58 protein-coding genes (2 of these 58 running past the window's edge) are annotated in these 55566 nt (G+C 55.4%); 39 read left to right on the top strand and 19 right to left on the bottom strand.

Annotated features, from left to right (window positions below):
• Positions 1-403, top strand: partial view of a L,D-transpeptidase gene (locus GOX61_RS20315; protein WP_155146689.1) — the 3' portion only. It extends 197 nt beyond the left edge of the window; 403 of the gene's 600 nt are visible here — the last part of the coding sequence; its start codon lies off the left edge, out of view; it ends in the stop codon at positions 401-403.
• Positions 404-542: 139 nt separating this feature from the next.
• The gene (locus tag GOX61_RS20320; protein ID WP_155146687.1) at positions 543-725 is read left to right on the top strand and encodes a hypothetical protein; all 183 of its coding nucleotides are present in this window, start codon (positions 543-545) and stop codon (positions 723-725) included.
• Positions 726-798: 73 nt separating this feature from the next.
• Here the strand turns inward: GOX61_RS20320 and hemH are convergent, their stop codons facing one another.
• Both hemH and GOX61_RS20330 read right to left on the bottom strand, forming a co-directional pair.
• Entirely contained in the window at positions 799-1848 is a 1050-nt protein-coding gene (gene hemH / locus GOX61_RS20325; protein WP_170336672.1) for a ferrochelatase, read from the bottom strand.
• 55 nt (positions 1849-1903) lie between these two features.
• Positions 1904-2734 carry a methyltransferase domain-containing protein gene (locus GOX61_RS20330; protein ID WP_170336674.1) on the bottom strand — a complete coding sequence of 277 codons (831 nt, stop codon included), beginning with the start codon at positions 2732-2734 and terminating at the stop codon, positions 1904-1906.
• On the opposite strand from GOX61_RS20330, the gene GOX61_RS20335 reads away from it, so the two are divergent.
• From GOX61_RS20335 to GOX61_RS20350, 4 genes are read left to right on the top strand one after another with little or no spacing between them, the layout of a single operon-like run.
• Complete coding sequence (locus GOX61_RS20335) at positions 2715-3479, top strand: ComF family protein (protein ID WP_302478311.1); 765 nt, start codon at positions 2715-2717, stop codon at positions 3477-3479. The two genes, GOX61_RS20330 and GOX61_RS20335, sit on opposite strands and share 20 nt — an antisense overlap.
• Before the next feature lie 37 nt (positions 3480-3516).
• A complete protein-coding gene (gene grxC, locus GOX61_RS20340) occupies positions 3517-3774 on the top strand; it encodes a glutaredoxin 3 (RefSeq protein ID WP_155146681.1) in 258 nt (85 codons plus the stop codon).
• Positions 3774-4604, top strand: a complete 831-nt coding sequence (locus GOX61_RS20345; protein WP_170336676.1) for a carbon-nitrogen hydrolase family protein — start codon at positions 3774-3776, stop codon at positions 4602-4604. Before grxC ends, GOX61_RS20345 begins: the two co-directional genes overlap by 1 nt.
• Before the next feature lie 14 nt (positions 4605-4618).
• On the top strand, positions 4619-5059 hold the full coding sequence (locus GOX61_RS20350) for a MarR family winged helix-turn-helix transcriptional regulator (protein ID WP_170336678.1): 441 nt from the start codon (positions 4619-4621) through the stop codon (positions 5057-5059).
• 168 nt (positions 5060-5227) lie between these two features.
• On the opposite strand, the gene GOX61_RS20355 is transcribed toward GOX61_RS20350, so the two are convergent.
• Both GOX61_RS20355 and ubiG read right to left on the bottom strand, forming a co-directional pair.
• Complete coding sequence (locus tag GOX61_RS20355) at positions 5228-5815, bottom strand: hypothetical protein (protein ID WP_170336679.1); 588 nt, start codon at positions 5813-5815, stop codon at positions 5228-5230.
• A gap of 9 nt (positions 5816-5824) precedes the next feature.
• Positions 5825-6571, bottom strand: a complete 747-nt coding sequence (gene ubiG / locus GOX61_RS20360; RefSeq protein WP_170336681.1) for a bifunctional 2-polyprenyl-6-hydroxyphenol methylase/3-demethylubiquinol 3-O-methyltransferase UbiG — start codon at positions 6569-6571, stop codon at positions 5825-5827.
• Positions 6572-6619: 48 nt separating this feature from the next.
• Here ubiG and pip point away from each other — a divergent pair, with 48 nt between their 5' ends.
• From pip to infB, 6 genes are all read left to right on the top strand, one after another.
• Entirely contained in the window at positions 6620-7597 is a 978-nt protein-coding gene (pip, locus tag GOX61_RS20365) for a prolyl aminopeptidase (protein WP_155146672.1), read from the top strand.
• Positions 7594-8415: an ABC transporter substrate-binding protein gene (locus GOX61_RS20370; RefSeq protein WP_170336683.1), complete on the top strand. Its 822-nt coding sequence runs from the start codon at positions 7594-7596 to the stop codon at positions 8413-8415. The genes pip and GOX61_RS20370 overlap by 4 nt, the downstream gene beginning before the upstream one ends.
• 183 nt (positions 8416-8598) lie before the next feature.
• A complete protein-coding gene (gene rimP, locus GOX61_RS20375; protein ID WP_152459779.1) occupies positions 8599-9189 on the top strand; it encodes a ribosome maturation factor RimP in 591 nt (196 codons plus the stop codon).
• Complete coding sequence (nusA, locus tag GOX61_RS20380; protein ID WP_170336685.1) at positions 9189-10808, top strand: transcription termination factor NusA; 1620 nt, start codon at positions 9189-9191, stop codon at positions 10806-10808. The genes rimP and nusA overlap by 1 nt, the downstream gene beginning before the upstream one ends.
• A gap of 22 nt (positions 10809-10830) precedes the next feature.
• Positions 10831-11454: an RNA-binding protein gene (locus GOX61_RS20385; protein WP_155146664.1), complete on the top strand. Its 624-nt coding sequence runs from the start codon at positions 10831-10833 to the stop codon at positions 11452-11454.
• Positions 11455-11462: 8 nt separating this feature from the next.
• Positions 11463-13937 carry a translation initiation factor IF-2 gene (infB, locus tag GOX61_RS20390; protein ID WP_155146662.1) on the top strand — a complete coding sequence of 825 codons (2475 nt, stop codon included), beginning with the start codon at positions 11463-11465 and terminating at the stop codon, positions 13935-13937.
• A 72-nt stretch (positions 13938-14009) separates the two neighbouring features.
• On the opposite strand, the gene GOX61_RS20395 is transcribed toward infB, so the two are convergent.
• The 6 genes from GOX61_RS20395 to GOX61_RS20420 all read right to left on the bottom strand — a co-directional run bounded on the left by GOX61_RS20395 (position 14010) and on the right by GOX61_RS20420 (position 19650).
• Positions 14010-14840, bottom strand: coding sequence for an alpha/beta hydrolase (locus GOX61_RS20395; protein ID WP_170336687.1), 831 nt, complete (start codon positions 14838-14840; stop codon positions 14010-14012).
• Complete coding sequence (locus GOX61_RS20400) at positions 14840-15727, bottom strand: tryptophan 2,3-dioxygenase (RefSeq protein WP_170336689.1); 888 nt, start codon at positions 15725-15727, stop codon at positions 14840-14842. The genes GOX61_RS20395 and GOX61_RS20400 overlap by 1 nt, the downstream gene beginning before the upstream one ends.
• A gap of 64 nt (positions 15728-15791) precedes the next feature.
• A complete protein-coding gene (gene tdh, locus GOX61_RS20405; protein WP_170336759.1) occupies positions 15792-16820 on the bottom strand; it encodes an L-threonine 3-dehydrogenase in 1029 nt (342 codons plus the stop codon).
• 19 nt (positions 16821-16839) lie between these two features.
• Entirely contained in the window at positions 16840-17790 is a 951-nt protein-coding gene (locus GOX61_RS20410; protein ID WP_170336691.1) for a PLP-dependent cysteine synthase family protein, read from the bottom strand.
• Positions 17787-18974, bottom strand: a complete 1188-nt coding sequence (locus tag GOX61_RS20415; RefSeq protein ID WP_170336692.1) for a glycine C-acetyltransferase — start codon at positions 18972-18974, stop codon at positions 17787-17789. The genes GOX61_RS20410 and GOX61_RS20415 overlap by 4 nt, the downstream gene beginning before the upstream one ends.
• A 109-nt stretch (positions 18975-19083) precedes the next feature.
• Positions 19084-19650, bottom strand: coding sequence for a helix-turn-helix domain-containing protein (locus GOX61_RS20420; RefSeq protein WP_170336694.1), 567 nt, complete (start codon positions 19648-19650; stop codon positions 19084-19086).
• Positions 19651-19767: 117 nt separating this feature from the next.
• Here GOX61_RS20420 and GOX61_RS20425 point away from each other — a divergent pair, with 117 nt between their 5' ends.
• Complete coding sequence (locus GOX61_RS20425) at positions 19768-20943, top strand: acetyl-CoA C-acyltransferase family protein (RefSeq protein WP_155146650.1); 1176 nt, start codon at positions 19768-19770, stop codon at positions 20941-20943.
• Positions 20944-21005: 62 nt separating this feature from the next.
• Here GOX61_RS20425 and ubiB read toward each other — a convergent pair whose 3' ends face one another.
• Entirely contained in the window at positions 21006-22535 is a 1530-nt protein-coding gene (gene ubiB, locus GOX61_RS20430) for a 2-polyprenylphenol 6-hydroxylase (protein WP_155146648.1), read from the bottom strand.
• 3 nt (positions 22536-22538) lie between these two features.
• Complete coding sequence (gene ubiE, locus GOX61_RS20435) at positions 22539-23291, bottom strand: bifunctional demethylmenaquinone methyltransferase/2-methoxy-6-polyprenyl-1,4-benzoquinol methylase UbiE (RefSeq protein ID WP_170336696.1); 753 nt, start codon at positions 23289-23291, stop codon at positions 22539-22541.
• Between the two features lie 167 nt (positions 23292-23458).
• On the opposite strand from ubiE, the gene GOX61_RS20440 reads away from it, so the two are divergent.
• From GOX61_RS20440 to recF, 7 genes are all read left to right on the top strand, one after another.
• Entirely contained in the window at positions 23459-24139 is a 681-nt protein-coding gene (locus GOX61_RS20440) for a hypothetical protein (protein WP_155146644.1), read from the top strand.
• Positions 24097-24948 (top strand): bifunctional DNA-formamidopyrimidine glycosylase/DNA-(apurinic or apyrimidinic site) lyase, encoded by an 852-nt coding sequence (mutM, locus tag GOX61_RS20445; RefSeq protein ID WP_170336698.1) that lies wholly within the window; start codon positions 24097-24099, stop codon positions 24946-24948. Before GOX61_RS20440 ends, mutM begins: the two co-directional genes overlap by 43 nt.
• A gap of 66 nt (positions 24949-25014) precedes the next feature.
• Positions 25015-25791, top strand: a complete 777-nt coding sequence (locus GOX61_RS20450; RefSeq protein WP_155146641.1) for an enoyl-CoA hydratase — start codon at positions 25015-25017, stop codon at positions 25789-25791.
• Between the two features lie 232 nt (positions 25792-26023).
• A complete protein-coding gene (gene rpsT / locus GOX61_RS20455) occupies positions 26024-26287 on the top strand; it encodes a 30S ribosomal protein S20 (protein ID WP_155146639.1) in 264 nt (87 codons plus the stop codon).
• 543 nt (positions 26288-26830) lie between these two features.
• Complete coding sequence (gene dnaA, locus GOX61_RS20460) at positions 26831-28240, top strand: chromosomal replication initiator protein DnaA (protein ID WP_155146637.1); 1410 nt, start codon at positions 26831-26833, stop codon at positions 28238-28240.
• A 228-nt stretch (positions 28241-28468) separates the two neighbouring features.
• Positions 28469-29590 (top strand): DNA polymerase III subunit beta, encoded by a 1122-nt coding sequence (gene dnaN, locus GOX61_RS20465; RefSeq protein ID WP_155146635.1) that lies wholly within the window; start codon positions 28469-28471, stop codon positions 29588-29590.
• 44 nt (positions 29591-29634) lie between these two features.
• Entirely contained in the window at positions 29635-30732 is a 1098-nt protein-coding gene (gene recF, locus GOX61_RS20470) for a DNA replication/repair protein RecF (protein WP_170336700.1), read from the top strand.
• On the opposite strand, the gene GOX61_RS20475 is transcribed toward recF, so the two are convergent.
• A complete protein-coding gene (locus GOX61_RS20475; RefSeq protein WP_170336702.1) occupies positions 30729-31295 on the bottom strand; it encodes a carboxymuconolactone decarboxylase family protein in 567 nt (188 codons plus the stop codon). The genes recF and GOX61_RS20475 overlap by 4 nt on opposite strands.
• Before the next feature lie 99 nt (positions 31296-31394).
• On the opposite strand from GOX61_RS20475, the gene GOX61_RS20480 reads away from it, so the two are divergent.
• The 5 genes from GOX61_RS20480 to GOX61_RS20500 all read left to right on the top strand — a co-directional run bounded on the left by GOX61_RS20480 (position 31395) and on the right by GOX61_RS20500 (position 39039).
• Complete coding sequence (locus tag GOX61_RS20480) at positions 31395-31967, top strand: TetR/AcrR family transcriptional regulator (RefSeq protein WP_170336704.1); 573 nt, start codon at positions 31395-31397, stop codon at positions 31965-31967.
• 125 nt (positions 31968-32092) lie between these two features.
• Positions 32093-34510 (top strand): DNA topoisomerase (ATP-hydrolyzing) subunit B, encoded by a 2418-nt coding sequence (gyrB, locus tag GOX61_RS20485; RefSeq protein ID WP_155146627.1) that lies wholly within the window; start codon positions 32093-32095, stop codon positions 34508-34510.
• 476 nt (positions 34511-34986) lie between these two features.
• A complete protein-coding gene (locus tag GOX61_RS20490) occupies positions 34987-35583 on the top strand; it encodes a TetR/AcrR family transcriptional regulator (RefSeq protein WP_170336706.1) in 597 nt (198 codons plus the stop codon).
• 119 nt (positions 35584-35702) lie between these two features.
• Positions 35703-36809 (top strand): alkene reductase, encoded by a 1107-nt coding sequence (locus GOX61_RS20495; RefSeq protein ID WP_170336708.1) that lies wholly within the window; start codon positions 35703-35705, stop codon positions 36807-36809.
• Positions 36810-37149: 340 nt separating this feature from the next.
• Complete coding sequence (locus GOX61_RS20500) at positions 37150-39039, top strand: SLC13 family permease (protein ID WP_170336710.1); 1890 nt, start codon at positions 37150-37152, stop codon at positions 39037-39039.
• Positions 39040-39140: 101 nt separating this feature from the next.
• Here GOX61_RS20500 and GOX61_RS20505 read toward each other — a convergent pair whose 3' ends face one another.
• Positions 39141-40028, bottom strand: a complete 888-nt coding sequence (locus tag GOX61_RS20505; RefSeq protein WP_170336712.1) for a LysR family transcriptional regulator — start codon at positions 40026-40028, stop codon at positions 39141-39143.
• A gap of 104 nt (positions 40029-40132) precedes the next feature.
• Here GOX61_RS20505 and GOX61_RS20510 point away from each other — a divergent pair, with 104 nt between their 5' ends.
• From GOX61_RS20510 to GOX61_RS20545, 8 genes are all read left to right on the top strand, one after another.
• Positions 40133-40423: a putative quinol monooxygenase gene (locus GOX61_RS20510; RefSeq protein ID WP_170336714.1), complete on the top strand. Its 291-nt coding sequence runs from the start codon at positions 40133-40135 to the stop codon at positions 40421-40423.
• Between the two features lie 26 nt (positions 40424-40449).
• Positions 40450-41463 (top strand): zinc-binding alcohol dehydrogenase family protein, encoded by a 1014-nt coding sequence (locus GOX61_RS20515; protein ID WP_170336715.1) that lies wholly within the window; start codon positions 40450-40452, stop codon positions 41461-41463.
• The gene (locus tag GOX61_RS20520) at positions 41464-41844 is read left to right on the top strand and encodes a VOC family protein (protein ID WP_170336717.1); all 381 of its coding nucleotides are present in this window, start codon (positions 41464-41466) and stop codon (positions 41842-41844) included.
• Between the two features lie 138 nt (positions 41845-41982).
• Complete coding sequence (locus GOX61_RS20525) at positions 41983-42366, top strand: nuclear transport factor 2 family protein (protein ID WP_170336719.1); 384 nt, start codon at positions 41983-41985, stop codon at positions 42364-42366.
• Between the two features lie 136 nt (positions 42367-42502).
• A complete protein-coding gene (locus GOX61_RS20530) occupies positions 42503-43006 on the top strand; it encodes an aggregation factor core (protein ID WP_170336720.1) in 504 nt (167 codons plus the stop codon).
• Between the two features lie 13 nt (positions 43007-43019).
• A complete protein-coding gene (locus GOX61_RS20535) occupies positions 43020-43472 on the top strand; it encodes a TspO/MBR family protein (protein WP_170336722.1) in 453 nt (150 codons plus the stop codon).
• Between the two features lie 11 nt (positions 43473-43483).
• Positions 43484-44038 carry a CIA30 family protein gene (locus tag GOX61_RS20540; protein WP_170336724.1) on the top strand — a complete coding sequence of 185 codons (555 nt, stop codon included), beginning with the start codon at positions 43484-43486 and terminating at the stop codon, positions 44036-44038.
• Between the two features lie 126 nt (positions 44039-44164).
• The gene (locus GOX61_RS20545; RefSeq protein ID WP_170336725.1) at positions 44165-45337 is read left to right on the top strand and encodes an adenylate/guanylate cyclase domain-containing protein; all 1173 of its coding nucleotides are present in this window, start codon (positions 44165-44167) and stop codon (positions 45335-45337) included.
• Between the two features lie 137 nt (positions 45338-45474).
• Here GOX61_RS20545 and GOX61_RS20550 read toward each other — a convergent pair whose 3' ends face one another.
• From GOX61_RS20550 to GOX61_RS20570, 5 genes are all read right to left on the bottom strand, one after another.
• Positions 45475-45924 (bottom strand): MarR family winged helix-turn-helix transcriptional regulator, encoded by a 450-nt coding sequence (locus GOX61_RS20550; protein ID WP_170336727.1) that lies wholly within the window; start codon positions 45922-45924, stop codon positions 45475-45477.
• The gene (locus tag GOX61_RS20555) at positions 45914-47014 is read right to left on the bottom strand and encodes an Acg family FMN-binding oxidoreductase (protein WP_170336729.1); all 1101 of its coding nucleotides are present in this window, start codon (positions 47012-47014) and stop codon (positions 45914-45916) included. The genes GOX61_RS20550 and GOX61_RS20555 overlap by 11 nt, the downstream gene beginning before the upstream one ends.
• Before the next feature lie 215 nt (positions 47015-47229).
• Positions 47230-47907 (bottom strand): GntR family transcriptional regulator, encoded by a 678-nt coding sequence (locus GOX61_RS22650; protein WP_367646991.1) that lies wholly within the window; start codon positions 47905-47907, stop codon positions 47230-47232.
• On the bottom strand, positions 47904-48935 hold the full coding sequence (locus tag GOX61_RS20565) for a Gfo/Idh/MocA family protein (protein ID WP_170336731.1): 1032 nt from the start codon (positions 48933-48935) through the stop codon (positions 47904-47906). The genes GOX61_RS22650 and GOX61_RS20565 overlap by 4 nt, the downstream gene beginning before the upstream one ends.
• Positions 48932-50020 (bottom strand): isocitrate/isopropylmalate dehydrogenase family protein, encoded by a 1089-nt coding sequence (locus tag GOX61_RS20570; RefSeq protein ID WP_170336733.1) that lies wholly within the window; start codon positions 50018-50020, stop codon positions 48932-48934. The genes GOX61_RS20565 and GOX61_RS20570 overlap by 4 nt, the downstream gene beginning before the upstream one ends.
• A 135-nt stretch (positions 50021-50155) precedes the next feature.
• On the opposite strand from GOX61_RS20570, the gene GOX61_RS20575 reads away from it, so the two are divergent.
• The 6 genes in view from GOX61_RS20575 to otnK are tightly spaced (at most 57 nt apart) and all read left to right on the top strand, a layout consistent with a single transcriptional unit that may run on beyond the window.
• Positions 50156-51163, top strand: a complete 1008-nt coding sequence (locus GOX61_RS20575; protein ID WP_170336735.1) for a Bug family tripartite tricarboxylate transporter substrate binding protein — start codon at positions 50156-50158, stop codon at positions 51161-51163.
• 57 nt (positions 51164-51220) lie between these two features.
• Positions 51221-51970: a hypothetical protein gene (locus GOX61_RS20580; protein WP_170336736.1), complete on the top strand. Its 750-nt coding sequence runs from the start codon at positions 51221-51223 to the stop codon at positions 51968-51970.
• A gap of 4 nt (positions 51971-51974) precedes the next feature.
• Complete coding sequence (locus GOX61_RS20585) at positions 51975-53486, top strand: tripartite tricarboxylate transporter permease (protein WP_170336737.1); 1512 nt, start codon at positions 51975-51977, stop codon at positions 53484-53486.
• On the top strand, positions 53486-53773 hold the full coding sequence (locus tag GOX61_RS20590; protein ID WP_170336739.1) for a putative quinol monooxygenase: 288 nt from the start codon (positions 53486-53488) through the stop codon (positions 53771-53773). The genes GOX61_RS20585 and GOX61_RS20590 overlap by 1 nt, the downstream gene beginning before the upstream one ends.
• Positions 53770-54567: an N-acyl homoserine lactonase family protein gene (locus GOX61_RS20595; protein ID WP_170336740.1), complete on the top strand. Its 798-nt coding sequence runs from the start codon at positions 53770-53772 to the stop codon at positions 54565-54567. Before GOX61_RS20590 ends, GOX61_RS20595 begins: the two co-directional genes overlap by 4 nt.
• Positions 54564-55566, top strand: the 5' portion of a protein-coding gene (gene otnK / locus GOX61_RS20600; protein ID WP_170336742.1) for a 3-oxo-tetronate kinase. The gene runs 275 nt beyond the window's last position; the window shows 1003 of its 1278 coding nt (coding positions 1-1003); the start codon lies at positions 54564-54566; its stop codon lies beyond the right edge, outside the window. The genes GOX61_RS20595 and otnK overlap by 4 nt, the downstream gene beginning before the upstream one ends.

Raw genomic sequence — 55566 nt, forward strand, 5'->3', positions numbered from 1 at the left:
CAATGGTGCAATTCTGGTCGATACCGTGTCGCGGGCTCTGCACTATTGGTCAGCAGACCAATCGACCTATAAACTTTACCCTTCATCGGTGCCTTTGACCGAGGAACTGACCCGCAGAGGGCGTACCAGCGTCATCCGCAAGGTCGAAGGTCCAAGCTGGTCACCAACGCCTTCGATGAAGAAGAGAAATCCGGAATGGCCCGACTATATTCCTCCGGGACCGGATAACCCCTTGGGAACACACGCTTTGTACTTGAGTTGGAAGTACTACCGCATCCATGGAACGCATGACACCCGCAAAATCGGGCGTCGGTCTTCCAATGGCTGCATAGGGTTGTTCAATGAAGACATCGCTGAGCTGTTTTCAATGGCGAAGGTCGGCACGCAAGTGTTGCTAATTTGACGACATTTTCGCGCACGAACCCGCTTGTGGCTCAAGTTGCAATTGCATTCCAACCGCATAGCTGATTAGAAAAAACCACGAGGTAAGTCTTGGGTGTGCGGTTCCGATTGTTGGAATCGCGCAAATTCTGGAGGTTAATATGAAGAAACTCGTTCTCGCCGCTGCACTGACCGCTGCTGCTTCGACCGCATCTGCTGGCAACCTGGAAGAGCCGGTTGTTGAGGCACCTGTTGTTGTTGAAGAAACTCAGGGCACATCGCAGGGCATCCTGCTGCCGCTGATCCTGCTGGTCGTAGTTGCCGCAGCTGTTGCAGCAAGCTAATTTGACGAGAGTCATCAAGAGAAAAGGCGGTGGAGTTTCCACCGCCTTTTCTTATTTCTGACATCTGGTTTGTTCAGTCCAGCCAGCCGCGCAGGTTATCTTCGACCACTTTGCCCAGTGCCGATATGTGGGCATCCTGATCGTTCAGGCACGGAATATAGGTGAATATCTCGCCTCCGGCCTCTTCAAAGCTCTCGCGAATCTCTTCGTTGATCTCTTCCAGCGTTTCGATGCAGTCGGCGGAAAAAGCAGGCGCAATCACCGCGATGTTCTTTTTCCCTTGCTTCGCAAGTTCAGCCACATGATCCACCGTGTAGGGTTTGAGCCATTCTTCCGGTCCGAATCGTGACTGGAACGTCGATACCAGCTGATCATCTGACCAACCCAGCCGTTCCTTCAGCAATCTGGAGGTTTTGACGCATTGGCAATGATACGGATCACCCTGTTGCAGGTATCGCTCGGGCATTCCGTGGTATGAGCACACCAGAATATCGGGCCTGGTTTCCATCCCGGCATAGGCTGTTTCGACGGATTGCGCCAAAGCATCGATATAAGCCGGTTCATCGAAATAAGCCGGAACCGTCCGGCTGGCAGGCTGCCAGGCCTCTTTCATCAAGGCGCGAAAGAACTCGTCATTTGCCGTTGCCGTCGTAGCCCCAGCGTACTGGGGGTACAGTGGGAAGAACAGAATGCGATCGCATCCTTCGGCAACCATTTGCCGAACCTTTGATTTGGTCGAAGGATTGCCGTAACGCATGCAGAAATCCACCAGCACCCGGTCCCCATACCGCTCCTGCATCGCTGATTTCAGCTTGGCGGTCTGATCTTTGGTGATGGTCATAAGTGGGCTTTCGCCCTTGTCGTGATTCCAGATCGATTTGTAGGCTTCGCCTGAACTGAATGGCCGCTTGGTCAGGATTATACCCTGCAGGATCGGCTGCCATTTCCAGGCCGGGTAGTCGATGACCCTCCTGTCGGAAAGGAACTCATTCAGGTATCGGCGCATGGGCCAATAGCTGTAGTCGTCGGGCGTTCCCAGATTTGCCAACAGGACACCAACGCGGCCCATCTTGATTTTGGGATGATCGGCTTTGGCGTGCACGGGGCGGGTGGCATCAAGCATAAGAAGCTTCCTGAAAATTAGGTTCGCACCTGAGATAAATGGAATTGGCCGATCGTCAATCGGGCAGTTTGCCCTCATCGGTTCCCAGAGCTTCAGCCAACCGCATCTGAGCCGACCCGGGACGCAAGGGTTTGGGCTGGCTTTCATCGGGTGACCAACCTGTCAGGCAGATCAGTTCGAATGTCGCGGATAGCCGACCATCAGGTGCCGGGAAGTGTGAGCAGTATATTTCTTGGGCTTTGCTGAAAACCGCCCGATGCGTCGGATGCTTGAGGCGCCCAGTCAGAGCGTTGTTTTCACCCATCGCCCGCAGGTCGCGCATCAGGTGCCAGATATCACGATATTGCGCAGTCAGTGGGAGTTTGTCTGCTACTGGCAGCGCGAAACCGGCGCGCTGCAGCAGACCTCCCAGATCGCGCAGTTCTGCCATGGGCGCGACACGAGGGCTGAGGCCACTTGTTACTTCGACTTCGGCTTGCCCGAGCGAAGCACGCAGCTCATGCAGGGTTTCACCGCCCAGACAGATCACAAGCATCAACCCATCAGGTTTTAGGGCCCTGTTACATTGGATCAACTGGCCCACCGGATCGTTCGCCCAATGCAAGGCCATGGCATGGATCACAAGATCATGAGACCCCGGTTGCAGGTCGAGCACTTCGTCATCTCGGATGATCCGGGCATCTGGAATGATGTCACTCCAGATATCAGCAAACGGGCTCACAATCGCTGGTGCTGTAAAGGTTTTGTTAACCAAGGAAAGACGATCCTTGATCTCGTCAATGGCCGCTTCGTGAAGGAACAGCGCATCCTTGCGGACACGGGCGCGGTGCATAGCAAGGCTCTTGCGGTCAAACAGAGAGGGTGCATTGGGCGCAGGCAATTTCATAGGCCGCAAGTATCGCATCTGGCAGCGGATTCAAACCGCTGTCGAGCTGATCTATCCTCCCCGATGCATGGGATGCGGGGAATTGACGGAGTCCGATTTCGGACTCTGCGGCTCTTGTTGGCGTGATACGCCTTTTATCGGTGGAGTGGTTTGTGAAAGCTGCGGAACCCCGTTGCCCGGGGATACGGACGATCATCGGATTGAATGCGATGATTGTATGGATGTGCCTCGGCCCTGGCGTGATGGGCGGGCGGCCCTGCTGTATGAGGGAAAGGCACGGTCCTTGGTCTTGGCATTGAAGCACGGGGATCGGTCGGAGTTGGCTCGACCCGCTGCGCGTTGGATGGCGCATGCTGGGCGCGAAATTATCGCGCCAAATATGCTCATTGCACCTGTACCGCTCCATTGGTCACGGTTGATTAAACGTCGCTACAACCAGTCAGCTCTGCTGGCGCAGAACCTCGGACGCGAAACCGGTCTGCCTGTGTGTCCCGATCTGCTGGTTCGTAAACTGCGTACCCCAGTGCTGGATGGCAGGACCGCAGCAGAGCGGGCTGAGGTGCTGATGAATGCAATATCCGTACATCCGAAACGTGGTCACCATCTGGCAGGGCGGGATGTAGTGTTGGTGGATGACGTCATGACGTCGGGCGCGACATTGTCGGCCTGCGCGCGCGCCTGCCTTGCATCAGGCGCAAATCATATTTTCGTGTTGGTACTGGCACGCGTTGCCAAGGATGCCTAATTCGCTCAGGATTGCGCGAAACCCAAGGGAACGGAATATGAAACCGGTAGAAATCTATACCTCGCCTTTGTGCGGATACTGTCATGCGGCCAAGCGTCTGTTGAAACAGAAGGGTGTCGAGTTCAAAGAGATCGACGTGCTTTTGCATCCCAAACGCAAACCCGAAATGATCAAGCGTGCCGGTGGAAAGCGCACTGTTCCCCAGATTTTCGTGGGTGAGACACATGTAGGTGGCTGTGATGATCTGTATGATCTGGATCGTCAGGGCAGGCTGGACGGTCTTCTGGCGGCCTGATGAAAACAGCACTGCTGCAGATCACCTCGTCGGACGACCCGGCCGAAAACCTCGAAATCGTGCGCGCGATGATGGCCGATGCTGCCGCTCAGGGCGCTCGGTTCATCCTGACGCCCGAGGTTACCAATTGCGTCTCGACCAGCACGACGCGGCAGCGTGAGGTTCTGCAACACGAAGAAGACGACATCTCTCTGGCTGGCCTGCGTGAGCAGGCCGCCGCGCTGGGCGTCTGGCTGTTGATCGGCTCTTTGGGGATCAAAACTCATGATGCCGACGGCAGATTCGCCAACCGATCGTTTATGATCAACCGGCAGGGTGAGATCGTGGCGCGGTATGACAAGATTCATATGTTTGATGTGCAGGTCACCGAATCTGAGACATTCCGCGAATCAGCGAACTATCGGCCCGGAACCAGGGCTGTTGTGCCTGATACGGACTTCGGCAAGGTCGGAATGACAATCTGCTACGATCTGCGCTTTCCGCATCTTCATTCGGCGCTGGCACGGGCTGGTGCGCGCATTTTGACGGTTCCGGCGGCGTTTTCTCCGGTCACGGGTGCTGCGCATTGGGAATCACTACTGCGTGCCCGGGCCATAGAAAACGGGTGTTGGGTGATTGCGCCTGCGCAAACCGGCGAGCATCCCAAGACGCGCGGAAAGACGCGTTATACCTATGGTCACAGCATGGTTGTTGCCCCTTGGGGAGAGGTGCTGATCGACGCAGGGACCGAGACCGGCATTCACTTTTTCGATTTGGATGATAGTTCTGTGACAGAGGCGCGCCGACGCGTACCCTCTCTGACACATGTCCGTCCCTTTGACGGGCCCTGATCCAGAACCGGACCATGACTGACGAAACCAATGCCCTTGCGGTCGCGCTGTTCAGCGAGATCCTGACCGCAGATCAATTATTGCGGAATCGGCTGAGCCGAGTACTGCCCAAGGGCATGGAAATTTCGCATTTCTCGGTGCTCAATCATCTGGTTTTTGTTGGTGGTGAACGGAGCCCGGCGCAACTGGCAAACACGTTCCACGTGACACGGGGTGCCATGACCAACACTTTGGCCAAACTGGAATGGGCTGGTTACGTCCATATTCGCCCTGACTGGGACGACGCCCGCCGCAAGATGGTCGCCATCAGCCCCGCCGGCCGTCGCGCGCGTGATCAGGCGATTTCCTCGATTGCCCCCCTGATCAACCGCGTGGTCGGAGAACTGGGGCTGGAGCGCGTCCGCAGCACCCTGCCGGTGTTGCGGGATTTGCGGTTGCAGTTGGAGGGGGAGTAGGGGCTAGCATACTGTTGCGACAATGTGGCGATACACTGTTGTTCGCCTATGAAGCACAACTAGCTATACCGATCTTGACCCAGAGGGTTGCTGCGCACCCTGCATTCTTAAGTTGTGGACCCGATCCCTTTTTCGCAGGTATGACCTTTCTTAGCGCCGGTTCTCCTATCATTTTTTTCCCAGAATTATTGAATCTAGCAACCGTCTCAAGTCATCACTCTGAACAACTGGAACGTCCGCTAAGAGAATTCCAGCTGAAGCCGCTGCTGCGAAAAGAAGACAGTATTCTATGTCATCGATATCCTTAGGCCCACCGCTATGAACAAGCCACACAAAATAGTCACCTTTTTCATTTTCGTTAGTTGAGAATACCCTTCCTACACTGCATCGATTTTTCCGAAGCACTTTTTGAGCAAACCAGTCTGTTATTTCTTCTGACAACTCCAAGTCTTCTGGACTCACAAACTGACCTTCTGAGACAATCTCGGGATCGATAAAGGTGAATAGGTTATTTGCCCTCTTCAAAGAACCTGATTGTGAATTCGAAGCCAAGTAACGGCCTACAATTTCCTGAGCTAACTCGTAGATTTTCGGGTCGCTAATATAGCCATATAGCGGAACTCCTTCATGCTCATACACCACCACGCCCGCATTCTCTTGTGCTGTGGCTAGCGGGCTATTGAATAAGGTAGCAGCGGAAATTGCCGCACCACAAAATACCGCGCGCCACTGCGCGTAACTTAAAGATCGAATCAAAAATCTACCTCACCCCGGCTTCACACTCGCAGTCACATAATTAACACTCAAATCCCGATCCGAGATCGACCAACTCCACAAGATCGGGTTGAACACGAACCCCTTGCGGTCCACCGGCTCCAGCCCGGCTTGACGCAGCAGGTCGAACAGCTCATCCGGCGTGATGAACTTGTTCCATTCATGTGTGCCGCGCGGCAGCCAGCGCATCACGACCTCGGCCCCGAAAATTGCCATCGCATATGATTTCGGGTTGCGGTTGATGGTGGAACAGATCTCAAGCCCGCCGGGTTTCAGCAATTGCCGCGTGGCGGTCAGGTAGGACAGCGGATCGGCCACGTGCTCGACCACTTCCATGTTCAGAACCACGTCGAATTGTTCGCCAGCGGCGGCCATGTCCTCAGCAGTGGTGTGGCGATAATCGATCTGCAGCCCCGATTGTTCGGCGTGGATACGAGCAACCGGCAGATTCCCTTCGGCGGCGTCCGCGCCGACAACCTCCGCTCCAAGGCGTGCCATGGGTTCGCTCAGCAGCCCGCCGCCGCAACCAATGTCCAGCAGGCGAAGACCCTGAAACGGCTTTGCGTCTTTCAAATCGCGGTCAAATTCGGCTGCTATCTGCTGTGTGATATAATCAAGACGGCACGGGTTGAGCATGTGCAGCGGTTTGAATTTACCATGCGGATCCCACCATTCCGCAGCCATCGCCTCAAATTTTGCGATCTCGGATGGGTCCACAGTGTTCGGATGCGCTTGCATTCCTGTCTCCGTATGCTCTTTTACGCTTAAGGACTATATAGGGCCATAATGGACAAGTACCCGGACCAAAAGCGCGCAGTTCAATATCTCTATCCGCCGACCGATCCTTTTGATCAGCGTGTGGTGGATATGGGTGATGGACACCGCATCTATGTGGAACAATGCGGAAATCCTGATGGGATACCCGTCGTGGTGTTGCATGGGGGGCCCGGTGGCGGCTGCAGCCCTGCGATGCGGCGGTACTTTGATCCCAAGGCGTATCGGGTGATTCTGTTTGATCAGCGCGGGTGTGGACGGTCACGGCCGACGGCGTCGGTTGAAAACAACACGACCTGGCATCTGATCGCTGATATCGAGCGTTTGCGCAAAATCTTCGAAATCGATGAATGGATCGTCTTTGGGGGCAGCTGGGGCGCGACATTGGCGCTGATTTATGCTCAGACCCATCCGGATCGGGTCAGCCGGCTGGTTCTGCGTGGCGTATTCCTGATGACGCAGGCCGAACTGGACTGGTTCTACGGCGGCGGTGCCGGGAAATTCTGGCCCGAGCAATGGGCAAAATTCACCTCTCTTCTGCCAGCGAACGAGTTGTCCGACACAATTGGCGCGTATCACAAACGGTTGTTTTCGGGAGATCGCGCGACCGAGATCCTTTATGCCCGCGCCTGGTCGCATTGGGAAAACGCGCTAGCCTCAATCCATACGAATGGCTCGGTTGGCGAAAGCCCCGGCGAATATGCGCGCACATTTGCGCGGCTGGAGAATCACTATTTCATCAATGGTGGTTTCCTGGAGTTTGATGGGCAAATTCTGGATCAAATGGATCGTATCGCGCATATACCCGGACATATCGTGCAGGGTCGCTACGATATGATCTGCCCGCCTCAGGCCGCGTGGGAGCTTGCCGAGCGTTGGCCAAACGCGGATCTGAAGATGGTGCGTCAGGCCGGTCACGCGTTGTCCGAGCCCGGAATCAGTGCCGAACTGGTTCGCATCATGGATCGTGTGGCGGAGGGTTTGGTATGACGCGCATTGACCGTCGTGCTCTGTTCGCATCCGGTGCCGCTGCAGCGCTGCTGGCGGCTACTGGGGCATCACTTGCTGACACCCCCAAATCCGGTGGCGTTCTTCGGCTGGCGGTGCCGCGTGATGACAGCCTCGAACAGGTTGCGCGCGGCGCGGTCTTCGACAATCTGACGGAAATCGCCCCGGACGGAACCCTGCGCGGAGAATTGGCAACAGGATGGCAGACAGATGCGGATGCGCGTGTCTGGACCTTTGATTTGCGCGAAGATGCGCGTTTTCATGATGGCGATGCGCTGAGGGTCGAGGATGTGCTTGCCGTTTTGGCGCAGGTTGGGCAGGTCGAAGTGCTGGACCCCAATCGCTTACGCCTTGAGCTGACTGAGGCCAATCCTGGATTGCCCTTCCTGCTTGCGGACAGTCGTTTCGTTATCACTCGGGGTGGGCAGGATGTGACGCCACTCAAATCTGCGAATGGAACGGGATGTTATCGGGTTGAGCGTGCGGAAGATGGTCGGCACTTTCTGGGGCGCCGCGTAGCCGGTCACTATAAGGATGGTCAGGCTGGCTGGCTGGACGCAGTTGAGATTGTCGTAATTCCGGATGCCACCGTTCGGGCCGAAGCCCTGCGGGACGGGTTCGTGGATGTTGCGGCAATGCCGGATGCTGATGGGATTCGCTCGGTACGCGGGTTGCGGTTCCATCCGACCGAGGTGGAAATGGCGCTTGCCGTTTCATCAAATGTGGGGCTGCCGCGCCAGATCGGGCGGCAGGGTCCGTTGGATGACGGGCGGGTCGCTGAACGCTGGTGGATGATCTGAGTTCGGCGGAATTCTGACCCTGTTTTGTCTGGCCGGCGACGTGGGGGTTGCAGATTCGGATTCTCCTGCGTATATGCATTTGCAACAGCGGCGTGTCGGACTTCTGGTCCGGGGCTCCACCGGAAAAGATCGACGGGCCGCGCGCCCGTTTTTTTGTGCCCGTATGACAGGGTAGAGAACCAGATGACAAACGACCTGATAGCCAAAGCAGCCATCGACCGGCGACTGGCCGAGATCATCACCCCTGTGATCGAGGATCTGGGGTATGAGCTGGTCCGCATTCGCCTGATGAGCGGCAAACAGACCACGCTGCAGATCATGGCTGACAAGCCCGATGGTGGCATCGAAGTGGATGACTGCGCCGAAATCTCGAACGCGGTCAGTGCCACGCTGGACGTCGAGGACCCGATTCTTGACGCCTATACGCTTGAGGTATCGAGCCCCGGTATCGATCGCCCCCTGACTCGCCTCAAGGATTTCGAGACCTTCGAGGGATATGAGGCCAAGATTGAAACCGCAGAACTGATCGACGGCCGCCGCCGCTTCAAAGGCGAATTGGCCGGCATCGAAGGGGACGAGGTTCTGATCAACATCCCCGAGGGGGACGAGACAATTACCATCGGTCTGCAATTCGACTGGCTGAGCGACGCCAAGCTGGTTCTGACCGACGACCTGATCAAGGAAATGCTGCGCCAGCGCAAAGATGCAGGTGCTCTGAACGAAAACGCCTTCGACGAGATTGAGACCGAAGGGTCCGAAGAGGAGACGAACTGATGGCAATTACCTCAGCCAACCAGCTGGAGCTTTTGCAAACCGCCGAGGCCGTGGCCCGCGAAAAGATGATCGACCCCGGTCTGGTTGTCGAAGCGATGGAGGAATCGCTCGCCCGTGCCGCCAAGAGCCGTTACGGCGCCGAGATGGACATTCGCGTGTCGATCGACCGCAAGACCGGCAAGGCGACCTTCACTCGCGTCCGTACCGTGGTAGAGGATGACGAGCTGGAAAACTACCAGGCTGAGATGACCGTCGAGCAGGCGCGCCAGTACATGGAAGCGCCCGAAGTCGGCGATGTGTTCGTTGAAGAAGTTCCGCCGGTTGAAATGGGCCGTATCGCGGCACAGTCGGCTAAGCAGGTTATCCTGCAGAAGGTTCGTGAAGCTGAGCGTGATCGTCAGTACGAAGAATTCAAGGATCGCGCAGGCACCATCATCAACGGTGCCGTCAAACGCGAAGAATTTGGTAATGTCATCATTGATCTCGGTGGTGCCGAGGCTGTTCTGCGTCGCAACGACAAGATCGGCCGCGAAAGCTATCGCCCGAATGATCGCGTGCGTGCGTATATCAAGGAGGTACGTCGCGAGGTTCGCGGCCACCAGATCTTCCTGTCGCGCACCGCACCGGAATTCATGGCCGAACTGTTCAAGATGGAAGTGCCGGAAATCTATGACGGCATCATCGAAGTTAAGGCCGTGGCCCGTGACCCTGGTTCGCGTGCCAAGATCGCTGTGATCTCGTATGACGGCTCTATCGATCCTGTAGGTGCCTGCGTTGGTATGCGCGGTAGCCGTGTTCAGGCCGTTGTAAACGAGCTGCAGGGTGAAAAGATCGACATCATCCCGTGGAACGAAGATCAGCCGACCTTCCTTGTGAACGCGCTGCAGCCCGCCGAGGTCTCCAAGGTGGTTCTGGATGAAGAAGCAGGTAAGATCGAAGTTGTGGTTCCCGAGGAACAGCTGTCGCTTGCCATCGGTCGCCGCGGTCAGAACGTGCGTCTGGCCAGCCAACTGACTGGTCTGGACATCGACATCATGACCGAAGCCGAAGAATCGGCACGTCGTCAGAAAGAATTCGAAGCCCGTACCAAGCTGTTCATGGACAGCCTGGATCTGGACGAGTTCTTCGCGCAACTGCTGGTTTCCGAAGGGTTCACCAACCTCGAAGAGGTGGCTTATGTCGAGATAGACGAACTGCTGGTCATTGACGGTGTGGACGAAGGCACCGCGCAGGAACTGCAAACACGAGCGCGCGAATTCCTTGAAGCACAGGCAAAGGCCGCTCTGGATGCGGCCCGTGCCCTGGGTGCCGAGGACAGCCTTATTGAATTCGAAGGCCTGACACCCCAGATGGTTGAGGCTCTGGCCAAGGACGACGTCAAAACTCTGGAAGATTTTGCAACCTGCGCAGACTGGGAGCTGGCCGGTGGCTGGACCACAGTCGATGGGGAGCGCACCAAGGACGATGGCGTTCTGGAGCCTTTCGGTGTGTCGCTGGAAGAGGCGCAGGATCTGGTTATGACCGCGCGTATCATGTTGGGCTGGGTTGATCCGGCTGAACTGGAACAGGCCGAAGAAGAAGTCGACGGCGAGACAACTGAAGAGGAGGCCGAGGCCTGATCGCAGGCTTCGGGTGGCGCAAATGGGTCGCGGTGGCGTCCATAAAGATCGGTCCGAAGGACCTGAGCGGAAATGCATCGCCACGGGCGAGATTCAGCCTAAATATGGGTTGATACGCTTTGTGACGGGGCCCGATGGTCAGGTCTTTCCGGATGTTGCAGCTAAACTGCCGGGGCGTGGTGTCTACGTATCGGCGGATCGCGCCGCTCTGGATCAGGCTGTGGGCAAAAAGCTGTTTGCCCGCGGGTTCAAGGCGCAGGTGACCGTGCCTAAAGACCTGACGGACGAGGTCGAAAGGCAGGTCTCGCGTCGTGTAATCGAACTGCTGAGCCTGGCACGCAAGTCGGGCGACGCGGTTGCTGGTTACGAAAAGGTCAAGACATGGCTGGACCGGGAAGAGGCACAAGTGCTGATTCAGGCCGTCGATGGATCGGGGCGCGGCAAGTCGAAACTGAGCACGCCGCACTTCGGTAAATACATCGGATGGCTGACCGCAGACGAATTAGGACAGGCATTTGGGCGCCAAACCGTGATTCATGCGGCGCTGGCCTCTGGCGGACTCGCCAAACGTGTTGTAGAGGAAGCGCAGCGCCTGCGTGGCTTGCGCGAAACGGATGACGGCGGCAGGGGCCGCGCGGAAGGGTAAGAAGCTTTATGAGCGATAATGACGGCAAAAAGACATTGGGTCTTCGTGGCGGGGCACGCCCCGGAAATGTGAAACAGAGTTTCAGCCACGGACGCACCAAGAATGTCGTGGTGGAAACCAAACGCAAGCGCGTGGTGGTCCCCAAGCCGGGTGCGACCAAACCGGGCGGTGGTGCTGCGCCATCGGGTGATCCTTCGCGTCGTCCTGCAGGTATCTCCGACGCCGAAATGGCGCGCCGGATGAAGGCATTGCAGGCCGCCAAGGCTCGTGAAGCCGAAGAGGCCGCAGCCCGTGAGGCAGCCGAAAAGGCGCGCGAAGAAGAGCGCGCCCGCCGTCGTGCCGAGCAAGAGGCCAAGGAACGTGAGCAGCGAGAAGCTGAAGAACGTGCCCGCGCCAAGGCCGAAGAGGAAGAGCGCAAGCGCAAAGAGGCAGAAGAAGCTGCCAAACGTGCTGCCGCAGCGCCTGCACCGGAAGAGCCCAAAGCGGCGCGCAGCCCGGCAAGTAAACCAGCGCCAGCAGCCGCACCGCGCAAGCAGGAGCGCGAACGCGAACAGCGTGGTCGTGGCAAAGGGCGTGACGACAATCGCCGTTCGGGCAAGCTGACTCTGGGTCAGGCCACCGGTGGCGAAGGCAACCGCCAGCGTTCGATGGCCGCGATGAAGCGTAAGCAAGAGCGCGCGCGTCAAAAAGCCATGGGCGGTACGGTCGAGCGGGAAAAGGTGATCCGCGACGTTCAGCTGCCCGAGGCGATCATGGTGTCCGAGCTGGCAAACCGTATGGCCGAGCGTGTGGCCGACGTGGTCAAATCGCTGATGCAGATGGGTATGATGGTTACGCAAAACCAGACCATCGACGCCGACACTGCCGAGCTGATCATCGAAGAATTTGGCCACAAGGTGACCCGTGTCTCTGATTCGGACGTGGAAGATGTCATCAAAGAGGTAGAAGACGACGAAGGCGATCTTCAGCCGCGTCCGCCGGTCATCACCATCATGGGTCACGTTGACCACGGTAAAACCTCGCTGCTGGACGCGATCCGTGATGCACGGGTTGTTGCGGGCGAGGCTGGTGGCATCACCCAGCATATCGGTGCCTATCAGGTGAAAACCGATGGTGGTACAACGCTGACCTTCCTGGATACGCCGGGCCACGCGGCCTTTACTTCGATGCGCTCACGCGGTGCTCAGGTAACGGATATCGTCGTTCTGGTGGTTGCAGCCGACGATGCGGTGATGCCGCAGACCATTGAGGCGATCAATCACGCCAAAGCGGCCGGAGTGCCGATGATCGTGGCGATCAACAAGGTGGACAAACCGGACGCCAACCCGGACAAAGTGCGCACCGATCTGCTGCAGCACGAAGTGATTGTCGAGAAAATGTCGGGTGAGGTTCAGGACGTCGAAGTGTCCGCCATCACCGGTCAGGGTCTGGACGAACTGCTCGAAGCCATCGCGCTGCAAGCCGAGATTCTGGAGCTGAAAGCCAACCCGGATCGCGCCGCCCAAGGTGCCGTGATCGAGGCGCAGCTGGATGTAGGTCGCGGCCCTGTGGCCACCGTTCTGGTTCAGAATGGCACGCTGCGTCAGGGCGATATCTTCGTTGTGGGTGAGCAGTACGGTAAGGTTCGTGCGCTGATCAACGACAAGGGTGACCGCGTTAAAGAAGCTGGCCCGTCGGTTCCGGTTGAGGTTCTGGGTCTGAACGGTACGCCCGAAGCGGGCGACGTTCTGAACGTGACCGAGACCGAAGCGCAGGCTCGTGAAATCGCTGCCTATCGTGAGCAAGCCGCCAAGGACAAACGCGCTGCCGCTGGTGCTGCGACAACCCTTGAGCAGCTGATGCAGAAGGCCAAGGAAGACGAAAACGTCACCGAGCTGCCAATTCTGATGAAAGCGGACGTGCAAGGTTCTGCCGAAGCCATCGTTCAGGCGATGGAGAAGATCGGCAACGAAGAAGTCCGCGTACGCGTTCTGCACTCGGGTGTCGGCGCGATCACTGAAACGGATGTCGGTCTGGCCGAAGCCTCGGGCGCACCGATCTTTGGCTTCAACGTTCGTGCCAACGCATCGGCGCGGAACACAGCGAACCAGAAGGGTGTCGAGATCCGCTATTACTCGGTGATCTATGACCTTGTGGATGACGTGAAAGCCGCCGCATCTGGCCTGCTGAGCGCCGAGATCCGCGAGAAGTTCATCGGGTACGCCGAGATCCGCGAAGTCTTCAAGGTCACCGGCGTTGGCAAGGTTGCCGGCTGTCTGGTCACCGAAGGCGTTGCCCGCCGCTCCGCAGGTGTTCGCCTGCTGCGCGACAACGTGGTGATCCACGAGGGTACGCTGAAGACGCTCAAGCGCTTCAAGGACGAAGTGGCCGAAGTTCAGTCGGGTCAGGAATGCGGTATGGCGTTCGAAAACTACGACGATATCCGTGCGGGCGACGTGATCGAAATCTTCGAGCGCGAAGAGGTTACTCGTACGCTGGACTGATTCCGGTAAAATCTAAGTATTTGAAAACAGCGGTCCAATCGGGCCGCTGTTTTTTGTTCAAGTCTTCAAGGCTCAATCGGTATGGGCCGTCAAAAACGTTCCAGGATGCAGGATGATATCGAAATGATGCATCCCCATTTGCAGATCAAAGCTGACCGAGTGACCGGCCCGACGCAGCAGTTCGGCATAATCCCGACTTTGGCGGATGAATTCAGGCGTGTCCCTCTCGGCAACGGTCACTCGATAGCGTGGCCCCGGCGTTGGCAGATGCAGATTGGGTGAGAGGTCGTGAACCTCCACCGGGCTCAGCTGCAGAGGGTCGTTCACGGGTGTCAGAGAGATCGGTTCAAGATCGAACACTCCGCTGATCAGGATCACATCGCGGACGCGTAACCCTGATCGGGCCAGAACATCAGAAGAACTGGCCATCACCATTGATGCCAGATGCCCCCCGGCGCTGTGTCCGGACAAGGTGATCCTTGACGGATCAAAACCCAGTTCCTTTGCCCGACCAGCTAGCCATAGCAAAGCCTGGCGGCATTCATCGATCATCTGTCCCAGACGTGCCTTTGGAGCAATCGTATAGTTCAACGTGGCAAAGGCGTGTCCACTTTCAATCAGGGCAGGGGCCATCATCGCCGATTCGCGCTGACTGAGCGCCTGCCAATACCCGCCGTGAATGAATACGTGCAGGGGTGCCCCGGGCTTTTGCGAGGGGAAGAAGTCCAGAACGTGTTCCGGACTGTCGCCATATCTGAGGTTTTCCTGAACTGTCAGATCGTCCCGTGCCTGCGCACTCAGCGCTTTGTAGCTGGCAAGATACGGTGTGATGTCACCGCTAACCATCGAGCTGGGAGAATACTCCTGATTGAGTTCGGTTTGACTAAATCCGCGATACAACATCAGCTTTGCTCGCTATACATCAGTTCTGTCCGCATGTCGTAGAGATCGTGAAAGAACCGCAACTCCAAGGCTTTGCGCAAGAACGCAACACCGCTGGACCCCCCTGTGCCGGGTTGCATGCCGATCACACGCTCTACCGCGGTGGCATGATCAAAGCGCCAGCGCTGGAACAGCGACTCGACGTCCATCAGCTTTTCGGCCAGCGCATAAAGGTCCCAATACTTGTCCGTATTCCGGAACACCTCGACCCAGATTTTAACAATACGCGGGTCACCTGAATAGGGTTGCGCGTAATCACGTTCGATCAAATCCTGTGGCACATCGAAACCCTGCCGGGCCAGCATATGCAAGACCTCATCATAGAGTGAAGGTTTGGTCAGCGCAGCGTTCAGCATTTCCATGACCTCAGTGTCATGTTCATGCACTTTCAGCGTAGATGGATCCTTATTGCCCAGAATGAACTCGATCTGACGGTAGCCATAGCTTTGAAACCCGGATGAGCTGCCCAGGGCCTGCCGGAACGTCATGTAGTCGGCTGGCGTCATGGTCAGCAGAGTTTCCCAAGCTGTAATCAACTGCCGCTGAATGGCTTTGATCCGGTCCAGATTCTTCATAGCCGGCCCAAATTCGTCCTGCTGCAGGAAACGGCGCACCTCGACCAACTGGTGGTGCATCAGTTTCAGCCACAGCTCGCTGACCTGATGGATGATGATGAACAACATCTCATCCGGCTGCGCTGGTTCCTGAAAGGTCTTCTGCAGATTCAGCAGGGTCTTGAGTTGCAGGAAATCGCCATAGCTTTTGCGATGAGTGTCCGCAAAATTGGTGACCAGAGAGTCTTCGATCCCCCGTTCCAACAGGCGGTCGTCTTTGTTTTTTTCACCCATATTGCCCCTCCCTTCGGTGATTTTTGCACCTGTTTAGGGGCTAGTTTTGCAACTTTCCAGTGTGTTAGTCCCAGTCCAGAACCACCTTGCCGGATTGGCCTGATTTCATGGCAGCAAAACCCTTGGCGAAATCATCGACAGGAAACTCGTGGGTAATGACACGGCTGACATCCAGGCCATTCTGCAGCATCGCAATCATCTTATACCAGGTTTCAAACATTTCACGGCCATAAACGCCTTTGATGGTGATTGCCTTAAAGACGATGCGACTCCAATCAACCGGCGATTTGCCAGGCGGAATGCCCAAAAGCGCAATTTTTCCACCCATCACCAGGGCCTCGACCATCTGATCAAGCGCGGCCTGAGAGCCTGACATTTCCAGACCGACATCAAACCCTTCTTTCATCTCAAGCTCGTCAATGACGTCCTGCAGATCTTCTTTGCTGACATCGACCGCGCGCAGTGTTGGCACGACATGCTCGGCCAGTTTCAAACGATCCGGGTTGATATCGGTGATCACTACATGCCGTGCCCCGGCATGGCGGGCAACGGCCGCCGCCATGATGCCGATCGGCCCTGCGCCAGTGATCAGCACATCTTCCCCCAGCAGATCAAAACTCAGCGCCGTGTGCACTGCATTTCCCAATGGGTCGAGAATGGCGCCGATTTCATCAGGGATATCATCGGGCAAAGGTACGACATTGAACGCGGGCAGCTTCAGGTACTCAGCAAACGCGCCCTGTTCGTTCACACCTATCCCGCGCGTGCCGGGGTCGAGGTGGAACTTGCCCGCCCGGCTCTGACGGCTGTCGGTACCAATCAGGTGCCCTTCGCCCGAGCAGCGCTGACCAATTTCAAGCCCGGTCACATTGCGCCCGATCTCGACGATTTCGCCTGCGAACTCATGACCGGTGATCAGCGGTACCGGTACAGTGTGCGAGGCCCAGTCATCCCAGTTCCAGATGTGGATATCGGTCCCGCAAATCCCTGTTTTCCTGATGCGGATCAGCACCTCCTCCGGGCCGATCTCAGGGACCGGAGCCTGCACCTTCCACAGTCCTTCTTCCGGTTTGGATTTTTCCAATGCTTTCATCGTGTTTGCACGCATCAGATCACTCCCATAAGTCCGTTGAAAGATATTTCAGGCCGCTGTCGCACATGACAATCGCAACGCAGCCACCACGTTCGGGGCCTCGCAGTAATTGGATTGCAGCTGCGAGATTTGCCCCGGCGGAATACCCGGCAAATATCCCTTCGTGGCTTGCCAGCAGTCTGGCATTCTCGCGGGCTTCTTCACCCGTCACGGAAAGGTAGCCTGCAATGGGTGCATCTCGCATATGAACAAGATCATTCATCGCATAACCACCACCCTGGATCGGATGATCTGGAGTGGATACCGCTTCCCCTGCCAGCGCACGTGCGCCTTGAGGCTCAACCGCGTAGCACCGGACACCAAGTGGTGACAGAAATCTTGCAGCACCCGCCAAAGTGCCACCTGATCCGGCAAAATCGCAGAACGCTGTAATTTCGCCACCTGACTGATCCCAGATTTCAGGCCCGGTTCCGGTTTCGTGGGCAGCAGGATTACCCGCATGCCCAAACTGGTCTGCCCGGAATGCATCACGTTCAATGGTGATGCGCGTCGCTTCCTGATCGACCAACGCCAGATCCGCGCCTGAGACTTCACCAGGTTTGCTGCCTGACGCTTGTGGAACAATGACGACTTCGGCCCCTAGTGCGCGCATCATGCGGGCGCGTTCGACCGAGTTTCCTGCGCTCATGACTGCGACGAACGGATGCCCGAGAATTCCGCAAACAATCGCGAGGCCAGTGCCCATATTGCCCGAGGTCAGCTCAACAACGGTTTGCTCGGGCAGGAGTGAACCATCAGCCCGGGCGATTTCGATGATAGATCGCGCAGCCCGGTCTTTCTTGGAAAAACCTGGCATCAGATAATCCAGCTTGGCCAGAATGCGTCCCTCAAGCCCAAGCGAGCGTGTCACTCGCGAAAGCTCCACCAGCGGTGTGTTTCCGATAACGTCTATGACCGATGGCAGGATCAAGAGATAATCCCCAACTCTTTGCCGACTTTACCAAAGGCTGTAAGTGCCCGGTCCAGTTCATCCTTTGTCAGAGCCGCATTCATCTGCGTCCTGATACGGGCCTGCCCGCGCGGCACGACGGGGAAGAAAAAGCCCGAAACATAGACACCCTCATCGAACAGTCGCGACGCCATTTCTTGTGCCAAAGTGGCCTCACCCAGCATGACTGGAATGATTGGATGTTCTCCGGGCAGCAGATCAAACCCCAGTTTCTCCAGACCTGCACGCCAGTATTTCGCATTTCCGAACAGCTGAGCGCGCAGCATCTCACCCTCTTCGACCAGACGGATCGCCTCAAGTCCGGCGGCGACGATGGACGGCGGCAGCGAGTTTGAGAACAGATAGGGCCGCGCCCGCTGCCGTAGCAGATCAATCACTGGCTGCGGCCCGGCGATGTAACCGCCGATTGCCCCCCCAAGTGCCTTGCCCAGAGTTCCCGTCAGAATGTCAACGTCGACGTCGAAATGATCCGGCGTCCCGGCGCCGTTCGGCCCCATAAAGCCAGTAGCGTGGCAATCATCGACCATGACGATAGCGTCGTATTTGTCTGCCAGCTCCCGGATTTTCGGCAGGTTGGCCAGATAGCCGTCCATCGAAAATACGCCGTCGGTGGCGATCATGATGTGCCGTGCACTATCCTCGCGGGCCTGTTTCAGCCAGGCTTCGAGGTCGTTCATGTCGTTGTTCAGATAGCGATAGCGTTTGGCTTTACAAAGACGCACGCCGTCAATGATCGAGGCGTGGTTCAGACTGTCCGAGATGATAGCGTCTTCGGGCCCCAGCAGGGGCTCGAACAACCCGCCATTGGCGTCGAAACATGCAGCGAAAAGGATCGAATCGTCCTTGTTCAGGAACTTTGCCAGTTTCTGCTCAAGCTCACGGTGTATGTCCTGCGTGCCGCAGATGAACCGGACCGAGGCCATGCCGAACCCCTTGGGCTCCATCGCGCCCTTGGCAGCGTCGATCAGCGCGGGGTGATCGGCCAGACCCAGATAATTGTTGGCGCACAGGTTGATCACCTGTTTGTCGCCCACCGTAATCTCACCGCCCTGAGGCGAGGTGATCATTCGCTCGCGTTTGTACAGACCTTCGGATTCGATCTGCGCGAGGGTGTCCGTGATATGGGACAGGAATGCATCTGCCATGGCGATCTCCTTGTTCTGAGTCGCGTATCTAACATAACGGATGCATTTCCCAAATAGGGGAATGGCAAAATTGCGGAAAAATTTCCGTGAAGGCGGATATTCGCCGGTGTCAGGCGTTCTTTACGATCAGGAAAACCCGAGCGGGGCCATCAAGAGATGAAATCGAATGCAGTACATCAGCCGCGTAACGCGCAGTGTCACCCTGCCTCAGATCCATAGTGGCTGTTCCGGAGGTGACCCGGACGGACCCTTCCAGCACGGTCAGTTGTTCCTGTGCGCCCCGAGTGTGGGGCTGGCTGTTCAATGCACCATCCTGATCAAAGGAGATATCATAGACTTCATGCCCGCCGGCTTCTTCGGGTGGCGACAGGATGCGGATACGGCAGGCCTGCCCCATATTGTCGATGCTGGGAACTTCGGAGTTTCTTAGAACTTCGATCTGATCCGTACCGTCGGCCTCTTCCAGCAATCCGGCAAAATCCACCTGCAGTGCACGAGTGAGGTTCCATAGCGTCGAAATTGTCGGGCTGCTTTCACCTCGTTCGATCTGGCTGACCATGGATCGGGATACGCCGCTGAGATTGGCTACAGCTTCCAGTGACAATCCTTTTGCCCGACGTGCCTCTTTCAGGCGGGCGGGCAGACGTGTCAGGATATCGTTTGAGTCTTCCGTCATGACGGAATTTCATGCGCGCTTGACGATCCGTTGTCAATTCCGACAGTGACGGAACGTCCTGTGGGACAGCTCAATGCTGCAGATGCATACTGCGCCCAAATCCAAGAGGAGAGAGACATGACCGACATTGTGATACTGGACGGAGCCCGCACGGCTATCGGCACATTCGGCGGGGCGCTTGCCTCGACTGCGCCCATCGATCTGGCAACGGTTGTCACCGAAGCGGCGATGGAACGTTCGGGCGTCGAAGGTGGTCAGATCGGTCATGTGGTGTTTGGCAATGTGATCAGTACCGAACCACGCGACATGTATCTTTCGCGTGTCGCTGCGATGCAGGCGGGCATTCCGAATGAAACACCGGCAATGAACGTAAACCGTCTATGCGGGTCCGGTGCGCAGGCTGTTGTATCTGCGGTCCAGTCCCTGATGCTGGGGGATGCAGAGTTCGCGGTCGCAGGCGGGGCCGAAAGCATGTCGCGCAGTCCGTATATCGTGCCGCAGGCCCGCTGGGGTGCAAAAATGGGCGATGTAACCTCGATGGACATGATGCTGGGTGCGCTGAACTGCCCGTTTGGAACCGGGCACATGGGGGTGACAGCTGAAAACGTTGCCGACGAACATCAGATCACGCGTGAACAGATGGATGAGTTTGCTCTGTCCAGTCAGACCCGCGCTGCCTCGGCCATTGATGCGGGATACTTCGACGACCAGATCACTCCGGTCCAGGTGAAGGTCAAGCGTGACATGGTGGATTTCAAGGTTGACGAACATCCCAAAGCCACAACCGCCGAGGCGCTCGCCGGATTGCGGCCAGTGTTCAAAAAAGATGGCCGTGTTACTGCAGGCAACGCATCGGGCATCAATGATGGTGCGGCAGCGATGGTTCTGGCCACGGCAGATGCTGCCGACAAAGCAGGCCTTAAGCCAAAGGCCCGCATTCTGGGATATGGACATGCAGGTGTTCGTCCCGAGGTTATGGGGATCGGGCCTGTACCGGCAGTGCAGAACCTGATGGCAAAGACCGGCCTGTCGGTTGAAGATTTCGATGTGATCGAAAGCAACGAAGCGTTTGCGTCTCAGGCACTCGCCGTCAATCAGGAACTGGGGCTGGACGCCGCCAAGGTGAATCCGAATGGTGGAGCGATCGCTCTGGGTCATCCGGTTGGGGCAACCGGTGCGATCATCACCCTGAAGACGCTGTATGAACTGGAGCGTACCGGGGGATCGAAAGGTCTGATCACCATGTGCATTGGCGGTGGTCAGGGGATCGCAATCGCAATCGAGCGTCTCTGATACGAAACGGGGGCAGATTGCCCCCAAAACCATCTTGAAAACTCTGGGCTCTTTGGGTGTGTTTAGCCCAGAGAGCTCATCAGCATTACGGCTGCCGCACCTGCAATGGCACCAATGGCCGCCGGCAGGAGCATAGGCAAAACACCTGAGCTCTTTGGCTCATCTTTGTGAGTCTGCGCAATCAAAGCGTTTTCGACCAGATCAGGCAGGCGCGGTCCAAAACGTGCGAGAACCAGTGCGGTCTTGCCAAAATCGCGCAGAGCCGCACGCGGACCGATCGACTTTTTGATGTAGTCTTCGACAACGGGGCGCGCGACTTCCCAGATATTGATGTGCGGATCCAGTGAACGTGCGACGCCTTCAACCACTACCATCGTGCGCTGCAAAAGGATCAGTTCAGTCCGTGTTTCCATGCCGAAACGTTCGGTGACTTCGAATAGATAGTTGAGTAGCCGACCCATCGAGATATGGGTGGCGTCCATGCCAAAGATGGGCTCACCCACCGCGCGCAGTGCGCGGGCGAACTCGTCTACATCCTGATTGGCAGGGACATATCCGGCTTCGAAATGAACCTCGGCCACGCGTTTGTAATCGCGGCGGATGAAGCCGAACAGTATCTCGGCATAGACCCGGCGCGTATATTCATCGATATGGCCCATGATGCCAAAATCATAGGCAATGATGTCACCATTGGCGGCAACCTTCAGGTTGCCCTGATGCATGTCGGCATGAAAATATCCATCCCGCAACGCGTGCATCAGGAACAGGCGCAGGACGCGTTCCGCCAGCGAATGGCGATCATGATTGGCGGCATCCAGCGCGTCATTGTCGCCCAGCGGAATACCGTCTGCCCAGCTAAGTGTCATGACGCGGCGCGCGGACAATGACCACACAACCGGTGGCAACCAGAAGCCTTCATCATCTTTGGTGTTGGCTTGGTATTCCGATGCTGCAGCGCTTTCGAGCCTCAGGTCCAGCTCTCCACGGACCACACCATCAAAATGTTCGATGACATCCATCGGACGCAGGCGTCGCGCACCCGGGGCAAACAGCTGCACGATGCGAGCTGCGAAATAGAAGGCGTCCACGTCCTTGCGGAAGGCGCGTTCGATCCCTGGGCGCAGAACTTTGACAGCGACCTCTTCGCCAGTGCTGGCCCGTTTGGCCTTGTGAACCTGAGCGATCGAAGCCGCCGCAATGGGCTCGCTGAATTCGTTGAATAACTCGTCGACTGGTTGGCCCAGTTCTTTCTCCACTTCGGCCATCGCCTCGGCGCGAGAGAAGGGGGGCAGTTTATCCTGCAGAACGCGTAGCTGCTCGGCCAGTTCATCACCGACCACGTCCGGGCGGGTCGACAGCACCTGACCAAATTTGATGTATGCCGGACCCAGCGCTGTCAGCGCACGTGTGGCGGGCGGCATGTCCGGATCGCCCTTGTAGCCCAACCACTGGAACGGTTTGCCCAGCGTGTGCGCCACGATGCGCAAAGCACGTGGTGCTTCGAAGGCGTCCAGCACCACGTTCATGGCACCGGTCCGCTCCAAAGTGGCGCCTGTCCGGATCAGGCGGATAATGTTATGAGGTCCGCGCATGTATCAGATCTTCCAGCCGGAATGCAGCGCGGCGATGCCCATGCTGAGATTGCGATACTTGGCATTCTCAAATCCTGCTGTTCGAACCATGCTCAGGAATGTCTCCTGATCGGGGAACTTGCGGATCGATTCCACGAGATACTGATAGCTGTCGTAGTCATTGGCGATCAGTTTTCCCATCCGGGGGATGACGTTGAAACTGTAGAGGTCATAGAGCTTTTGCAGCCCGTCATTCAGCAACTGGCTGAACTCCAACACCATCAGCCGTCCACCGGGTTTGAGGACACGAAACGCCTCGTTTAGCGCCTCTTGCGGGCGGGTCACGTTTCGGATGCCGAATGAGATAGTGTAAACGTCGAAAGTGTTGTCGTCGAAAGGCAGGGCCATGGCATCGCCGACCACCCAACTCAGACTGTCCGACATCTGGTCAGCCTCGGCGCGCTGGCGGCCTTCGACCAACATCGGCTCCGTCAGGTCCAGCACTGTCGCTTGGCCGTGACCTGCACGTTTCAGGAACCTGAATGAGATATCGCCTGTCCCACCGGCCACATCCAGAAGATGCTGACCGGGCCGGGGGGCAAGCCAGTCCATCATCGCGTCTTTCCAAACCCGGTGAATGCCCATCGACATGACATCGTTCATCACGTCGTATTTCGAGGCAACCGAGTTGAAAACGCCCTGCACGCGGCCGGCCTTGTCGGCTTCGGGGACGGTTTCAAACCCGAAATGGGTGGTCTTGTCGTTGGTGTCGGACATGAATGGACGCCTCTGCCTGTGTTGCTCATCCTTATAGGCCTCAGCGCGGGGAAGACAATCGCGCGAAATGGTAGCAGGGGGGACGATCGGACAGGCGCGCCACAGATTTTCCTTAGTCGCTGCATAAGACGACAGGCAGGTATTTTGAACAAACGGAGTTTTCCCCGTTGGCAAACGTTCTGGCAGTCTTGTTGTCCATTCTTCTGGTGCTGATATTTTTGGGATGGCGGATCAGAGCGGTGTTTCGCACGATCCGGCGCGTGCATCGTGCCGAAGGGGTGGGTGACAAACTGGATGCCGTCGCCAGACATTTCCCCAATGACCCTGTGGACGAGGCAATCTCCCGCGCGGGCAGCGAACGACCTGCTCAGCAATCGCTGACGCGGCTGACCTTTCGAACGACACCGGGTTTGCTGGTCCTGATCGCGATTGCGTTTTTCAATGTGCTCAACATCAGTTTTTTCCAACCCGAGCTGATGCCCGATGACAAGGTTTTCCCGGGTTTGGAGGCAGAAACAATACTGTGGATCAAGCTGTCGCTGGTCGGGTTGGTCATCTACACCCTAGTCTTTCATCTGGTGAATACGGTGACGATTGATGGGACCGAATTGGTCACAACGGGTTGGCTGTTTCAACGGCGCTACTTTGATTTGACCAAGCTGACCAAAATCAGCCTCAGGCATCACGGGACCTATGTGTTGCGTTTTTCTGATGGGAAGACGGCACGGATTCTGAAATATGTAACCGGACATGATGAAATGGTGCAGGCGCTGGAAAATGCTCTTGCGGCAAATCAGGAGAGCGCATGCCGGAACTTCCCGAAGTCGAAACGGTCCGCCGCGGGCTAAGCCCCGCGATGGAAGGCGTTGTCATTGAACGCGCCGACGTGAACCGTCCGGACCTGCGTTGGCCGTTCCCTGATCAGATGGCAGAGCGGCTGTCCGGTCAACGGGTGGATCGTTTGCGTCGACGGTCGAAGTATATTCTGGCCGATTTAGACAGCGGTGAAACCTTGCTGATTCATTTGGGCATGTCAGGGCGGATGACGGTATCCGGCGATCCGCTGGGCCAGTTTGTTCACAATCACCCTACACCGGAAAAGCATGACCACGTCGTGTTTCACATGGCCAATGGTGCACGGATCACCTTCAACGATCCCCGCCGGTTTGGGGCGATGGATTTGCTGCCGACAGATACTGCCCACGAACACAAGCTGTTGTCTGTTCTGGGGCCTGAACCTCTTGGGAATGATTTTCACGAACAGCATTTGATCGATGCGTTTCGAGGGAAGAATACTCCGGTTAAGTCGGCGCTGCTGGATCAGAGAATCGTTGCAGGATTGGGTAATATCTATGTGTGCGAAGCGCTTTATCGCGGCGGAGTGTCGCCACGTCGCAAAGCAGGGCAGATTTCCGAGCAACGTGTAGCGGCATTGGTTCCGATCATCCGCCAGGTTCTGGAAGAGGCGATCAGGGCGGGGGGATCATCCTTGCGGGATTTCCGTCAAGCCGATGGAGAACTTGGATATTTTCAGCACAGTTTTGATGTGTATGGCCGTGAAGATGAGCCGTGCAGAACAGAAGGTTGTGACGCGAAAGTAAAGAGAATCACTCAGTCCGGTCGCTCATCATTCTATTGTGCGCAATGCCAAAGATAGCTTGATCCAAGTTTTTCGCGTGATAAGGAATCGTATCTGAACGGAACAACCGAAAGCTTAGACCTCATGGCTTTTGAGACGATCATCGTCGAAATTGAAGACCACGTCGCCCTAATCAAGCTCAACAGACCGGATGCGCTGAATGCTCTGAACACTCAGCTTTTGAGTGAGCTCTGCGATGCGCTGGAAGATGCAGACCAGAATGACAAGGTGCGTTGCATCGTCATCACCGGTTCTGACAAGGCCTTTGCCGCTGGCGCGGACATCAAGGAAATGTCCGAGAAGAGCTATGTTGAAGTTTACACTGAAAACTTGTTTGCCGATGTAAATGATCGGATTGCCGCGATCCGCAAACCGATCATCGCAGCTGTTGCCGGCTATGCGTTGGGCGGTGGCTGTGAGGTCGCGATGATGTGTGACTTCATCATTGCCGCGGACACTGCCAAGTTTGGCCAGCCCGAGATCAACCTTGGTGTTATTGCCGGAATGGGTGGCAGCCAGCGCCTGACTCGCTTTGTTGGTAAATCCAAGTCGATGGACATGAACCTGACAGGCCGTTTCATGGACGCGGAAGAGGCCGAGCGTTCGGGTCTTGTCAGTCGGGTTGTCCCATCCAAGAAGCTGATCGAAGAGGCTGTGGGTGCAGCACAGAAGATCGCTGAGAAATCTCTGCTCAGCGCAATGGCGGCCAAAGAAGCTGTGAATCGCAGCTATGAATTGCCGCTGAGCGAGGGCATGTTGTTCGAACGCCGGGTCTTCCACTCGATGTTCGCGACCGAAGACCAGAAGGAAGGCATGGCAGCGTTTCTCGAAAAACGGGCCGCGCAGTTTCGGGACAAGTAAACGCCGAAATAGCTTATCGGATGAGGCGGGCCTTGCCCGCCTTTTTCATACCGGCCATGCACCGTTGAAGATTCGGCTTGGCAAAGGCAGCAAACTTGGATATGCAGCGCCGCTATACATGCGCGTGCGGCCCGCTTGGCCAGAATCACACTCGTGATCCCTGATCCGGTACGGAAATGTCCGTGGCGCGCAACCCTGAGACAATCGAACCGAACAAAGGTCAGAGATACACATGGCAAATTCGCCCCAGGCTAAGAAGCGCGCTCGTCAGAACGACAAGCGCTTCGCAATCAACAAAGCACGTCGTTCGCGCATCCGTACCTTCCTGCGTAAGGTAGAAGAAGCAATCGCATCCGGTGACAAGGAAGCAGCAACCGCAGCTCTGCGTGTCGCTCAGCCTGAACTGATGCGCGGCGTCACAAAAGGTGTTTTCCACAAGAACACAGCGGCACGTAAAATGTCGCGCCTGTCGGCTCGCGTGAAGGCGCTGGGTTGACCTTACGTCAACTATTGTTGACTTAGATCGTTCAAAGGGGCGTCGCGGATTGCGGCGCCTTTTTCATTGTTGCCTGAATGCCGCGTCTTCACAAATCTGAGAGATTCTTTCGGCCAAAGACCCGAGTCAATATCAGAGTTTCGTTGCCGCGACCCGCTGCCTCTTGTTACCACTGATTCAGCGATTCACTCGCTTGGGGGGACAGGCTGTCATTGCGATCATACTGACGGGCATCAGGACGATCCATTGACGAATGTCGGCAACCGGCTCGAACTGGTTTGACGATCTGCTACGGATCTCGGGATTACCGACGATCTTAGCCCTGTCTAAAAATTGAAAGGTAACGCGCAACCCTGTTTCTGGGGACGTGCCTGCTGTGGGACGTGGCCAAACTGCTGTTGTGCGGGCGAAGAAGAAATTATCCGCCGAATCCCTTGGTTCGGCGCAAGGATACCTTTGTGCGAGTGAACGCCAGAAGCCGGGAGACCGGACACATTAATAAGGCCGACAGGCCAATAAAGAATGGGATGCGTGAGGCGCTTAATGACACAAGAGAAATGGGGACAACTGCGTAGCAAGTTGCTGAAGGCCATCGGCCGGAACAATTTCACCACCTGGATCGAACCTCTGGAATTCCAGGAGTTGCAGGATGGTGTGGCTGTATTTTCGGTGCCGACCAACTTTATGGGCAACTATGTCAGTCAGAATTTTGCGGACCTCATTCTGTATGAGCTGAACACCTCGGGTGAATCGGTTCAGCGCCTTGCCTTTCGTGTAGCGGCCAATTCACCTGCGCGCCCCGTTGCTGCGCCAGTGGCAGAGCCAGCCCTCGCAGCGGTCTCCGAAACCGTCGCGCCGGTGCAACCCGAAGCATCTTATCCGTCAGATACTGCGAGTGATGCGCTGGAATCCCTGCAGGCCGCGCCACTTGACGCCCGTTTTACATTTGAGAGCTTTGTGGTCGGCAAACCCAATGAACTGGCCCATGCCGCTGCGCGCCGCGTCTCCGAGGGTGGTCCCGTCACATTCAATCCGCTGGTCCTGTATGGTGGTGTCGGTCTGGGTAAAACCCACCTGATGCATGCCATCGCGTGGGAGCTGAAAACCAAACGCCCCGAACTCAACGTACTGTACCTTTCGGCAGAACAGTTCATGTATCGCTTTGTGCAGGCCCTGCGCGAGCGTCGGATGATGGATTTCAAACATCTGTTTCGCTCGGTCGACGTGCTGATGGTTGATGACGTGCAATTTATCGCAGGCAAAGATTCGACTCAGGAAGAGTTCTTCCACACGTTTAACGCGCTGGTGGATCAGAACAAACAGATCATCATCTCTGCCGACCGCGCCCCGGGTGAAATCAAGGATCTTGAGGATCGTGTAAAGTCACGCCTGCAATGTGGTCTGGTTGTTGATCTGCACCCAACCGATTACGAACTGCGTCTGGGCATCCTGCAGAACAAAGTACAGCAATACAGCAGCACCTATCCGGATCTGACCATCGCCGATGGTGTGCTCGAGTTTCTCGCGCATCGCATTTCAACCAACGTTCGTGTTTTGGAAGGCGCGTTGACCCGTCTGTTTGCATTCGCTTCGCTGGTGGGTCGCGAAATCGACATGGAACTGACGCAGGACTGCCTGGCCGATGTGCTGCGCGCATCCGAGCGCAAGATCACGGTCGAAGAGATTCAGCGCAAAGTTTCAGACTATTACAACATCCGCCTGTCCGACATCATCGGCCCCAAGCGCCTGCGGTCCTATGCCCGCCCGCGTCAGGTGGCGATGTATCTGTGCAAGCAATTAACCAGCCGCTCGCTACCGGAGATTGGTCGCCGCTTTGGTGGCCGTGACCACACCACCGTCATGCACGGCGTGAAGCGCATCGAAGAGCTGAAGCTGACCGACGGTCAGATCGCCGAAGATGTCGAGATGCTACGCCGGTCACTAGAAGCCTGAGATCGTCTGGTAATTCGGAATACAACGCCTCGGACAAGCGGGTTCGGGGCGTTTTCTTGTGCGGTATTGTCCACGGTCGCCGAGGAACTGTGCCAAATGCAACACGCGCCTCTTGACCGTTTGGTCATTCCGACCCAGAAATCCATAAAAAATCCTTGTGCCTCAGGGCTGAACCGCTAACTTGCCAGTCCCGCCCATAACGGCACTCAAGTCAGAGGAATTGAGGGTATGAAGATCAGCATCGAACGCGGCACCCTTCTCAAGGCCGTCTCGCAGGCCCAATCCGTTGTGGAACGCCGAAACACAATTCCGATCCTGGCGAATGTGTTGATCGAAGCCGAAGGTGATCAGGCTTTGTTCCGTGCCACCGATCTGGATATCGAGGTGGTCGACAAGGCGCCGGCGCAGGTCGAAAAGGCGGGCGCTACAACCGTCGCAGCGACGACCCTGCATGAGATCGTGCGGAAACTGCCCGACGGCGCATTGGTGACATTGACTGCTGATAGTGCAGCAGGCCGTCTGACCGTTGAAGCGGGGCGTTCGAACTTCTCGCTGGCAACGCTGCCAAAAGAAGATTTCCCGGTCATGGCGTCCTCGGAGTACCAGTCGAACTTTACCGCTTCGGCTGCCTTGCTGCGCCGGTTGTTCGACAAATCGAAATTTGCCATCTCAACCGAAGAGACGCGCTACTATCTGAACGGTGTCTATATGCATGTCGCTGATGGCTCCGAAGGTGGTAAAGTTCTGCGTTGTGTGGCAACCGATGGGCACCGACTGGCCCGTATCGACGCAGACCTGCCTGACGGGGCTGCTGACATGCCAGGCGTAATCGTGCCGCGCAAAACCGTAGGTGAATTGCGCAAGCTGCTGGATGATGATGAGATGGATATCGCCGTCTCGGTCAGCGAAACCAAAGTACGGTTCGCGACACCCGACATCACGCTGACCTCAAAGGTGATCGACGGAACCTTCCCCGACTACACACGCGTTATCCCTCAGGGTAATACGCGCAAGCTTGAGGTGGACGCTGCCGAATTCGCGCAAGCCGTGGATCGGGTCGCAACGGTTTCGTCAGAGCGTTCGCGCGCTGTAAAGTTGCAGCTGGACGGTGATAAGCTGGTCTTGTCCGTCAACGCACCCGATAGCGGTGCGGCTGAGGAAGAGCTGGCCGTAGCCTACGGGGATGAGCGCCTCGAGATCGGCTTTAACGCCAAGTATCTGCTCGAGATCGCATCTCAGGTCGACCGCGAGAACGCGGTATTCATGTTCAACTCGGCAGGTGATCCGACCCTGATGCGTGAAGGCAATGACCAGAGCGCAGTGTATGTTGTCATGCCGATGCGCGTCTGATCGCGTTGCTTCTGACAGACGTGAACTAACAGAAGGGAGGGGTCATGGCTTTGGCCCTGACCGAGCTTACGGTCTCGCATTTTCGGTCGCACAAGCTGGCGCGATTGTCGCTGGATGGGCGGCCGGTGGCCATTCATGGGCCAAACGGGGCGGGTAAGACCAACATCCTTGAAGCGGTGTCCTTGTTTTCGCCCGGTCGCGGTATGCGACGGGCGAGTGCGGCCGAGATGACAAGACGACCCGAGGCTTTGGGCTGGAAGCTGTCGGGGCTATTGCAGGCGCAGGCGCAGCAATTTGAGATCGAAACCTGGTCCGAAGGCGGTGCCGCGCGCCAGGTTCGCATTGATGACAAGGCGTCCAGTCAGATCGAACTGGGTAAACTGGCACGAGTCGTCTGGCTGGTTCCTTCTATGGACAGGTTGTGGATCGAAGGCGCAGAAGGACGGCGCCGATTTTTGGATCGGATCGCGTTGAGCTTCGATCCGGCACATGCCGAGGCTTCGCTGACCTATGAAAAATCCATGCGGGAGCGCAATCGTCTGCTGAAAGAGCAGGTGCGCGATGCCCACTGGTATGCAGCGTTGGAAGGTCAGATGGCCGAGACGGGGCACCGGATACACACTGCGCGCCTATCAGCGCTGGATCATCTGCGAAGCGCACAGGATCAGGCTGAAACAGCCTTTCCATCTGCTGATCTGGAACTGGTTCAAACCGAAGGTACGATGCCGGAAACAGCTGACGATCTGCGGGATGCACTGAATGAAAGCCGCTTTCGCGATCTGGCTACGGGCAGGACTTTGGTGGGTCCGCATCGGTCGGATTTGTACGGTGTGTTTGCGGCCAAGGGTGTTCCGGCAAAGGATTGTTCGACTGGTGAGCAGAAGGCGCTGCTGGTTTCGCTGATCCTCTCCAACGCGCGGGCGCTGGCCGGGATGGTGGGTGCTCCGCCTATTGTGTTGCTGGATGAGGTGGCCGCGCATCTGGACGCGGATCGCCGTGCGGCGCTGTATGACGAGATTTGTGCTTTGGGTGCTCAGGCCTGGATGACGGGCACCGGGCCTGAACTGTTTGCGGAACTGGGCGACCGAGCCCAGACGCTGATCGTTTCCGAAGGCGACGACGGCTCGGTCGTAAGCTCTTAGGCGGGTTCGCTGACCTTACGCTCCCACAGGAAACCGCGCATAACTTCGTCGACTGGCGTTTTCGCCATGTGGTTGACGTAGTTCGACATGGTTTTCTGCGCGAGGCCTAGAACCACATCCAGAACCGCACGGTGCGAATAACCTGCGTCGAAGAACGCCTGCAGCTGCTCTTCGGTCGGGTTGCCGCGAGATTCCATGACTTGCAGCGTAAATGTGCGCAGCGCTTCCAGCTTTGCGTTGGGCAGCGGGGTTTCATTGCGCAGTGCTTCGGTTATGTCGTCCGAAACCTTCATCATCTTGGCGATACCGGTGTGAGCAGGGACGCAGTAGTGGCACTCGTTTTCCACGTTGATGGTCTGCCAGACGACGGTTTTCTCATCATTGTCAAAATCGGTCTGCATGAACAGGCCGTGCAGCACCTGATAGCCTTCCAGGTGCTGGGGGCTTTCCGCCATCACCTTATGCAGGCCAGGCAGGCGGCCAAATGCGGCCTGCGATTTTTCCAGCAGTGGTTTGGATCCCTCAGGGGCGGATTCGAGATCGTGGGACGGGAAGTTGGCCATTTGAAAACTCCTTTTCTGGCGCATTGAGGCAGAAATAGTCTTTCTTGAGTGATCGCTCAAGTATATATTTGAGCAACCGTTCAAGAATTGGTGAAGACAATGCCACGCAAACCCGAATATGACCGTGATGCTCTGATCGCCCAGGCTAGGGATATTTTCTGGCGTCAGGGTTGGGCGGGGACTTCACTGAAGGACCTGGAGCGTGAGCTGAAACTGAAACCCGGAAGTTTTTATGCGGCATTTGGATCCAAGGATGCGCTGTATGGCTTGGCTTTGGAACGCTACGCGCAGGAAGGGATTGCGAGGCTAAAGGCTCTTGCTGATAAATTAGGCCCGCTTGAGGCTTTGAGGGTGCAGCCACGGCTGGTTATCGAGGCCAGCGATGCCCCCGCAAAAGCTTGCATGCTGGCCAAAACATACGCGGAACTGCAGGCCAAAGATCATGCACTCGCCGAAGCAGCTGGCATTCATATGGCAGAGATGAAGGCGTGTTTTGCAGATCTGTTTCGGCGCGCTCAGGAAGCAGGGGATATCGCTTCGGATCATGATCCGAACCGGCTTGCAACGCGCTATCAATCTGATCTTCTGGGTCTTCGGTTGTCTGCTGAGCGAAAGGATGTAAACGCGCAGGAAATTGCTGCGGACATAGCGGCTGATATCGATCAATTGTGAGGTTTCGGCGCACAACTGCCGTATCGAACGTAATCAACCTCTGCTGACACAAAATATTGGGGGAGCGCGTGACATTCCCCCCCAGAAAACGTATAAGTTACCAAAATAATATAGGTACTAACGGCATGTCCGAAGACGCACAGGCACCACAAGAATATGGCGCGGATTCCATCAAGGTTCTCAAGGGCTTGGAGGCCGTTCGCAAGCGCCCCGGTATGTATATCGGCGACACCGACGATGGCTCGGGTCTGCACCACATGGTGTACGAGGTTGTCGACAACGGAATTGACGAGGCGTTGGCTGGTCATGCCGACCATGTAACGGTAAAGATTCATGCCGATTCCAGTGTCTCGGTCAGCGACAACGGGCGCGGGATTCCGGTCGATATTCACCCGGAAGAGGGCGTCTCGGCTGCCGAGGTTATCATGACCCAGCTGCACGCTGGCGGTAAGTTCGACAGCAACTCGTACAAAGTGTCTGGTGGTCTGCACGGCGTGGGCGTTTCGGTGGTGAATGCCCTGTCGAACTGGCTGGAGTTGCGTGTCTGGCGCAACGGAAAGGAACACGTTGCAAGGTTTGAAGGTGGCGAGACCACCGAGCATCTGAAAGTTGTCGCTGAATGCGGTGACCGGACGGGAACTGAGGTGCGTTTCCTTGCCTCGACGGATACGTTTTCGAACCTGGAGTACTCGTTCGAGACACTGGAAAAGCGCCTTCGCGAGCTTGCCTTCCTGAACTCGGGCGTACGGATCATACTGATCGACGAGCGCCCGGCTGAACGGCTTGAGACGGAACTGTTCTACGAAGGCGGTGTGAAAGAGTTCGTAAAGTATCTCGACCGTTCCAAGACGGCCGCGATGCCCGAACCGATTTACATCAAAGGCGAACGCGACGACATCGGCGTTGAAATCGCGATGTGGTGGAATGACAGCTATCACGAGACTGTTTTGCCATTCACCAACAACATCCCGCAGCGCGATGGCGGGACGCACGTGGCGGGTTTCCGGGGCGCGCTGACCCGGACGATCAACAACTATGCCCAATCCAGCGGGATTGCGAAAAAGGAAAAGGTCAGCTTTACCGGCGATGATGCACGTGAAGGTCTGACCTGCGTGTTGTCGGTCAAAGTGCCCGACCCGAAGTTTTCGTCCCAGACCAAGGACAAGCTGGTCAGCTCCGAGGTGCGCCCTGCAGTCGAAGGACTGATGAACGAAAAACTGGCCGAATGGTTCGAAGAGAACCCGAACGAGGCCAAGACTATTGTTGGCAAAATCATTGAGGCCGCTTTGGCCCGCGAAGCCGCGCGTAAAGCCCGTGAACTGACCCGCCGCAAAACGGCGATGGATGTGAATTATCTTGCTGGCAAGCTGAAGGATTGTTCCGAGAAGGATCCGTCCAAGACCGAGGTTTTCCTTGTCGAGGGTGACTCGGCTGGAGGTTCTGCTCAGACGGGCCGTGATCGCCTGACTCAGGCCGTTCTGCCTCTGCGCGGTAAAATCCTGAATGTCGAGCGCGCCCGGTTTGACCGGATGCTGTCGTCTCAGGAAATCGGCAATCTTGTTATGGCGTTGGGCACCGGTATTGGCCGCGATGAGTTCAACATCGAAAAGCTGCGCTACCACAAGATCGTCATCATGACCGATGCCGACGTGGATGGTGCGCACATCCGGACGCTGTTGTTGACCTTCTTTTACCGGCAAATGCCGGAGCTGATCGAGGGCGGGTACCTCTATATCGCGCAGCCGCCGCTCTACAAAGTTTCGCGCGGTAAATCAGAGGTTTACCTGAAGGATCAGGCGGCGCTGGACGACTACCTGATCAACCAGGGCGTCGAAGGGGCGGTGCTGAAACTGGGTTCGGGCGAAGAGATCGTCGGTCAGGATTTGACCCGTGTTGTGGACGAAGCGCGCCAATTGAAGCGCGTTCTGGATGCCTTCCCGACGCATTATCCGCGGCATATTCTGGAACAGGCCGCTGTCGCCGGAGCTTTCGTGCCCGGCGCGGTCGATGCCGACCTGCAAGGTGTGGCCGACAAAGTTGCCGCGCGTCTCGACCTGATCGCACTGGAATACGAGCGCGGTTGGCAAGGTCGGATCACTCAGGACCACGGCATCCGTCTGGCACGTATCCTGCGTGGCGTCGAAGAAGTTCGCACCTTGGACGGACCCATGCTGCGTTCGGGCGAGGCACGCAAAACCGGCAGCTTCACCCAGAGCTTGCAAGAGATCTACAACACTCCGGCCACTCTGATCCGGCGCGACCGGTCTCAGGTCATTCATGGGCCGCTGGACCTGTTGCGCGCCATTCTGGAAGAGGGCGAAAAAGGCCTGTCGCTGCAACGCTATAAAGGTCTGGGTGAGATGAACCCCGATCAGCTTTGGGAGACCACACTGGACCCGGATGCGCGGACGCTTCTGCAGGTACGAGTGGACGATATGGTCGAGGCTGATGACCTGTTCACCAAGCTGATGGGTGATGTGGTCGAACCACGCCGTGAGTTTATTCAGAAAAATGCGCTGAGCGTCGAAAATCTGGATTTCTGACAAAATGCAGGTGTGCGGATAACACTTCGCACACCCCATATTTTAGCGTGGTACGCGCATAGTTTTGCGTTGCACGACTGTCTGCCGCACCGATAAGTTCAATCAGTTTTTGGCGTAGTCGTTGCGGTTATAGACCTTTGCGGCGCTCAACCCGCATAGGGCCTCCCTAAGGAGCCTTGGATTCCATGCGGCCTTTTCGCTTGGAATCTCGCGAAGGTCTGCGATGCGCAGAAAACAGGCTTTGCAAACGTTGGAGGACCTTCCTTTGCCGCCGCGTTAGTCCAGCCTCAAACGGTAATTTCTGCAAGCAGTGAGAAACAAGGGAACCAACCGGTGTCTTGAGGTACGGCTAAGGGCGTCTCGGGTATTTCTATCGACCTAGAAAATCCCTGTCGTTAGTTGGAATTCGGACTGATTAATCCAAAATCCTCGATTGGTCACTTGAAATTCTGGACCGACCATTCCACATCCAAGGCATGAGCGAAGGTACTCTTATAATTGGCGGCAACAAGTCGCCCGCAGGTCCCGGGCGGCCTCGTAGCTTTGACGAAGCCGAGGCTTTGGAAAAAGCCTTGTGCGTTTTTTGGCACAAGGGCTACGAGACAGCCTCTGTGGACGATCTGACCGAGGCCATGGGTTTGAGCCGGTCCAGCTTCTATGGAACGTTCGGTAACAAACAGGCTTTGTTTCACAAAGCCCTAAGCCACTATTCCAGGCGTGGTTTGAAGACTTTGCGTGATGTCGCGAATGCGGGCGGGGATGACCCCGTTGGTGCGATAATGGAAGCTTTGGCGAACCCGCAAGGCGGTCGTGACGGCTGCATGCTGATCAACTGCCTTACGGAGCTCGCTCCTCATGATGAGGAAGTGGCGGCTCTCGGGCGGCATCATTTGGAGAGCATTGACGAGATTATTGCGAGAGCGCTTAAACCTTCGGATCCGGGACAGGCACTCGTCAAGGCGCGCGCCTTTGCCTCCCTTGCAATCGGCACACTGGCCTTGCGGAAGGCGGGTGTGCCCGCCGATCAGATATCTCAAACTCTGAAACAAGCCCGGTCGGTGATTACACCTTAAGTCTCCCTAACCATAAGAGCGTGAAACGTAACAAAAATCCCAACAATAACCGCGACTTTAATTTTGGACCAGATAGTCCAAAAACATATGAACGAAGTAAACCAAAGAAGGAAGTAGCAATGGCTGATGAAAAACTGTTCTCCGGTATCAAGGCTGGTGCAATCGAGCTGAAAAATCGCGTTGTTATGGCGCCATTGACCCGCAACCGGGCAAGAGCCGAGGATGATAGCGTCCATGAATTGCAGGCCAAATACTATGCGCAGCGCGCGGGTGCTGGACTGATCATTACGGAAGCTTCGCAAATCTCGCCCCAAGGCAAAGGCTATGCCTGGACGCCCGGCATCTATTCCGATGCGCAGATCGATGGCTGGAAAAAAGTGACTGAGGCTGTCCATGCCGAGGGTGGGAAGATTGTGATCCAACTTTGGCATGTGGGCCGGATTTCTCATTTTAGCTTGCAACAGGATGGCGGCGCCCCTGTCGCACCATCCGCAATTGGCGCTAAAGCCATGACTTTTGATGGCGAGCAGTTTGTCGAAACATCGGAACCTCGGGCTCTGAGTATCGAAGAAATTGCAAGCGTTGTCGCCGACTACCGCCAGGCCGCGGAAAACGCCAAGAAGGCTGGATTTGATGGTGTCGAAGTCCATGCAGCCAACGGATATCTTATTGATCAGTTTCTGCGGGACGAGTCCAACAAGCGTGAAGACGAATACGGCGGTCCTGTCGAGAACAGAGCACGGTTCCTGAAAGAGGTCATGGACGCAGTTGTCGATGTGTGGGGTGCCGACCGTGTTGGTGTCCGCCTCAGCCCCTTCTCGGACGCCAACAACATTTCTGACAGCGATCCACAGGCGACGTTCTCGCATGCGATCAAGTTGTTGAATAGCTTTGGGTTGGCCTATCTCCATCTCGTAGAAGGACAAACCGGCGGCCCGCGCGATATTCCTGAAGGTGGTGACCTAAAGGCGCTATATGAATTGTTTGACGGCGCGAAAATGGGCAACAACGCTTATGATCGCGAAATGGCGATTGAATCGGTTGATACCGGCGCCGTCGATCTGGTGGCCTTTGGCAGACCGTTCATTTCCAACCCGGATCTTGTCAGTCGGCTGGAGAAAGACGCCCCTCTGAATGAGCTGGATGCAACTACCCTCTACGGCGGTAATGAAAAGGGATACACGGACTACCCGACACTGGGACAGGAAGCTGTTGCCGCAGAGTGATGCATCACTCTTAACTCCTTGGTGACAGGCAATAAAAAATAGAGTGAGCGCGCCGGTTTGGACGCGCTCATTTTGCAGGTACGGCAATATCTATTCTGGAAGCGGGATCTATCACAACTCTGCGAATGGACTGCTTCCCTCCGATTGCGGTGATTAAGAGAGGCTTTTGAGTTTATCATCAGCGTCTCTTTTGAGTCGGCGAAATCCAGGTTTCAGCAGATACCACCTCCGAGAAAACGAGCTGCGTTAGACGGCTTGATGGATTTTGGCCTTATCTGCGGCGCAGAGTTGGTCCTTCGTATTTGCTGCTGGTTGGGTAACGTTAGGTTGGGAGTACGATATGGAATTACCAACACTGACGTACGAAATGATAGCCGTACTGAGTCTATTGTCTTTTACCGTCTTACTTTTTGTTACCGAGATTATTCGGATTGATGTCGCCGCAATTCTTGTAATGGTGCTGCTTGGTGCACTGAGCTATCTCCCGGGGCTAAGTAATCTTGCAGATGTATCCAAGCTCTTTGAAGGTTTTTCCTCGAACGCTGTGATGTCCATCATCGCAGTTATGGTAATCGGGGCTGGGCTTGATAAGACGGGGCTTATGTCAAAGGTTGCGGCCCTGATCCTCAAGAATGGTGGCACGACAGAGGCTCGGATAATCCCGATTATTTCAACTACGGTTGGTGTTATCAGCTCGTTCATGCAGAACGTCGGAGCTGCTGCGCTTTTTCTGCCTGTTGTGAGCCGCATCTCAGCGCGTACGGAAATCCCGATGAGTAGGTTGCTGATGCCCATGGGGTTTTGCGCGATACTGGGTGGTACCATCACATTAGTGGGGTCGTCGCCCCTCATCCTGTTGAATGACCTGATTGTTTCGGCAAATTCATCCCTACCGGCCAACCAACAAATGGAGACATTTGGGTTGTTTTCAGTCACGCCTATCGGTGTGATGCTGGTGCTGACAGGGGTGCTTTATTTTGTGCTCTTTGGTCGTTGGGTTCTCCCTGCGCAGCGGGAGCGTGGCGAGGACGCAAGCTCAGCCCGATCCATGCAGACCTATGTCGAAAACACCTATGGGCTTAGGGCCGATATGTTCGAGATACGTGTTCCAGAGGGCTCGATCTTGATTGGACAAACGCTCGCAGATGTCATGGTCGCCCACAACTTATACATTCTTGGCACATCCTATCGCGGACACAAGGTCATCGCACCGATGGCTGATACCAAGATCGAAGCGCCAGCGCGGCTTGCAGTGCTTGGCCTGCGCCGTGTTGTTGAGCATCAGTTTGCTGAACCTTACGGTTTAGAGATCCTGCCCCAACTAGATGTCTTTGCAGATGATTTCGCCGCGACCCAATCGGGGGTGGCCGAGGTTGTTATTCCGCCCGGCTCTTCAGTGATCGGCCAGACTCCGATTGATTTGCGCCTCCGTCAGACACATGGTTTGTCTCTGTTGGCCATTCAGCGCGGCGAAGAAACGCTGAGCCATGTAGAAACCGAAGATCATTCAGCCACGCATATCGGGCAAGTCCCTTTGCAGGCCGGTGATACGTGTGTGGTGCACGTGCAGTGGGACCGTCTGACACGACTGAAGTCAGACAGGGATTTTGTCGTCGTAACTTCGGACTTTCCCCAGGAGGAGTTGCGGCCGCACAAGGTCGGATGGGCGCTCGCCTTCTTCCTAATAGCGCTGATCTTAATTCTGTTTTCTGATCTGCGCTTGTCGTTGTGCCTGTTAATTGGCGCTGTTGGCATGGTTTTGAGCCGGGTGTTGTCGATTGATGAGGCCTACGAGTCGATAAGTTGGAGCACAGTTTTTCTACTCGCTTCACTGATCCCGTTGGGTCAGGCAGTTCAAAACACCGGCACTGCGGATTGGATTGCAGCACATGTGTTGGCTCTACTGAAGGGTTGGCCGATATGGTCGTTGCAAGCAGGAATAGCCGTTTTGGCTACGGTATTCACGTTGGTCATGTCCAACGTAGGTGCAACTGTTCTGCTGGTGCCGTTAGCCGTTTCTATTGCGGTATCTTCGGGTGGAAACCCGGCTGTATTTGCTCTTACCGTGGCAATTTCGACGTCTAACTCATTTTTGATCCCAACCCACCAGGTGAACGCGTTGATCATGGGGCCAGCAGGTTATCGGGTGGTCGATTTTGTTCGCTCAGGCGGAATCATGACGCTACTTTTCTTAGTTGTCTCAATGACCGGGCTTGCGCTTTTCTTCTAAGCCGCTTCTCGGCGAGCCGTACAAATGTACTCCGCTTCAGCTCAGAAGAACTCATAAGGTGAGGTTCTTGTGACCAAACTTTAGTGTCTTCCCCTGCTGCCTCAACTCACACCAAATTTGCGATGCAAATGCTCTGCCAACGCCGTTATGCGGCGTGGTTGGGCTCGGCTAGGCGGAAACATCATTTGTAAAGGTTTCGGCGGTGGCAGGAAGTCGCGCAAAACAGAAACAAGTCTGCCAGACCGAACATCGTCGCCGACATCCAGCTCCGACTTTAATACGACCCCATGGCCTGCAATCGCCCAATCGCGGATGAGTGAACCATCATTGACTATTCGATTTCCCTTTACCGACACGCGCTGGGCATTTGGTCCTGATCCAAACTCCCAAACGTTGTCGATCATGTCGCCAAACCTCATGACCATGCAATTGTGGTTTAGTAGATCTTCTGGTTTTTCAGGCGTTCCGAATGAAGCTAGGTAATCTGGGGACGCACATACGAACCGTTGGTAGCTTCCTAGATTTCGCAATCTGAGCGAGCTGTCTGTTATGTTGCCAAAGCGAACGGCGAGGTCAAAACCCTGGCCTACAAGGTCGACATAGCCGTCTGAGAGGGACAGTTCGATTGAGACGGCGGGGTTCTCTTCGGTGAATTCGGCAATAACTTCGGAGACAAAGCTCCGTCCCAAATCGATAGGCGCGCTTATGCGAATTGGACCAGATAGAGTTTCGGCACCATGCCGAACAAGTGTATCCAGGTCCGCAACCTCACTGAGTACACTTTTTGCACCGTCGGCTAGCAACCGGCCTTCTTCAGTCAGGCTGATGGAACGGGTGGTTCGGTTAAATAAAACCACTCCGTAGTGTGCTTCTAGGGCCGCGAGGCGCTCGGATACTGTCGTGCTCGACATACCTGTCTCCCGCGCCGCGGCCACGAGACTGCCTTTCTCGGCTATAGTCAGGAACAAGCGAAGATTGTCTAAAAGCATTAAACGGAATTTCCGGATTATATGTTCGATTTTGTCCTGTTTATCCCGAAAGGACTGCGGCGTAAATCTGGCACATCTCTCAAGAACACAAGGGACCTATTCCAATGGCCAAGCTGACAATCGTCGCCAACATCAAAGCCAACCCCGACAAGATTGACCTCGTAAAGGCCGAGCTCATCAAGCTCATCGACATAACTCGAGCCGAAGAGGGTTGCATCAACTATGACCTGCACCAGGACAACGACAACCCGGCTCATTTCGTGTTCTACGAAAATTGGGAAAGCCGAGAGCTTTGGCAAACCCACATGGGTGCTCAGCACCTTGCGGCTTACCTGGAAGCAACAGAGGGCGCCGTTGCAGAATTCACGCTAAATGAGATGACAGTCATCGGTTGATAAAGAACCGGACAAAGGAGCACGTTATGAAAGCCGTAGGATACCGTGAGACAGGGTCGATTGATCGCGTGGACGCCTTGATCGACTTCGAGGCCGACAAACCGACGCCAAAGGGGCATGACTTGTTGGTCAAGGTGCACGCCGTGTCAGTAAATCCAGTCGATACGAAAATTCGTCAAAAACGTGCTCCTGCAGGTCCAGCACCTGATATTCTGGGGTGGGACGCAGTAGGGATCGTCGAAGCCGTTGGCGAAGCGGTTGAGACTTTCAGTCCGGGAGATACAGTTTGGTACGCCGGGGCAATAAACCGGCCGGGAACCAATGCCGAGTTTCATCTGGTAGATGAACGTATTGTCGGAGCCGCGCCAAAATCCATACCAGCGACAGCGGCTGCGGCGATGCCGCTTACGACGTTAACTGCTTATGAGATGCTGTTCGACCGCTTGCGAGTCCAGGATGCCGTTCCCGGCGGAACCAGTACATTGCTGATTATAGGCGGCGCAGGCGGTGTCGGGTCAATTACCATTCAATTGGCCCGAGCTCTCACTGACTTGACGGTGATTGCCACCGCTTCTCGACCCGAGACACAAGACTGGGTTCGAGAGTTGGGCGCGCACCATGTCATCAACCATGCCGAACCTCTGGGACCGCAACTCGAGGCTCTCGGTATGGAAAGCGTGGATTTCATCTATTCAACGAACCATTCCCAGCTTTATGCGTCTCAAGCTGGGGAGGTGATTACACCCCAAGGTCGCTTTGGGTTGATCGATGATCCTGAGACATTCGACATCGCGCCGTTCAAACCCAAATCGATCTCATTGCATTGGGAGTTCATGTACACCCGGTCGCTTTTTGGGACTGGAGATATGAACCGTCAAAGCGAAATCCTGAATCAGGTCGCCGGATTGATAGACGATGGAAAGATCAGATCCACGGCAACGGATACACTTGGTCGGATCAATGCCAGCAACTTAATGAAAGCGCATGCTGTCCTTGAAAGCGGCAAGGCCAAAGGAAAGCTGGTGCTTGAGGGATTCTAGATGAGAATTGAACGGCTGGATCACGTGAACATAGTAACGACCAGGTTGCCTGAAATGATCGCCTGGTATGCAGAGGTTCTGGGTTTAAAGCCCGGGGCCCGCCCTGATTTCCCGTTTCCCGGCGCTTGGTTGTATACAGGTGACCACGCCGTGGTCCACCTTGTGGGTAATGAAGGAACGCCCAATGTCGGCTCCGAAGTGCAGCTCAAGCTCGAGCATTTTGCGCTCTCAGCCACGGGGTTGAGTGCATTCGAAGAAAAACTGATCTCGAGTCAGATCCAGTATCGCAAAACGGAAGTCCCGGGGGCTCGAATGGTCCAAGTCCATGTGGCTGATCCTGATGGAAATCACATTCATATTGACTTCGAGGAAGGCGAGTGAGTGACCAAACCTCGAAATAGTTGGAACACAAAATCAAGCTCGCAACTTCTTGCCAATCAGTGATCGAGATCCTTGCCGGCTTGCCTCCAAGTACTTCACGGGCCAACAGTTTTAGTAAACGTCGATCTGGAGATCAGCATGCCGGACCTCGGAACAAACAAGAAAAACGTCATCGCTTTCTACGAAATGATGTTCAATGATTGTCGACCTGCCGAGGCCATAGCGACCTTTGTTGGTGAAACCTATACGCAGCACAACCCACATGTTGGCGACGGCAAGCAAGCTTTTGTCGAGTATTTCGAACGCATGGCTGCTGAATACCCGGGAAAGCGTGTGGACATAAAACGTGCCTTTGCTGAAGACGACCACGTTATTCTGCATTGCCACCAAATCTGGCCCGATGGTCTCGAGTACGCAGGGATCGATATTTTTCGCTTGGATGCTGACGGTAAGGTTGTCGAACACTGGGATGTTCTTCAGGAAATTCCAGCAAGCAGCGAGAATGACAATGGCATGTTTTGACTTAATCAATCTGAATGCGGTGCATGGAACTGCGAAAGTACCTGTCGGCTGAACCACGATAGTCAAAAGTCATAAGTCTGATCCAAGAAATCCGCCGAAGCGTATTTACCACGAACCCTTTATCAAGGAGATAAATATGCCCCCGACCAGCATTTTTGCGGCGACCCTTGGATTATTCGTGGCTACTTCGCTTCAAGCCGGAGTACAAATTCGCTTCATAGAAGGCGCACCCAAGGACCGTTTTGTTCTGACAAATGTCGGAACGTGCCAAGTTGAAGCCTCGACCGTCAAAATTGACTTGTCGCAATCTGCCGGACGTTTGATTTTTGACGTTACCGAAAATGGTGCTGGTGTAGAGGTCTTCCAGCCTCTCGAATTCGTTGAGGGTGCAGATGCACTGCGTCAATTTCCTTTGGTTGTGGACGGGCAAAATACAATTGAACTTGAGATCGCCTCCCTTGCAGCCGGGGACAAACTCGCCTTTACCATCGATGTAGATGACACCATCGGGCAACGCGAAATCACCGTAACAGGGTCGGAGATCGAAGGCGCCACGGTGTCTTATTCCGATGCGGATGAGACCAGTACTGCGACTTTCTCTACCGAAGCGCTTGTCAACGTCACGACGAACGACTGCTGAAGGCTGCCCAGCAATGTCGAATTGGTCGATCCGCATAGCATTTCTTGCGCTCATGTTGGGAGGTGGCATCCTGATCGGGACACTGACTGCACCCGGCGATTGGTATGCGCAGCTTTCTAAACCGGCTTTCAACCCACCAAATTGGATTTTTGGCCCGGTTTGGACTGCCCTCTATGTGTTGATCGCTACGGCGGGGTGGCGCCAGTTCGAAGCAGACCGAAGCTCCACCACCATGAAGTTGTGGTGGGCGCAGATGGGTCTGAACTTCTTGTGGTCCCCAACCTTTTTCGTACTGCAAATGCCGTGGTTGGCCCTTTTGGTCATTGTCGCGTTGCTGGCTGTCATCGTCGTGTTCATCTCTGAAGTCAGGCACACTGATCGGTTCTCTGCACTGGCCTTCCTGCCGTATTTAGCATGGGTCGCATTTGCCACGGCGCTTAACCTTTCCATTGCGATATTGAACTGAGGAAGAACAATATGCGTGGCAACTTCGTTGGGCTTCTTTCAGGTCTATTTATCATCGGATCTTCAATGGCGCAGGCTGATGGAAATCTTACTGAGGACTTCTCCGAGTCTCCGGAGACGCGTTGGGACTACGTTGCCGACACTGTCATGGGAGGGGTCTCTTCAGGGCAGGTGCAGTTTAGTTCGGAAGGTGATGTTTCATTCGCGCGGTTGACCGGAACCGTCAGTACAGAAAACAACGGCGGCTTTATTCAGTTCCGACGCAAGTTGTCGGACAGACCAGATGCGGGTGTATCGGGCGTCAGGCTATTAGTACGGGGTAACGGCGAGCAATACTTCGTCCACCTCAGGACACGTGGCACGGTGCTTCCGTGGCAATACTATCAGGCCGGGTTTGCAACTTCTGAAGAATGGACCGAAGTCATTTTGCCTCTGTCAGACTTTAAGGCTTCAGGTGCCATGTTACGCGCTATTCCCGTCGCTGACGAAATCACCTCAGTTGGAGTTGTAGCCTACGGGCGCGATCACGAGGTCCTTGTAGATGTCAGCGGGATTGGTTTCTATTGAAGTTCGCTCAAGCGAGGGGCTGCAATCTTCTGTTGAACCAATCAGATCAGGCGGCTCAATAAATACAAGCGACTATGCAATTCCAAAAATCTTTGCTCATCGTTTCCAAGCGACTAACTTGGGTCCATGGAACAAGTCGCTCGACTAACCGAATGGATGATCACAGAAGGTCGGCGCTCCGGCGATCCCGTAAAGGTGGTGTCACAGTTTTGTTCCTCCTTGACCGAAGCCGGAGTTCCGCTGTGGCGAGCAAACATTGGCCAGCGCTTTGCCAACCCATTGCTTATTGCTTGGGGGGTTGTTTGGACGCCTGAAGGCACCGACAGCTACGATGTCACCCATGAGACGATGTTGACAGATGGTTATGTTGGGAGCTCATTTGAGTATATTCTTGCGAACAGAAAGCCACTTCACAAAAGTCTCCGACAACTGGACTTAGAAACAGAGCATTCATCCTATCTGGAATTTGCAGAGCAGGGCGGCACCGACTACTATGCTACTTTGCTATATTACGGTGATGGATCGTTGCATGGTTGCACCTTTGTTACGCAGTCGCCGGACGGATTTTCGCAGGATCATCTAAGACTGATTGAAGCGGCATTACCGGCCCTTTCTTCCGCTCTTGAGCCCGTTACGATGCGCAAATCGTCTAAAGGTTTACTTCGAACTTATTTAGGAGATGGACCTTCCGAAGCCGTCTGGAGCGGCAATATAAAGCGCGGGGAGCGAACAACTCTGGATGCCGTGGTGATGTTCTCTGATCTGCGAGGCTTTACGGCACTTTCCGAGACCTCTCCGGAAGAAGAAATCTTTGACACGCTTACTGACTATTTTGATCTGGTGGTCAAAGCCGTAGAAGACAACGGTGGAGACGTCCTCAAGTTCATGGGCGACGGCATCCTATCAATCTTTACTATTGAAACTCAAAATGACCACGCCGACCGATGCCGCATGGCAGCGCTCGCAGCTCAGAGCATATTGAGTGGTTTGACTTCTCTCAATTCACGACGAGAAGGTATTCAAAAACCGCCATTGGACATTGGTGTTGGAATCAACGTGGGGCAGGTCAGTTATGGTAATATCGGCAGCCCCGGCAGGCTTGATTTTACAGTTCTGGGCGGCGCGGTTAACGTCGCAAGCCGAATTGAAGGCTTAACAAAAACAATCGGTCGGAGAGTTTTGGCGACGTCAGCTGTTGCAAGTGCTGCACCGAACATGTTCGTCAGCTGTGGAGATCACGAAATACGTGGCCTTGCCCAGCCCATAGAGCTGTTCTTTCTCTCTGAGCGCACGCAATAACAAGGTGTGTGCCTCTGGTGGTTGTGACATTTGCCTACACGTCCACATTGCCAAAGGGATCACTGCTGCTTCCCCGGGCGGAGACTTCATGATGTTCTGAGAATTTTACTGCTTGCTTGAGCTGACGCAGGTTGCGCCTAGTCCCGCTCACGGTCCAATGTTTCGCGAATGAGCGTGAGATTAGGCAAAGAATTTTGAAACGGTTCAGGCCCGAGTTCGAACAAAACCGGACCAAGAGCTTCCGACATCCGCTCCATAGAAGCTTTCAAAAACTCTGCGCCTTCCGGTGTGGACCGAGCAATTTTTGAACGCCTATCATTGGGGTTGGCTTCAAGGGTAATCAGGGCATGATTTTCAAGGCTCGAGAGCATATGCGTCATCGATGTCTTGGGCACTTGAAAAGCGTTCGATAGCTGTAGTGGAGTTTCTCCCTCGGGACGCCGGACCAGGTGGCCTAAAATTCCAAATTGAGTCGCTGTCATTCGACCAGGCAAGAACGCTTCAAGCTTGGTCGAGATCAGCTGATTAATGATCCCGACCTCGGTGAAGAACCGGTAGACTTCGTTGGTCTCATCCTCAGGCTTCATTCAGAATTCGTGTCTCCAGCGGCCAGCGGGGTGTGGCAATTGGCTCGGGTCCATACCCCAAACGCAGCAACATTTGCACCGTGTGGCCCGGTGACGCAAGAAGCTCATGCGCCAGAGCGTATTCATTGGCCATCTCAGGATACTCCTGAAGGGCCTGACTGACCGGATGAACGCCCAGGCCCATTTCGGTTGTCTTCAAGTACAAACGCATCAATTGACGCCCGGCATTGAGTTGATCGCTTCGCGTATTTGTGGCTGTCGTGAGGACTGCGTATTGCGGTGTCGCGTCTAGCATGGCGAAGTAGCCTCGCATGTGTGACTGAGTGCCTGGGTGGTCAACGTTCATCAGGGTCTCATTGTCCAATACGCCGGTAAGTCGCAGTGTTTCCAGCATGGGATCGCGCAATTCAATCCCGTCCGGGTTGGCATTGATTTCTGCTTTCCCGATCCGCATCAGGTCGACGGACTCTTTCAGGGTCTGCGGTGTTCGCATTTCGATTTCAAAGGCGCGTTTCGTGAGGTCTCGAACACGGGCCACTAGATCCTCATCGGAAATCAGAGTGGCATAGTTTCCAAGGACTGATATTTCCGCCTCGGACAGCCGCTGCTCAGTGTACGGTTCTTTGTTTGAATGTCGGTTTAGGATTTGATCTGATAGTGGATCGGATACCCCGCCCGGCACAAACACTGCTTCTGCGACGGGTCCGTCATCCCCATCAGGCAGTAATTTGACCTTGGCATCAAATCCTTGTGCATCTGCTGCCAAGACCATCGTCTCAACAAAGGCGCCGAGGCCAATATAAAGCTGGCGGTGGTAAGGATCGGTTTCCGGAAGCTCGCGATCAGGATCACGGTGGATACGCACCTTGTCTTGTCCAACCAACTCGACCAGCCAAGGTTGCAAGTTGTGCGGATTGGGGGCGAGAATTGCATAGGATAAAGCGGCTTTGCGCGGGTCGTCATACGGTTTTGGCGTCCACGGAGCCAGCGCGTCATGCGGTGTGCGTGTAGCGAGGAACCCAACCGCACCCGTTGCCGCCAAAATCGTGCCCCCGCCTAGAACTTTTAGAAAACGTCTTCTGTTTGGCATTTTGATTCTCCAATAGTACGATATCGAACTAAATAATACGAAATCGTACTACCTCAACCTCAATCGATGCGGTGATTGGATGAATGACTTGAAAAAAAATAAATCAGAACAGCCGGACGCAACCGTAGACTGCTGTGGGAGACAAGTGTTCGGAGCGCCTTTAATGCCGAATATAGGCAGTTATTTTAGTCGATTAACGACCGGACACGAGAAGATCAGAGGCTGGTGAGCCGATGCTTTTCGAGTATCCCGCAAAGCATAGCCTTTGCTTGCAGCCTGTGTTCTCGATGTCGTTCACGGGCAGCATCTGGACGACCTTCACTAATCGCTTGGAAAACAACCCTGTGATCTTCATTGGATTTGACGGGCAGGGGCCTGATGAACAACGTCGTTGCGCGCGCGCGACGCACCTGGTCGCTCATCATGGCGACAATCGCTTCGACCCGTTTGTTGCCGCCCAACCGAACGAGCTCCTGATGAAACAACTCGTCGGCTTCGGCCCAGGCTTCTAGGTCTTCGGTTTCGATGGCTTGGTCCATCTTTGCAATCGATCCGGCAAGTACCGCCAGTTCATCTTCTGAATAACCCGCTTCGGCAGCGCGCTGTGCTGCGAGGCTCTCGAGTTCCGTCAATATGTCGTAAATTTCACGCATATCGTCTGATGAAACAGGCAGAATCCGAACGCCCTTACGGGGCCGCATTTCCAGCAACCCCTTACTTTCCAACATCAGCGCAGCTTCCCGTATCGGGGTGCGAGACATGCCCAGAGTTTCGGCGAGCTCTGACTCCAGATGGTCAGTCCCGGCTGCAAGTTCGCCGGACAGGATCATCTGTCGCAAATCCCTAACAGCGCGTTGCGTATTGGAAAGAGTTTTTGCTTCCTGATCCTTCACGGCGTCTCCAGGTTGATCTTTCGTCCCTCCGCAGCCGAGAGATAGATGTTCTCTTCGATGCGGATCACGTCCAAATAGTCGCGAGCCGTGTTTTCCAACGGCGTGCCTCTTAGAAGGCCTGAAACGACGTGACTTTGCAAGGCGTGGACGCAGTCGCCTCCAAACCCATCGTGATCGCTTGGAGGTAGAATCTGCTGTCGCTCCTGTTTTCCAAAACCGCGGAGGTCAACTGAACCGTCGCCGTTAAGAACCAGTGATCCTTCCGTTCCTTCGATGAGAGCTTCGCCCATGGTCTGACGCGGGTTTTTGGCGCTGTGGTCAAGGCATCTGTTGCCATCGAACAGAGCTTTCAAACCGTTGGGGTGGTCAAACAGGATGTAACCTGCGTCCTCGCCCGCGATAACGGGGTTAACTTGGCGCAAATCTGCATAAACGGCTCTGGGCGTATCGAATAGAAACCGGAACGTGTCTACCCAGTGAACCGCTGTTTCATGAACCAGGAAACGCGGCATTTCCTGAAAGTACGGCTGTCGGTCAAGGTAGGCGCGCGGTCCCTGTCCGTCGCCAGGCCGAAGCCGAAAAGTCGCTTGTAGAGGTGTTCCAATTCGACCCTCGGTCATCGCTACCTTGATCGCACGATACCAGGGCTGGAAGCGAAAATTCTCATGCACGACAATAGTTGCACCTACCGCTTCAGCCTCTGAAACGATCTTCTCCGCTTCATTCAGAGACATGCAGAAAGGTTTTTGGCAGATCAGCCATTTTATGCCCGAATGCAGCGCAGTTCGAATAGCGTCGGCTTGCGCCACAGGTGGAAGGATGATGTCCACGAGATCTGGTTTTTCCGCCCCCAGCATTTTTGACAGATCATCGTAAGCGGCCAGTCCTGTTTCTTTCGCCTTGCTGATATCACGGTTGCAGGATGCAACCGGAACCGCTCCGGGCATTCGGGACCAGCTTTCGTAGTGGAACTTGCTGAAATACCCCGCACCCACACACGCGACTCTGATAGCGTCTTGAGTATTCATACCCGCAATGCTTCCAATACCGATGAGGCCGCGTCCCGCGTTCCGGCGGTGCCACCCAAGTCTCGTGTCAGGTTTTGACCGTTCTCAGTCGCCTTTTCCACGGCTTCGCGTAATCGTGCGCCATCGCTGGACAGTTCCGGGTGATCATGAGTCAAGCCCAGCCATTCAAGCATCATTGCCGCGGACAGGATCATCGCAAAGGGATTGGCAATGCCTTGTCCAGCAATGTCCGGAGCGGAGCCGTGGCAGGGTTGGAAAACAGCATGGTCTAACCCAATATCAGCTGAAGGAGCCAGTCCAAGGCCACCCATGAGACCGGCACCAAGGTCGGAGAGGATGTCTCCGAACATGTTCTCAGTCACCAATACATCGAATTCCCAAGGCTTTTGGACCATCCAGAGGGCGGTCGCATCGACATAGGCATGATCAGCCTGCAAATCCGGATGGTTGGCGGCTTCGGCGTCAAAAATTGATCTGAAGAACGCAAAGGCGCGGAACACATTGGCTTTGTCGACACATGTAACTCGACCCCGACCGCGCCCGGTTCTTTTGCGGTTCTGGGCGAGTTCAAACGCGAAACGGAACAGTTTTTCGGACACCTCACGAGTGATCAGCAAAGTTTCACGTGCTTCGTGTTCAGTAACTTCGCCAGCGCCTTGGGTGAAGAACAGTCCTTCTGTGCTTTCGCGTATCAAGACAAAGTCGATCTCTTTTCCGGGAGGCAGCGCCAATGGGGTCATTTGTCTACTGCTTACCTTTACTGGCCGCACCCCAGCGAAAAGCCCCAGCTGCTTTCGCAGATCGATCTGCGGTGAAATCTCGGTTCCGTCAGGGTAGCGAACATCCGGCAAACCCATTGCAGATAGCAGAATCGCGTCGGCGTTGCGTGCAGTTTCGAGTGACCCAGCCGGAAACGAATCTCCAGTTTTGACGTAGTGGCCTGCGCCCGCCGGAGCGTCTGTAAACACCAGTTCGTAGGAAGGACTGCCGCGCGAGAGCTGACGCAGGATTTCAAGCGTAGGGGCCATAATTTCAGGGCCGATTCCGTCCCCGTGGAACACTGCCACATCATAACTTTTCTTCATTTTAGCCCGCTTCCTTCCCGTTTCGCATTCATAGCGCGATAGCAGCTTTCACCACAGTCCGTTGACAATGCATTCTTTAATGTATACGCAAATAAATGCAATAATAAACGCAAAGTTGTTTGGGAGGACTTGGAAATGAAACTGAAGCTAGGGCGGTTGGCGGCCGCGGTTGCTATGGCGACGGGGATTGCTGGGGCTGCTTCTGCGCAGGATTATCCCTATCGTGATATAACCACAGCTGTGGTCTGGGGGGCCGGTGGTGGCACGGACACGATCAACCGAATGATCATGGCCGAGATGGAAAAACACCTTCCGGTTTCGATCAATGTGATCAATCAAACAGGTGGGGTCGCAGGCTCCAACGGCATGGTCTACGTCATGAACCAACCAGACGATGGCTACACATTGGTTGGTCTGTCTGAATCGAACGTCACCGCTGCTGTGCAGGGTGGTTGGGATAAGAAATTTGACTTTTGGTATCCGTTTATTGTTGGCGGATCACCCGATTTGATCTCGGTTCCAGCGGACAGCCCTTACAACACTCTGGAAGAACTGGTCGACGCTGCAAAAGCTGCTCCTGGCACTATTCCAGCGGCTGCTTCCGGTGCAGGTTCGATCCACCATTTGAATCTTCTGGCCATCGAAAAAGGGTCAGGGACTGAGTTCAAGTTTGTTCCATACAAAGGCTCAGCGCCAGGGCAGGAAGCAGCGATAGCGGGCGAAGTTGCGTTGGTTGTGACCTCACTGGCTGAACAAGCTCCGCTGATCGAAGGCGGTCAGTTGAAACCGCTCGCGATGCTGACGCCCGAAGATGCGCAGATTGCAGGGGCAACAGTGCCTTCTGCCTTTCGCATTTATGACGGTCTAGATCAGTATTTACCGCTCAAACAGGCCATCGGGTTTGCAGTTCACAGTTCAGCCGGGGACGACGTAAAGGCCGCACTTGGTGATGCTTTCGAGCAAGCGATTGCCTCCGACACCGTCGCTGAATGGGCCGTGGCAAACAATTACGATGTCGGTGGTCAACACGGCGAAGAAGCTCAGGAGCTGTTTGCGAACCTTGAGGCGACATTTGCCTACACCTTGCAAGATCTGGGCGCAGCGACCGTCGATCCGGCGTCGCTGGGCATCGAGAAGCCATAATCCGATCACTTTTGAAAGGGCGCGCCTGATCGCGCCCTTTCCGACAAGAGGCAGGCAATGGACAAACCTGACGATACACTGATCATGCGGGCGCGCGATTTCTGGGCATCGATTGGTCTGATAGCAATTTCCACCTTTTTCCTTTGGAAGACGTTGGACATCCCTCTTTGGGGTGAAAACCGCGCAGGTGTAAGTGGATCGGATTGGTACAACTCGGCTGCAATTGTACCGCTGTTCATCTTCGGGGGATTGCTTGGCTTGTCCTTCGTTTTGCTGGCTATTTCAATCCGCTCAGGTGGAGCCCAAAACGCGCTCAGTGCTTTGGGCATCGGGTGGGATAAGTCGGAAGCCTATCGAGTTTCAACAATAGGCCTGATCCTTCTTGCATATGTCGTTGGGTTGGTTCCAAGAGTGGACTTCATTCTGTGTTCTGGCTTGCTGATTACAGCTTTGACTTACGGCTACTACGGCGGTCACGCGCGGCGTGCTTTGGTGGCTTGTATCGCAATTGTCGTCGCCGGCTTGTTTGCGTTCGCCGTGTTTCCTGCTCAGGCGGATTGGAATGCACACGGTGATGATTGGTTCACACTGGCCTTGTGGATGGCGTTAACACTAGTGGTGTTGACCAAAGCGGCTTCCGAACGCGTTTTGCGGTTCGTTCCATTGGTGGCAATACTTGCCCCGCTCATCCTCGTTTGTGCGATGGCCTTTGTTTTCCGGCAGAACGTGCCCGCGCGCGGCGGGCTGATCTTCAAGCAAATCGAATACCACTACTACGTGACGCTTCGTCCGTTATGGAAAGACTGACCGGATGGACTTTATCCTTTCGCAACTGGCTGGATTCGGGACCGCCTTCGTGGGCCTGGCAGTGGACCCTCTGACCTATCTGTATTTGATCGCATCCGTGTTCCTGGGCATCATGTTCGGCGCATTGCCCGGTCTGACCGCAACGCTGGCAGTGACGATCCTGACGGGATTTTTCGGCAACAAGATCCCATTGGACTATTCGCTTATCGCTTTGCTTGGGGCCTATGTCGGCGCGATTTACGGCGGCTCTTACCCTTCTATTCTGCTGAACATTCCGGGCACGGCAGCCAGCGCGGCAACGGCCATGGATGGCTACCCTCTGGCCAAAGCGGGTCGAGGTGGCGAAGCACTAGGGCTGACCACGACGGCCAGTTTCATTGGCACAGTAATCGGGACCATCACGCTTTTGATTTTTGTCTGGGCGCTGCTTTTGGTTTCAAAGAACATCGCAAGCCCGGAGAAAGCATTGCTGGCCCTGTTCGGTATTCTGCTTTCTGGCACTTTGATGAGCGAAGACCTGGTGATTAAGGGATGGATCGCCGGTCTGATCGGGCTTGCGATGTCCATGGTGGGACTCGACCCTCTGTTGTCTGAGCCGCGCTATACCTTCGGTTGGTCTTACCTGATGAGCGGATTTCAGGTTGTGCCGGTTTTGATGGGGGCCTTTGCGATCCCCCAAATCATTGATGGTTTGAGGCACGTTGAGGCCGGGAAAGTTCTGGCCCTGAAAGGTCGTATCCTTCCGAACCTACGCTCCATCCGACGCTATCTGCCCACCATTGGCCGGTCAGGAGTGATTGGAACTGGGGTAGGAGCACTTCCCGGCGTCGGCGAAGATGTTGCCGGTTGGGTCAGTTACGGTGTCGGTAAGACTGTATCTGCCGAGGGCGATAAGTTTGGAAAAGGGTCATTGGAAGGTCTGCTGTGCTCTGAAACAGCAAACAACGCCTGCATTGGGGGCGCGCTAATCCCGCTTTTGGTTTTGGGTATTCCCGGTTCACCACCCGCCGCGGCTTTGATGGGGGCCTTCAAGATCAACAACGTGATCCCAGGTCCGACGATAGACCCCGAGATTATTCTGCGTGTGGTTGCAATCTTGGTGCTGGCCTCCCTGACAATGTTCTTGATGGGGCTTTTCACCGCTCGGGTCTTTATCAAAATACTCGCCATCCCGCAGACCATCTTCTTGCCCGTTGTTATGGTTCTGACAACAATTGGGTCTTTCAGCGTTGGTGGTGGCATCAATGATCTCTACCTGATGCTCGGTGTCGGTGCGGTTGCCTACTTCATGAACCTCATGAAGTACCCAATCGCGCCGTTGGTGATCGGGGTTATTCTGGGCAGCCTGTTTGACGAAACCTTCCGCCGGTCGCTGTTCTTGGCGGATGGGGATCTTGCGGTATTCTTTTCACGACCTGGTGCCGCCATTCTGCTGGTGCTCAACATTGGTCTGATCCTAAGCCAACTGCCCGTCGCAAAGCGCGCTTTCTCACGTCTGAAAGGACTTTCCGTCTGATGTTTGTGGTTACTGTCACTTTCACTCTCAAGCCCGGTACGCGGGACACCTTTTTGCCGCTGATGGTCGAAAACGCTTCTACCTCTTTGCGTAAAGAACCCGGATGCCAGCAGTTTGACGTTTGTCTCGGCGACGAACCCGAGACAGTTTTTCTCTATGAGGTTTATGATGACAGCGCGGCGTTCTCCGCCCACCTAGAAAGCGCGCATTTCCAGTCCTTCGATACGGCTGTGGCTGATATGATCGCCACCAAGGTAGTTCAACAGTACTCCGAGGTCATCCGATGAACGATTGGGAAATCCATGCCGTGAAATACGCGGATCGAAATGCCCGGACGCGAGCTGACAGTTTCATCATCGATGATAATCACGACGCACCTCATGCGATGGACTACTTCATCTGGGTATTGAAGCGCGGTAACGAAGTCATTCTGGTCGATACCGGCTACGATTCCGATGAGGCAGTCGCCCGTGGTCGTCCCATTGCGATGGACCCCCGCGAGGCTTTGCGGCCCTTGGGCATTTTGCCGGAAGCGGTGACTGAGGTCATCGTGACCCATCTTCATTATGACCACGCCGGGGGGCTGCATATGTTCCCTAACGCGAAGTTGCACATCCAATCAGCGGAGATGGCCTTCGCCACAGGTCCCTGCATGTGCCATGACCACTTGCGTGCGCCTTTCACGGCGGGCCATGTTTGCGAGGTCGTAAAGCGTCTCTATTCAGGGAAAGTCGTATTCTACGATGGAGAGGCCGAGATTGCAGATGGGGTGACCGTGCACTGTATCGGCGGGCATTCGCGTGGGTTACAATGTGTTCGCGTAAGAACGGGAGCCGGGTGGATGGTGCTCGCCTCTGACGCCTCGCATTACTATGAGAATTTTATGGCGCGTAAAGCTTTTCCCATTGTCGTCGACCTGCAAGACATGATGGATGGTTTCGAGACACTCGAGAGGTTGGCTTCGCATCCTCGACTTATCGTACCCGGCCATGATCCACTTGTGCGTGAGATTTTTCCCGTCGGAGCGGCACCGCATATCCATAGGCTGGATCCCGGGCCAACCAGGGACATCAAACTATGAAGATCGGGGTCATAGCGGACGACTTTACCGGTGCGAGCGATATCGCGAACACCTTGGCCAAGGGTGTTGAGCCGGAAGGTGGATTAAGAACTGCGCAGTTTCCGGGTATTCCGAATACCCCAGCCGACGAGGAGATCGAAGCAGGCGTCGTCTCGCTCAAGAGCCGCACTGCACCTGTCGAGGAAGCTGTTGCAGATAGTCTGAGTGCCTTGCGGTGGCTCGCGGACCAAGGATGCCAGCAGTTCATCTTCAAATATTGCTCGACCTTTGATTCCACTATGGAGGGAAATATCGGCCCCGTTGCGGAAGCGCTGGCCAACGAACTGGGCGCGCAAAGGGTGGTTTTCTGCCCGGCTTTTCCGACAACGGGGCGCACCGTCTATCACGGTCATCTATTTGTGCTCGGTAAGCTGTTGCACGAGTCTGGAATGGAAAATCACCCTCTTACTCCGATGACGGATGCCAACATCAGGCGATGGTTGCAGTATCAGACCCAAGAAGCGGTAGGGCAGGTGTCAATTGACGCCATAAAGCAAGGATCAGAGGCGATTGCAGTTGCTTTGCAGAACGCCGACGAACGATTTGTGATTGGCGATGCGATTTCGGATGAAGATTTGCTGGCCTGGGGCGAGGCTCTGAAGGATGCCCAGCTCATTTCCGGGGGATCCGGGATAGCATTGGGCCTACCAAGAAACTTCTTGAGAGAGGCTTCATCAAAAAGTACTGGCAGTTTGTTCACCGGTGTCGCAGGGCCTGCCGTGATCCTTGCTGGGTCGTGTTCCGGTGCGACCCGTGGGCAGATTGAAGTTCATGCGAAATCCCATCCAACCTTCGCCATTGATGTTCCGGGCGTGATGTCCGGGGATGTGACCGCGCAAACGCTTCTGGATTTTTTTGAAGCGCATCTGGGTCAGGCGCCGCTCGCGTATTCATCGGGAAGCCCCGAGGATGTGCGCGCGATCCAAAATCAATTTGGTCAGGAAGCAGTTGCGGACAAGC

Source organism: Ruegeria arenilitoris, from assembly GCF_013030265.1.
In the GTDB taxonomy this organism is placed as follows: domain Bacteria; phylum Pseudomonadota; class Alphaproteobacteria; order Rhodobacterales; family Rhodobacteraceae; genus Ruegeria; species Ruegeria arenilitoris_E.

Excerpts from the sequence above, each read along its gene's own strand:
- GOX61_RS20320 (WP_155146687.1), top strand. The coding sequence starts at position 543 with ATGAAGAAACTCGTTCTCGCCGCTGCACTGACCGCTGCTGCTTCGACC.
- hemH (WP_170336672.1), bottom strand. The coding sequence starts at position 1,848 with ATGCTTGATGCCACCCGCCCCGTGCACGCCAAAGCCGATCATCCCAAA.
- GOX61_RS20330 (WP_170336674.1), bottom strand. The coding sequence starts at position 2,734 with ATGAAATTGCCTGCGCCCAATGCACCCTCTCTGTTTGACCGCAAGAGC.
- grxC (WP_155146681.1), top strand. The coding sequence starts at position 3,517 with ATGAAACCGGTAGAAATCTATACCTCGCCTTTGTGCGGATACTGTCAT.
- GOX61_RS20345 (WP_170336676.1), top strand. The coding sequence starts at position 3,774 with ATGAAAACAGCACTGCTGCAGATCACCTCGTCGGACGACCCGGCCGAA.
- GOX61_RS20350 (WP_170336678.1), top strand. The coding sequence starts at position 4,619 with ATGACTGACGAAACCAATGCCCTTGCGGTCGCGCTGTTCAGCGAGATC.
- ubiG (WP_170336681.1), bottom strand. The coding sequence starts at position 6,571 with ATGCAAGCGCATCCGAACACTGTGGACCCATCCGAGATCGCAAAATTT.
- pip (WP_155146672.1), top strand. The coding sequence starts at position 6,620 with ATGGACAAGTACCCGGACCAAAAGCGCGCAGTTCAATATCTCTATCCG.
- GOX61_RS20370 (WP_170336683.1), top strand. The coding sequence starts at position 7,594 with ATGACGCGCATTGACCGTCGTGCTCTGTTCGCATCCGGTGCCGCTGCA.
- rimP (WP_152459779.1), top strand. The coding sequence starts at position 8,599 with ATGACAAACGACCTGATAGCCAAAGCAGCCATCGACCGGCGACTGGCC.
- nusA (WP_170336685.1), top strand. The coding sequence starts at position 9,189 with ATGGCAATTACCTCAGCCAACCAGCTGGAGCTTTTGCAAACCGCCGAG.
- GOX61_RS20385 (WP_155146664.1), top strand. The coding sequence starts at position 10,831 with ATGGGTCGCGGTGGCGTCCATAAAGATCGGTCCGAAGGACCTGAGCGG.
- infB (WP_155146662.1), top strand. The coding sequence starts at position 11,463 with ATGAGCGATAATGACGGCAAAAAGACATTGGGTCTTCGTGGCGGGGCA.
- GOX61_RS20395 (WP_170336687.1), bottom strand. The coding sequence starts at position 14,840 with ATGTTGTATCGCGGATTTAGTCAAACCGAACTCAATCAGGAGTATTCT.
- GOX61_RS20400 (WP_170336689.1), bottom strand. The coding sequence starts at position 15,727 with ATGGGTGAAAAAAACAAAGACGACCGCCTGTTGGAACGGGGGATCGAA.
- tdh (WP_170336759.1), bottom strand. The coding sequence starts at position 16,820 with ATGAAAGCATTGGAAAAATCCAAACCGGAAGAAGGACTGTGGAAGGTG.
- GOX61_RS20415 (WP_170336692.1), bottom strand. The coding sequence starts at position 18,974 with ATGGCAGATGCATTCCTGTCCCATATCACGGACACCCTCGCGCAGATC.
- GOX61_RS20420 (WP_170336694.1), bottom strand. The coding sequence starts at position 19,650 with ATGACGGAAGACTCAAACGATATCCTGACACGTCTGCCCGCCCGCCTG.
- GOX61_RS20425 (WP_155146650.1), top strand. The coding sequence starts at position 19,768 with ATGACCGACATTGTGATACTGGACGGAGCCCGCACGGCTATCGGCACA.
- ubiB (WP_155146648.1), bottom strand. The coding sequence starts at position 22,535 with ATGCGCGGACCTCATAACATTATCCGCCTGATCCGGACAGGCGCCACT.
- ubiE (WP_170336696.1), bottom strand. The coding sequence starts at position 23,291 with ATGTCCGACACCAACGACAAGACCACCCATTTCGGGTTTGAAACCGTC.
- mutM (WP_170336698.1), top strand. The coding sequence starts at position 24,097 with ATGCCGGAACTTCCCGAAGTCGAAACGGTCCGCCGCGGGCTAAGCCCC.
- GOX61_RS20450 (WP_155146641.1), top strand. The coding sequence starts at position 25,015 with ATGGCTTTTGAGACGATCATCGTCGAAATTGAAGACCACGTCGCCCTA.
- rpsT (WP_155146639.1), top strand. The coding sequence starts at position 26,024 with ATGGCAAATTCGCCCCAGGCTAAGAAGCGCGCTCGTCAGAACGACAAG.
- dnaA (WP_155146637.1), top strand. The coding sequence starts at position 26,831 with ATGACACAAGAGAAATGGGGACAACTGCGTAGCAAGTTGCTGAAGGCC.
- dnaN (WP_155146635.1), top strand. The coding sequence starts at position 28,469 with ATGAAGATCAGCATCGAACGCGGCACCCTTCTCAAGGCCGTCTCGCAG.
- recF (WP_170336700.1), top strand. The coding sequence starts at position 29,635 with ATGGCTTTGGCCCTGACCGAGCTTACGGTCTCGCATTTTCGGTCGCAC.
- GOX61_RS20475 (WP_170336702.1), bottom strand. The coding sequence starts at position 31,295 with ATGGCCAACTTCCCGTCCCACGATCTCGAATCCGCCCCTGAGGGATCC.
- GOX61_RS20480 (WP_170336704.1), top strand. The coding sequence starts at position 31,395 with ATGCCACGCAAACCCGAATATGACCGTGATGCTCTGATCGCCCAGGCT.
- gyrB (WP_155146627.1), top strand. The coding sequence starts at position 32,093 with ATGTCCGAAGACGCACAGGCACCACAAGAATATGGCGCGGATTCCATC.
- GOX61_RS20490 (WP_170336706.1), top strand. The coding sequence starts at position 34,987 with ATGAGCGAAGGTACTCTTATAATTGGCGGCAACAAGTCGCCCGCAGGT.
- GOX61_RS20495 (WP_170336708.1), top strand. The coding sequence starts at position 35,703 with ATGGCTGATGAAAAACTGTTCTCCGGTATCAAGGCTGGTGCAATCGAG.
- GOX61_RS20500 (WP_170336710.1), top strand. The coding sequence starts at position 37,150 with ATGGAATTACCAACACTGACGTACGAAATGATAGCCGTACTGAGTCTA.
- GOX61_RS20505 (WP_170336712.1), bottom strand. The coding sequence starts at position 40,028 with ATGCTTTTAGACAATCTTCGCTTGTTCCTGACTATAGCCGAGAAAGGC.
- GOX61_RS20510 (WP_170336714.1), top strand. The coding sequence starts at position 40,133 with ATGGCCAAGCTGACAATCGTCGCCAACATCAAAGCCAACCCCGACAAG.
- GOX61_RS20515 (WP_170336715.1), top strand. The coding sequence starts at position 40,450 with ATGAAAGCCGTAGGATACCGTGAGACAGGGTCGATTGATCGCGTGGAC.
- GOX61_RS20520 (WP_170336717.1), top strand. The coding sequence starts at position 41,464 with ATGAGAATTGAACGGCTGGATCACGTGAACATAGTAACGACCAGGTTG.
- GOX61_RS20525 (WP_170336719.1), top strand. The coding sequence starts at position 41,983 with ATGCCGGACCTCGGAACAAACAAGAAAAACGTCATCGCTTTCTACGAA.
- GOX61_RS20530 (WP_170336720.1), top strand. The coding sequence starts at position 42,503 with ATGCCCCCGACCAGCATTTTTGCGGCGACCCTTGGATTATTCGTGGCT.
- GOX61_RS20535 (WP_170336722.1), top strand. The coding sequence starts at position 43,020 with ATGTCGAATTGGTCGATCCGCATAGCATTTCTTGCGCTCATGTTGGGA.
- GOX61_RS20540 (WP_170336724.1), top strand. The coding sequence starts at position 43,484 with ATGCGTGGCAACTTCGTTGGGCTTCTTTCAGGTCTATTTATCATCGGA.
- GOX61_RS20545 (WP_170336725.1), top strand. The coding sequence starts at position 44,165 with ATGGAACAAGTCGCTCGACTAACCGAATGGATGATCACAGAAGGTCGG.
- GOX61_RS20550 (WP_170336727.1), bottom strand. The coding sequence starts at position 45,924 with ATGAAGCCTGAGGATGAGACCAACGAAGTCTACCGGTTCTTCACCGAG.
- GOX61_RS20555 (WP_170336729.1), bottom strand. The coding sequence starts at position 47,014 with ATGCCAAACAGAAGACGTTTTCTAAAAGTTCTAGGCGGGGGCACGATT.
- GOX61_RS20565 (WP_170336731.1), bottom strand. The coding sequence starts at position 48,935 with ATGAATACTCAAGACGCTATCAGAGTCGCGTGTGTGGGTGCGGGGTAT.
- GOX61_RS20570 (WP_170336733.1), bottom strand. The coding sequence starts at position 50,020 with ATGAAGAAAAGTTATGATGTGGCAGTGTTCCACGGGGACGGAATCGGC.
- GOX61_RS20575 (WP_170336735.1), top strand. The coding sequence starts at position 50,156 with ATGAAACTGAAGCTAGGGCGGTTGGCGGCCGCGGTTGCTATGGCGACG.
- GOX61_RS20580 (WP_170336736.1), top strand. The coding sequence starts at position 51,221 with ATGGACAAACCTGACGATACACTGATCATGCGGGCGCGCGATTTCTGG.
- GOX61_RS20585 (WP_170336737.1), top strand. The coding sequence starts at position 51,975 with ATGGACTTTATCCTTTCGCAACTGGCTGGATTCGGGACCGCCTTCGTG.
- GOX61_RS20590 (WP_170336739.1), top strand. The coding sequence starts at position 53,486 with ATGTTTGTGGTTACTGTCACTTTCACTCTCAAGCCCGGTACGCGGGAC.
- GOX61_RS20595 (WP_170336740.1), top strand. The coding sequence starts at position 53,770 with ATGAACGATTGGGAAATCCATGCCGTGAAATACGCGGATCGAAATGCC.